Consider the following 55245-nt stretch of genomic DNA (forward strand, 5'->3'; position numbering starts at 1 on the left):
CCTCGCCTGCTTGTGGGTTCTCTTCGCCCCCGTGTGTCGTCCCCCCCCCCCCCCCCCCCCCACCACTCGTGGGCGAGATGGCACCACTCGTGAAGCGCCCCCGACAGGATTCGAACCTGTGACCGTCGGATTAGAAGGCCGATGCTCTATCCAGCTGAGCTACGGAGGCCGGGCGTCAACAGCGTATCGCCGCGGTACGCATCGCGGTCGCCGACCCGTTGCGCCACCGAGAGGCGTTACCAGGCGCCGCCGATGATGAACCGTCCCCTGCCGGCGATCGGCGCGAGATTGGCCTGGACGCCGATCTCCAGGTCGCCGAACTGCGCGGACGGCGAGGAGAACACGATCCGCTCGGTCTGCTCAGGCGGTGCTTGCTCCACCTCTGCCGTGAAATCGGCGACGAGATCGGGCGAGGATCCGAGCTGATCGACGATGCTCCGCAACTGCCCGTCCAGCACCTCGGGCTCCACCGTCGCGCCACGTATGCCGACGGTGAAGTTGTCGCCGTCGGCACCTCGGAACCGCGAGAAGGAGATGAGCGGCGCCTCGACCCGGAGCTGCTCGTCATCGGAGAATCTCAGGACGATCGGCCGCGGCTCGTCGGTGCGGTAGATCCCCGCCGAGCTCTCCGCGGCGATGCCGAAGGCGGCGTCACTCGGCGGGCCACTCAGATCCCAGGTCTCCACATCTCCGTCGATCTGGCGAGCGAGCGGCTCGGGTCGTTCCGACTCGTCACCCCCGCGTTGCGTCACCGTCACACATCCGAGCAGGCACGTGAGCGAGACGAGGACCAGCAGTGCCGCGGCCCGCTTGACCATCGTCTTCACCCCCTGCCATCGTCCGTCTGGTGGCACTGATCGGCACGCTCGAGCCACCGGTGTCTCCCTCACACCCTAGGGTGGAGCGCGTGAGTGTCTACCCTCCCGTGACGGCGCCGCGTTCGCGCTATCGACCTCAGCGTGGACGGCTCGTCCTGGTGGTGCTCACCTGGATCACCGCCGTGCTCGGCGCGGTGGCGGCGGTGTTCTTCGCCGCGCAGGCTGGCGACGTCCCCGGAGCCACGCTTGCCGTCGTCTTCGCGCTCTTCCCGCTTCCCCTCGTTCTGTGGGCGTACTGGTGGCTCGACCGGGTCGAGCCCGAGCCCTTCCGCTACAAGGGCGCCGCCTTCGTCTGGGGTGCCGTCGTCGCGGTCGCCATCTCGCTGGCATTGGAGTCCGCCGCCTCGATCTGGCTGGACGTCTCCGACGAGGTGCTCACCGCGGTCGTCGCCCCGATCGTCGAGGAGAGCGCCAAGGGCGCGTTCCTCGTGCTGACCCTGCTGCGCGCGCGCCGGATCATCGATGGCGTGCTCGACGGTCTCATCGTGTCCGGCCTCGTCGCGATCGGCTTCGCCGCCGTCGAGAACCTCGGGTACTACGCCGTGAGCTATCTGGGGATCGGCGACGGCCCGCAGCAGCTCGCCGGGCCGGGTGGAGCCACGGCCACCTTCGTCGTGCGGGGGCTCTTCAGCCCCTTCGCGCATCCGCTGTTCACCTCGGCGATCGGGATCGCGATGGGCCTCGCCGTCGGTCGCCGCAGCCGGACCGTCCGCATCCTGCTGATGATCGGCGGCCTGCTGACCAGCATTCTGCTCCATGCGCTGTGGAACGGATCGCTCGTCATCGGCGGCGGAGTCGGTTTCCTGCTGGTCTACCTCGTGCTCGCGGCCCTGCTGGTGGGCCTCGGCGTGCTCGCGATCGTGTTGCGGCAGGGCCAGCTGACCACGCTGTGGAAGTCGCTCTCCTACGCCGCGTCCTATCGCGGTTGGCTGCATCCGGCCGAAGTGCCCTTCCTGGTCAGCTTCAGCAGGCGCCGCGCGGCGCGCACCTACGCCAAGATCCACCGTGGCAAGCCCGGCGCGAAGACGGTCCAGGAGTATCAGCGGCTCGCCACGCGTCTCGGCTTCCTGCACGATCAGGTGATGCGGGGCAAGGCCCCGGCCGACGGCGTTGACCGGGTCTACGCGGTCCTCGACGCGATGGACGCGATCCGCCCGCAGGTGCTGCTTCCCCCGGCTCTGCCCCCAGGCATGCGCTGATTGTTCTTCTGTGGGGCCCTCTCGTTACGATGGCCATCATGGATTACCGCGTTGCAGACCTGTCACTGGCCGACTACGGCCGCGCTGAGATCACCCTCGCCGAGAACGAGATGCCGGGCCTCATGGCCATGCGCGAGCGGTACGGTGCGAGCAAGCCGCTGGCCGGTGCGCGGATCGCCGGATCGCTGCACATGACGATCCAGACCGCGGTGCTCATCGAGACCCTCGTCGAGCTCGGCGCCGAGGTGCGCTGGGCGAGCTGCAATATCTTCTCCACGCAGGATCACGCCGCCGCCGCGGTCGTCGTCGGCAAGGACGGCACCCCCGAGGATCCCCAGGGCGTCCCGGTCTTCGCCTGGAAGGGCGAGACCCTCGCCGAGTACTGGGACCTCGCCGAGCAGATCCTCGTGTGGCCCGGCGACGAGCTGCCCAACATGATCCTCGACGACGGCGGCGACGCCACGCTGCTGCTGCACAAGGGCGTCGAGTTCGAGAAGGCCGGCAGCGTCCCCTCGCCGGACACCACCGACAACGCGGAGTTCAAGGAGGTCCTGCGGGTCCTCGGTCGCTCCCTCGAGGCCGACCCGGGCCGCTGGACCAAGATCGCCGCGAGCATCCAGGGCGTCACCGAGGAGACCACCACCGGCGTGCTGCGCCTGTACGAGCGTTTCAAGGAAGGCACTCTGCTCTTCCCGGCCATCAACGTCAACGACTCGGTCACCAAGAGCAAGTTCGACAACAAGTACGGCTGCCGCCACTCGCTCATCGACGGCATCAACCGCGCCACCGATGTCCTCATCGGCGGCAAGGTTGCCGTCGTCTGCGGCTACGGTGATGTCGGCAAGGGCTGCGCCGAGTCGCTGCGCGGCCAGGGCGCCCGGGTCATCGTCACCGAGATCGACCCGATCTGCGCGCTGCAGGCCGCCATGGACGGCTACCAGGTCGCCACGCTCGAGTCGGTCGTCGACATCGCGGACATCTTCGTCACCACGACGGGCAACTTCGACGTCATCCGCGTCGAGCACTTCGAGAAGATGAAGCACCAGGCGATCGTCGGCAACATCGGCCACTTCGACAACGAGATCGACATGGCCGGCCTGGAGAAGGTCGACGGCATCGTCAAGAGCGAGGTCAAGCCCCAGGTGCACACCTGGACGTTCCCCGACGGCCGCGTGATCATCGTGCTGTCCGAGGGGCGCCTGCTCAACCTCGGCAACGCCACGGGTCACCCGTCCTTCGTGATGAGCAACTCCTTCACCAACCAGGTGCTGGCGCAGATCGAGCTGTTCACCAAGGCCGATCAGTACGAGCTGGGCGTCCACGTGCTGCCCAAGCACCTCGACGAGGAGGTCGCCCGCCTGCACCTCGCCGCCCTCGGCGTCGAGCTCACCGAGCTGAGCAAGGAGCAGGCCGATTACCTCGGGGTCGACGTGGCCGGTCCGTACAAGTCGGACCACTACCGCTACTGACGATGACCACCTCGAGCGGGAGCTTCCGCCGGTCCAAGCGCGACCGGGTCCTCATCGTCGACGACGACCCCGCCCTGGCTGAGATGCTGGGCATCGTCCTCGACGGTGAGGGCCTCCGCTCGGAGGTCGTCTCGAGCGGCACCGAGGTCCTGACGGCCTTCGAGCGATTCCGTCCGGACCTCGTGCTGCTCGATCTCATGCTCCCGGGCATGGACGGCATGCGTGTGTGCCAGCAGATCCGGCAGACCTCCGAGGTGCCGATCATCATGCTGACGGCCAAGGCCGACACGCCCGATGTCGTCGCCGGACTCGAGGCGGGGGCCGACGACTACATCACCAAGCCCTTCCGCAATGTCGAGCTGGTCGCGCGCATCCGTGCCCGGCTCCGGCGCATCGGTCCGGCCACTCAGCCCATCGAGTTCGGCGATATCCGCGTCGACCCCGTGTCCCACCAGGCCACGCGAGCCGGAAAGCTCCTGCCGCTCACCCCCTTGGAATTCGACCTGCTGGCCTGCCTGCTGAGCGATCCGTCGCAGGTGTTCACGCGCGAGGTGCTGCTCGAACGAGTGTGGGGCTACCACCACCCCGGCGACACCAAGCTCGTCAATGTCCACATGACCCGGTTGCGTTCCAAGATCGAGGACGATGCGGACAACCCCCGCATCATCCGGACAGTCCGCGGCGTCGGCTACCAGGCGATCGACCCGACCGAGGGATAGGGCGTGGCTCCCCGCCCGCGGATCCTGGGGCTCTGGCGGCGATCGATCCGCTTCCGTGTCGTCGTCAGCACCTTGGTCCTCACCTCGGCGATCGTGATCCTCACCGGCTGGGCGCTGCTCGGCGCGATCGCCGAGGGCCTCGCCGAGAGCCGTAAGGACATCGCGGTCGCGGAGGCGCGGGCCGGCTTCGATCTCGCGCAGTCCGAGCTCGACGCCTCCGTCGACGCCGATGTCACGGCACAATCGCAGACCCTCACCCAACTGGTCGACGGGCTGGCCGCGACCCGGGGCGAGAGCCGTACCTACGAGCTGGTGCTCGAAGGACCCCTCACGGCGGACGAACAGGATGCCCCGGTCAGGACATCGGGGGCCATCGCGCTGAGCGATCTCCCCGCCTCGCTCGTCGAGCGTGTCCGTTCCGCCCCCGGGATGGCCTGGCAGTACGAGGAGCTGCCGCTGCTGGGCCAGGGCCCGACGCCCACCGTCGTGGTGGGCAGCCAGCTCGCCGTCCCTGGATCCGGCGACAGCTATGCGCTGTTCTACGTCTTCTCGATGCGCGAGCAGCAGCAGACCCTCGGCCTGGTCGGCCGGGCATTGCTCGCGGGCGGCAGCGTTATGGTGCTCATGGTCGGCTTCGTGGCCTGGCTCGTCGCCCGCCAGGTGGTCGACCCGTTGCGGCTCGCGCGACGCACGGCCGAGCGATTCGCCGCCGGACATCTCGAACAGCGCATGCACGTGCACGGCAAGGACGACATCGCCCGCCTGACCAAGTCCTTCAACCAGATGGCCGAGAGCCTGCAGAGCCAGATCCGTCGCCTGGAGAACCTCTCACGGGTCCAGCAGCGGTTCGTCTCCGATGTCTCGCACGAGCTGCGGACACCGCTCACCACCGTGCAGATGGCCGGCGACATCCTTTACAGCGGACGCTGGCGCTTCGACGCCCAGAGTCGGCGATCCGCTGAGCTCTTGCACGCGGAGCTGGAACGATTCGAGTCCCTGCTCTCGGACCTGCTCGATCTCAGCCGCTTCGACGCCGGAGCCGCGCAACTGGAGCTGAGTCGGGTGGACCTCAGCGACTTCGCCTGGACGGCGTCGCAGGACGAGAGCTTCGCTCGGGCCGGGATAGCGGTGGCGCCACGAGGCCACGAGGTGCCCGCCATCGTCCCGGCCGACCCGCGACGCGTGGACCGCATCGTGCGCAACCTCATGGCGAACGCGGCCAAGTACAGCGGTGCCGACCGGGTCGACATCATCGTGGCGCAGAACGACGATGTCGTCTCCCTCTCGGTCCGCGACAATGGCGTCGGCCTGGACCCTGAGGGGGTGCGCCGGGTCTTCGACCGCTTCTGGCGTGCCGACCCGGCCCGCACCCAGGGCGGGACCGGTCTGGGGCTGGCGATCGCCCGCGAGGACGCCGCACTGCACGGAGGGGTCCTCGACGTGTGGTCGCAGCCCGGTGAAGGAGCGGAGTTCATCCTCACGCTGCCCAAGGAGGGCTGTGTCGTCCGGGAGGCGGCGCTGACGTCGGTGTTCGACCGATGAGCCGGCGTCGCCTCGTGGTCGTGCTGCTGGGGATGGTCCTCACCGCCGGTTGCGCGGGTATCCCCAGGACCGGACCGGTGCACGAGGTGGAGGGCGATCAGGGGCTCCGCGAGAGCACCGCCCGCTACATCCCGGCCGGTCCGGCGCCCGGAGGGACGCCCGAGCAGATCGTCAGCGGTTACCTGGAGGCGATGCTCGCCTACCCGGTCAGCTACGCGACCGCGAGCGAGTTCCTGACCAGCGAGGCGGCCGATGGGTGGCGGCCGTCCGAGCGGACCGTCGTCTACAGCGAGCCGCGCCTCTCGGAGTCCCGCGCGGGAACGGAGGGCACCGCCGTGGTGGCGTCGAGCTGGAAGAGCGTCGCCGACCTCGACCGGCGGGGGCACTTCGCGGCAGGGGAGGGCCGCGCCGATTTCGAGTGGCATCTCATCCTCGAGGACGGTGAATGGCGTATCACCGACCCGCCCTCGGGGACGCTGGTGACGCAACGCTACTTCGAGGACTACTTCCGGCCCTTCGACATCTACTTCCTGGACGGGTCCGGCACCCGCGTCGTGCCTGACCCGGTTTTCCGCGTGGTGGGCGATCAGCTGGCGACCGGCCTGCTGACCAGCTTGGCGCAGGGCCCTGACGACACGATCGCCGCCGAGGTCCAGTCGAGGGTCCCCGGCGTGGAACGTACACGCCGGTCCGTGCCGATCGACTCCGACAGGGTCGCCGAGGTCGAGTTCACGATCGGACTGCGCGACCTGTCGACGGAGGAGCGCGCACAGTTGGGTGCCCAACTGGCGTGGACGTTGAGCGGGGCTCCGCGGGTCGGCGCGGTGCGCATCGTCGGCTCTGACGGTGCCTTGGCGATCGGCGGAGAGGTGCGTCAGTCAACGGGCGGCTTCAGCGATTACGCCCCGGCAGCGGGCGACCCGCGGGTGGCGGTGGTCACGGACGGGCGGCTGCGACGTGTGGACGCCGACTCCCAGCGCGCGATCGCGGGCGTCAGCGATATCGGTGACGCGGTCGCGGTCGCCGCCACGAGCGAGCTCGGTGCGGTCGTCGATCCGGGGCGGACGACCATGCGGATCCTCGGCGCGGGCGAACCCCGGACGATCGCCAGCGAGGAAGGCTTCCTGTCGCCGGTGATCGACCGTGACGGTCGCGTCTGGGCCGCGGATGCCGCCGGCGTCCGGCTCGTGACCGACGACGAGGTCGAGGACGTCGCGGCCCCCGACTGGCCGCCGGACACGACCTCCTTCGCGGTATCTCCCGACGGGGCCCGCTATGCGGTGACGGTCGGTACCGGCGGCGGTGCCCGGGTGCTGGTCGGTGCCGTCGTCGAGGAGGAGGGCACGAGGCTGGGAGCGCCGGAGCCCGTGGCGATGGCCGGGGTCTCGCAGATGCGGTCGATCCAGTGGGTCGCCGGCACGCGCCTGGCGATGCTCGCCGACGGCGCCGCGGGCGAACAGGTGTACTCGGTGCGCATCGACGGCTCGGGGCTCACGCCCTCGCTGCCCGGGTTGCCGACGCTGCTGCCGCGGATCGAGCCGGTGGCACTCGCGACGTCCACCGACAGCGATCCGCGGGTGTATGTCCTCGACGAGGGGGGCGATGTGCGGGTACTGACGCCTCGCGGCTGGACGAAGGTGCCCGTCGAGGAGGTCGTCGCCATCGGCTGACCGTCCCGACCCGTCTCCCGATCCCCTGGGCGGTGAGTAGGCGTCCGTTCGCGGTCACTGGCGGTGGGCGAGCGTCCGTTCGCTGGTAGGGAATGGACGCTGACGCACCGCCTCGGCCGGTCCGCGCGTGAGCTTTCGTGGGTTGTCCACAGGGACGGGTCGACAGCGCGCCGAGGTGCTCGGATGATGACCAGATGCGCGTGGGGTGGGGTGCGGCGCTCGCCGATCTGGTGATCGGCGCCGACTGCCCCGGCTGCGGGCGGGTGACGCTCGGCCTGTGCCCGTCCTGTCGCCGTCTGCTCCGCCCGCAACCCGCCGTGGTCCCTCTCGAGCCCGACACCCTGACCGTGGTCGCCTCCGCTGCCTACAGCGGCACCGCCGAGCGCGTCGTGCGGCGCTGGAAGGACATCGGTCACACGCAGACCGCGAGCTGGGCCGCGCACGCCCTCGCCGCGTCGGTCGCCTTCCACGGCTCGCCGGAGCCCTTGCTCGTGCCGGTCCCGGCCACGCGGCGCTCGCGACGGCGACGTGGAGGCTGGCTCGTCGCCGAGCTGGCGGCCGAGGCAACCGCCGTGCTCGCCGGTGCCGGGGTCCGAGCGGAGGTCGCGCCGCTGGCCCGGCTGGTTCGCCAGCCGGCCGACCAGCGCCGGCTCGGGGTCGTCGAGCGTGCCCGCAACACGCGGGGAGCGTTCGCGGCGCGCCCTGCCCCTCGCGGGCGGGAGGTGCTCGTGGTCGACGATGTCGTCACGACGGGGTCGACCCTTCGCGCGGTCGCCGCCGCGCTCGAGCGCGCGGGAGCCGACGTGGCGGGTGCGGCCGTCGTGGTGGCGACCCCGCCGCCGCATCCGCATCGTGTCCCACTGGTGGACGAGCCCTCGGGCGGCTAACGTCGAGACAGGGCGAAGATGCTCGTCCGGTCCGAACGAGGAGGCTCCCATGGAAATCGTCGTCAAGGGTCGTAACAGCGAGATCTCGGATCGTTTCCGAGACCACGTGGCCGAGAAGCTCCACAGGATCGAGAAGTTCGACCCTCGGCAACGCATCACCCGTACCGAGGTCGTGGTGACGCACGAGAAGAACCCCCGCGACCCGGCGACGGCGGCCAAGGTCGAGATCTCCGTTCACTCGCGCGGACCCATCGTCCGCGCGGAGGCCGTCTCCGGCGACCAGCACTCCGCACTCGACATGGCGATGGACCGCCTCGCACGCCAGGTGCGCAAGGCGGTGGACCGCCAGCGAGTCCACCGCGGCCAGCAGCGGCCGACCTCGCTGTCCGAGGCCACGGCCGACATCCCCGACTCGCTGCTCGACGAGCTCAGCGGCGCCGACGCCGCGGGCGACGGCGACCCCGGCCCCATCGAGGTCCAGGGCGATGGACCGCTCGTGGTCCGCGAGAAGACCCACGACACCGCGCCCATGACGCTCGACCAGGCGCTCTACGAGATGGAGCTCGTCGGTCACGACTTCTACCTGTTCATGGAGAAGGACTCGATGCAGCCCTCGGTGGTCTACCGACGCCGCGGCTACGACTATGGCGTCATCCACCTCGACGTCAACGAAAGCTGATGTGGGCGGGGGTCGAACGCGCGTCGGCCCCCGCACCGCCCTGATGAAATGGCATGATGCGACTGTGAGCCAACCCACTGATGAGACGCCCTCGCGTTCGGATGCCATCCGGGTGCTGCTCGTCGACGACCAAGAACTGTTCCGTCGCGGAGTGACGATGGTTCTCAGCTCCGATGTGGATCTGGAGATCGAGGACGTCGACGACGGCGACGCCGCGCTCGAGCGAATCGCCGAGGAGCCCTTCGACGTCGTGCTGCTCGATGTCCGCATGCCGGGCCGCAGCGGCGTGGAGATCTGCGGGGCCATCAAGCAGATCGCGCCGTCGACCGGCATCATCATGCTCACCGCGAGCGACGAGGAGGCCGACCTCTACGAGTCGGTCAAGGCGGGTGCCTCGGGATACCTGCTGAAGGACGGGTCGACCTATGAGCAGGTCGGAGAGGCCGTCCGGGTGGTGGCCAACGGCCAGTCGCTCATCAGCCCGAGCATGGCCACCAAGCTGCTCGAGGAGTTCGTGCACATGTCGCGCGGTGCCGCCCCGGCCACCACGCTCACGCCGCGTGAGCTGGAGGTGCTGCGCCTCGTCGCCCACGGCAAGAGCAATCGCGACATCGCCCAAGAACTGTTCATCAGCGAGAACACCGTCAAGAACCACATCCGCAATATCCTGGAGAAGCTCCAGATGAAGTCGCGGATGGAGGCCGCGATGTTCGCGGTGCGCAGCAAACTCATCGACGACGTCCTCTGACGCGTGGCTCCCCGTCCGCTGCCGACGGCGCAGGCGCGGAGGATCGCGCTGGCCGCCCAGGGCTTCACCGCCCCGCGTCCGTCCGGGCCGGTGACGATGCGGCACCTCTCCGAGACGGTCCGCCGACTCGGTTTCTTCCAGATCGACTCCGTCAACGTTCTGCAGCGCGCGCACTTCATGCCCCTGTACTCCCGTAGGGGTCCCTACGACGTGGAACTGCTCGCTCGGGCCGCCGAACGGCGTCCCCGCCGGGTCTTCGAGTACTGGGCCCACGTCGCGACCTATGTCGATATCGGGCTCTTTCCCGCGATGCGCCACCGTATGGTCGAGCGGCGCGGAATGTGGGGATCGATGTCGAGGGTGGCCGAGGAGCGCCCCGAACTGGTCGATCAGGTCCTGCGCGTCGTCGGCGAGAACGGTCCGATCACCGCACGTGAGACCGAGGCACTGCTGCACGGCGCCGTCGAGCGGGACCGATCGCACTGGGGCTGGAACTGGTCGGAGACCAAGAAGGCGCTGGAGTATCTGTTCTTCATCGGCGAGATCAGCGCCGCTCGCCGCAACTCGGCCTTCGAACGGGTCTACGACCTGACCGAGCGGATCATCCCGGCCGATGTCTACGCCCGTCCCGCCCTCGATCACGCGGACGCGCATCGTGAACTGGTCGAGCACGCTGCCCGCGCGCTCGGGGTCGCGACGGAACCCTGTCTGCGGGACTACTTCCGGACCGCTCCGGCGCCGACGCAGCGAGCCGTGGCGGAGCTGGTCGAGGACGGCACCCTCTCGCCGATCGCGGTGCAGGGGTGGGACCGCCCCGCCTATCTGCACGCCGAGGCCCGTCGGCCACGGCGCGTCGAGGCACGTGCCCTCCTCAGCCCCTTCGATCCGCTGGTCTTCGAACGCACCCGGGCCGAGCAGATCTTCGACTTCCGCTATCGCATCGAGATCTACGTGCCCGAGGCCAAACGGCGGTACGGCTACTACGTCCTGCCGTTCCTGCTGGGCGATCGCATCGCCGGACGCGTCGACCTGAAGGCCGACCGCGCGGCCGGCGTGCTCGACGTGATCGGTGCGTGGGCCGAGCCGGACGCGCCCGCCGATGTCGCCGTCCAGCTGGCCGAGGAACTGCGCACACTGTCCGCCTGGCTCGGTCTGGACGACATCCGCGCGCCCCGGCGCGGCGACCTCGCCGGAGCCCTCACATCGGAGCTTCGTGGCGAAAGCGTTGGGCTCACCACCGTCAACCTCTAGGATGGCCAGGTGCCGAAGATCATCGACAAGATCCTCCGCGCGGGCGAAGGCAAGATCGTCCGCCGCCTGGAGGCCATCGCCCAGCAGGTCAACGCGATCGAGGACGACTTCTCCGCGATGACCGACGACGAGCTCCGCGCGATGACCGCGGAGTTCCGCGAGCGGCTCGATGACGGTGAGACGCTCGACGACTTGCTGCCCGAGGCCTTCGCCACGGTGCGCGAGGCCTCCTCGCGGGTGCTGGGGCAACGTCACTTCGATGTCCAGGTCATGGGCGGTGCCGCGCTTCATCTCGGCAACATCGCCGAGATGAAGACCGGTGAGGGCAAGACCCTCGTCGCGACCCTTCCGTCCTATCTCAACGCGCTGTCCGGCGACGGCGTCCACGTCGTCACGGTCAACGACTATCTGGCGCGGTTCCAAGCGGAGTGGATGGGCCGCATCTACCAGTTCCTCGGGCTCACGGTCGGCGTGATCGTCGCCGGACAGACGCCCAAGGAGCGCAAGGAGCAGTACGCCGCCGACATCACCTACGGCACCAACAACGAGTTCGGCTTCGACTACCTGCGCGACAACATGGCCGACTCGCTGGAGAACTGCGTCCAGCGGGGCCACAACTTCGCGATCGTGGACGAGGTCGACTCGATCCTCATCGACGAGGCGCGCACGCCGCTCATCATCTCCGGTCCCACCGAGGACGAGGTCAAGTGGTACGCCGAGTTCGCCCGTCTGGTCGACGGCATGCGCATCGACGAGCACTACGAGGTCGACGAGAAGAAGCGCACCGTCTCGGTGGGGGAGAAGGCCATCGACGTCGTCGAGGACAAGCTCGGCATCGACAACCTCTACGACGCCGTCAACACCCCGCTCATCAGCTTCCTGAACAACGCCATCAAGGCCAAGGAGCTGTTCCGCCGGGACAAGGACTATGTGGTCATCGAGGGCGAGGTGCTCATCGTCGACGAGCACACCGGCCGCCTGCTCGCCGGGCGCCGCTACAACGAGGGTCTGCACCAGGCCATCGAGGCCAAGGAGAACGTGCGGATCCGCGAGGAGTACCAGACCCTCGCCTCCATCACGCTGCAGAACTACTTCCGGCTCTACGACAAGCTGTCGGGCATGACCGGTACCGCCATGACGGAGGCGGCCGAGTTCGACAAGACCTATGAGCTCGGGGTCGTGCCGATCCGCACCAACAAGCCGGTGCGGCGTGACGACCTCGCCGACCTGGTGTATCGCACCGAGGAGGCCAAGTTCAACGCGGTGGCCGAGGACATCGCCGAGCGCCACGCCGCCGGGCAGCCCGTGCTCATCGGCACCACCAGCGTGGCCAAGAGCGAGCGGGTCGGCGCATTGCTCACCAAGCTCAACATCCCGCACAAGGTGCTCAACGCCAAGCACCACGAGAGTGAGGCCGCGGTCGTGGCCCAGGCGGGCCATCGCGGCGCGGTGACCGTGGCCACGAACATGGCCGGCCGTGGTACCGACATCATGCTGGGCGGCAACCCCGAGTTCCTCGCCGACCAGGCGCTGCGCAAGAAGGGCCTCGATCCGCTGGAGGACTCCGAGGCGTACGAGGCCGAGTGGCCGGCGATGGTCGAGCACTTCGAGGCCGAGGTCGCCAAGGAGAAGGATGCGGTGCGCGAGGCGGGTGGACTGGCCGTCATCGGCACCGAGCGTCACGAGTCCCGCCGCATCGACAACCAGCTGCGTGGCCGTTCCGGGCGTCAGGGCGACCCCGGCTCGACGCGCTTCTACCTCTCGCTCGAGGACGACCTGATGCGGCTGTTCAAGGCCGACTGGGTCAACTGGATCCTGCAGACCATGAAGATCCCCGACGACGTGCCGATCGAGAACAAGCGCGTCACCGGAGCGATCGCCTCGGCCCAGGCACAGGTCGAGTCGCAGAACTTCGAGACCCGCAAGAACATCCTCAAGTACGACGATGTCATGAGCCGCCAGCGCGAGGTCGTCTACGCCGAGCGCCGCCGGGTGCTCGATGGCGAGGACCTGCAGGCGTGGATCAGCCAGATGGTCAGCGATGTGACGGCCGCTTACGTCGACGGCGCCACCGAGGGGCCGGTCGACGACTGGGATCTCGATCAGCTCACGACGGCTCTCAAGACCCTGTACCCGGTGTCCATCGATCCGCACCGGCTGGCCGAGGAGAGCGGCGGGGCCGAGAAGCTGGACCGGGAGGCTCTCAAGGCGCGGGTGGCCGAGGATGCTCAGCGGGCCTACGCCGAGCGTGAGGCCGAGCTCGGCGAGAAGGTCATGCGCGAGCTCGAGCGGCGTGTCGTGCTCAGCGTGCTCGATCGCAAGTGGCGCGAGCATCTCTACGAGATGGACTACCTGCGCGAGGGTATCGGCTTGCGTGCCTATTCTCAGCGCGATCCGCTCATCGAGTACCAGCGCGAGGGTTTCGACCTGTTCAACGCCATGATGGACGGCATCGCCGAGGAGTCGGTGGGCTATCTGTTCAATGTCGATGTGCAGGTCGAGGCGCCGACCTCCGATTCCGAGCAGATGGCCCTGCAGGCCAAGGGCCTCGGCGTCCAGTCGGCGGCTCCCGCACAGTTGCAGTACTCGGCACCGGCCGAGGACGGCAGCGAGGTCGCGACCCGCGGTGGTACGCCGGCCGAGGCCGAGGCAGCCGCTGACGACGAGGACGCTGAGGAGAAGTCCCGCCAGGCCAAGCAGAAGGCCAAGGCCCGGCAGAAGTCCAAGCAGCAGCGGCAGTCACGCAAGCGCAACCGCTGATCCCCGGCGGGCGGTGACTTACGCACCCTTCGTTTTGCTGGGCGGTGACTTACGCACGTCTCGTGGGCCCGGTCGGTGGGTTACGCACGTCTCGCGCGTCGGGAGGGGTGCGTAACTCACCGCTTCAGGGGTGGACGCAGCCTAGGCCCAGGTGAGGGCCGTGCAGCGCCAGATCGGCCCGTGCGGGGCGTCGCGATCGAGGTCCAGGCGGAGCGCCAGCGCGGTGGAGCGCCCGCCGTGCACCAGTCTGACCGCGATCTCCGCCGCCCGCCGATGGATCATCTCGACGTGGACCGAAGCGACCCGCACGCGGTGCCGGCTGGGTGCCGCCCGCCGTCCGCGGAGGTGCAGTAGCAGCTGGTCGTAGACATCGGCGGCGAGCCACGGTCCCAGCTGGCGCGCGGGTCGATGTCCGTGCAGCACCTCGGCGACCGCCTGAGCGAATCGGGCGGCGCGCTGCCGCAGTTCTCCGCTGTCTCCCCGTTCCACGACGACCGGCAGGACCGGGGGCGCCGGAGGGATGGGGAGAGCGATCTGATCCTGTTCGAGCGGCTGGGGCCGCAGGTGCAGGGCGGTGGCCGTCAGCATCATCGGACCTCCGGGGCTCGCAGGACCTGTCCCGGCAGGATGACCCCCGGGTCATCGCCGATCGTCTGCCGGTTCTCCTCGTGCCAGCGATCGACCGATTCGCCGATGACCGCGATGTCCGCATCGGCGGGCAGATGGGCCGCGGCGATCGCCCAGAGGGTGTCGCCGGGCGCCACCACGTGCTCCACTGCGGGCACGGAGGTCGGTGCATTCGTGACGGGTGGTGCCTCCGTGACCACGGCCCGGTTCGGCAGCGGCGCGCCGTCGAGCGGATGACCGCTCGCGACTGCCGTCGTGGCGACGCCTGTGCCGATGGCGAGGGTGAGCAGCCATGTGGGTGCCAGCCGCCGCGCGGTCGGCAGATGGACCACCGCGACGACGCCGACCAGTCCGATCCACGCGAGCAGCGCGCTGCCGAGAAGCGCTGCCGCCCAGGTCACGACGCCGGTCAGGTCGCCGTCGTGGATGGCCGTTGTCAGCCTGGACCACCACACGGGCCAGTGCGGGAGCCCCGCTGCGGTGGTGAGAAGTGCGCCGAGCGTGAGCCATGGACGCCTCATGTGGATCCCCCGATCACTGATGCTGTCGTTTGATGACATTTGATGACGCAAGGGTGCGTTCTGTCAAGGGCGTTACTCTGAGCCCATGCGATGGGACCGTCTGTTCGGCGATGTGGAGGAGTCGGCCGCCGATGTCATGGCCGACGAGCGGGACACGCTCGCCGAGGAGCTCGGTGCCGAGGCGTGGGCCGAGATGTCGTGGACCGATCTGCTGGCGGGAGACGTCGTGCTCACCGTCCAGGGCGGGGGAGAGGTCCGGGGCGCCGTGCTGTGGTCCGCGCCCGATCTCGTGGTGCTGTCAGCCGATGGCCGCGAGGTGGCGATCGCGCGCGACGCGGTCATGACCGCCGTCGTCTCGCAACGCGGCGCCGCCACGGTGCGAAGGGTCGGCTGGCCGGCGGTCTTCCGGGCCGCGCAGGAGGATGCCGAGGATGTTCAGGTGGTGCGACGCGACGGCGGCCTGGTGTCCGGGCCGGTCGTGGCCGTCGTCGCCGACGCCGTGGTGCTCGCCGAGGGCGGTCGCCGCAAGATCATTCCCTGGACGGCGCTCGCGTCGGTGCGTCGTCACTGACCTGCTCGGCGGTGCGCTGATACTGGCGGGCGATGTAGCGCTCGAGCTCCGCGTCCTCGATGCGCCAGACCCCGCGACCGCCGATCTGGATGCCGCGCAGTTCCCCACTGGAGAGCAGCGACCGGACCTGGCGGACGCTGACATTGAGGACCTCGGCCACGTCGGGGATCGACAGGAAGCGCTGCTGCGAGGGCATGGCCGCATTGTCGCACGCGAACGCCCTTCCCACGTCCAGGGTGTGGATAGTCGATCTGGACTAATCCGTCCTTCTCGGTTAGGAAGGTGTCATGAGCAGTCGGGGGACGCCGCAGCCGGCGCGGCGCGTGATGATCCGGAGATGGCGGTCGCCTCGCCTGGTGGCCGGCGTGGCGCTCGTCGCGGTGGCGACGGCGATCGGCGGATGGACGGCGATCGCCGCGGACGACGGTGAGCGCTACTGGGTGGTGCGCGAAGAAGTTCGCGCCGGAGACCCGGTGGACCCCGGGCAGCTGACCACCACCAGTGCGCGACTCGACGGCGCCGCGGCGGCGACGATCGTGCGCGCGGACGCCGCGGTGGACGAGTCGGCGGTCTGGGCGCACGACCTCCCCGAGGGCGCGCTCGTGTCCACCGGCTCCTGGGCTCCCTCGGCCGAGGCCGGGCACGAACTCCCGTTCCCCGTCGCCGACGGCGCTTTTCCGGCGGACCTCGGCCGTGGTGATCGGGTGGACGTCTGGGCCGGACCCGGACCGCAGCAAGGGCAGGCGGCGGGGGAGGCACAGCGGGTCATAGCGTCCGTTCCCGTGCGCGCCGTCACGCCATCGGCGACGGGCGGCAGCGCCACCGTGGTCGTCGACCTCGGGGATCAGACGCCCTCGGCTCAGGTCGTCGCGGCATTGAGCTCGCACCATGTGACGGTGGTGCGGCGATCGTGATCGCGACCGCCGTCGCCGCGGGAGGGGCGTCCTGGGAGGGCGAGGTGCTCGACGAGGTCGAACGATCCAGTGCGCTCACCCTCGTCCGCCGCTGCGTGGACGCCGCCGATCTCCTCGCGATAGCGAGCACGGGCCGGGTCCAGGTGGCCCTCGTTGACCCCGCCCTCGGGGGCCTGGATCTCGATGTCGTGAGCCGCGTCCGCTCCGGTGGCGTGCGGATCGTGGCCGTGGGCACCCCGGCCCCCGAGCTGGGCCTCGCCGGCGCCGTTCAGGTCGGGGACGTCGAGGCCGCCGCGCAGGAGGACGACCTGCCGCGGCCGGAAGCGCCGCGGTCGGGGCGGATCATCGCCGTCTGGGGGCCGACGGGTGCGCCGGGTCGCACCAGCGTCGCACTCGCGATGGCGGCCAGCCTCGCCCGCGAGGCGCCGACCGTGCTGGTGGACGCGGACACGCACGGCGGCGCGGTCGGGCAGGCGCTGGGCTTGCTCGACGATGTCTCGGGCATCGTTGCGGCGTGCCGTGCCGCCAACGGCGGGAAGGAGATGCCCGACTCGGCGATCTTGCGGGTGGGCGACGGCCTGGACGTCATGACGGGCGTTCCCCGGCCGGAGGACATGTGGCATCTGGTGCGGCCGGCCGCGCTCACCGCCGTGCTCGACTCGCTCGCCGCGGACCACCGGTGGGTGGTCGTCGACGCCGGGTTCGGGCATGAGCCGCCGTTGGGGACCGGCCCGGCCCGCGATCAAGCCGCGATGACGGTCCTGGAGGCGGCCGACGAGGTGGTCGTGGTGGGCCGCCCCGAGCCGCTCGGCCTCGCCCGCCTCGTCCGCATCCTCGGCGCGGGCGCGCCCTGGCGGGTCGAACCGCATGTGGTCGTCAATCTGTGCCGGGCCTCGCTCGGCTGGAGCGAGACCGAGATCGCGGCGACGGTCCAGGAGATCTCCGGGCACCGGGTGGAGGCGTTCCTCCCCCATGACGCATCGGCGCACGATCTCGCCGCGATCAGCGGGCGCCTGATCCGGGAGGTCGCCCCGACCTCCTCCTGGGTCTCGCGGCTCGATCATTTCACCGGACGTTTTCTCCGTGAGCCGGCGGCGACGCTCCGATCGTGACATCGTCGGTGGTATCTTCACTGCCACCCGACCAGGAAGTGATATGCAACGACTCAGCCCGCTCGATGCATTGTTCTTGCATCGCGACTCGCCGGACGCACCGCGGCAGATCGCCTCGCTCGTCCTGCTGGAGCCGGGCCAGCGTCCGCTCGACTACGACTCCCTCGTGCGGGTCATCACCGACCGTCTCGACCTGGTGCCGCGGTACCGGCAGCTGCCCCGCCACGTCCCCGGCGGCGTCGGCCTTCCGGTCTGGGTGGACGACGAGCATTTCGACATCACCCTCCACGTCCGCCGGTCGGCCCTGCCCCGGCCGGGGACCATGGACGCCCTGCACGAGCTCGTCGGACGGCTCATCGCCCGCCGCCTCGACCACGACCGGCCGCTGTGGGAGCTGTATCTCATCGAGGGTCTCGAGGACGGCAAGTCGGCGCTGCTGTTCAAGGCCCATCAAGCGCTCGTCGACGGGTCCCACACGGTCGACCTCGCCCAGGTGCTCCTGGAGGAGACCGATGAGATCCGCGATCTTCCGCATGACGAGTGGGCTCCGCGTCCATCGCCGGCGGGTACCAAGCTGACGCTGTCCTCGCTGCTCGGTCAGGTCGAGCATCCGCGGGAGCTGATCGCCAACGCGACCTATCGCACCGAGCAGGTGTTGTCGGCGCTCCCTGTGCCGGCCGGCGACGCCGGGATGACCGGCCCACTCGCGGCGCCGCTCAGCCGGCATCGGCGCTTCGCGACGGCCTCGGCGTCCCTGGACGATCTGCGTCGTGTCCGCGACGAGCACGGCGGGACGGTCAACGACGTCATCCTCGCGGTCGTCGCGGGCGGCCTCCGTGGTTGGCTGCTGACCCGGGCCGAGCCGGTGTCGGCCGCCACGAGCTTCCGCGCGCTCGTCCCGATGTCGGTCAAGCTCAAGGGAGCCGAGGACGATTCGCTGCCCACCTCCCTCGGCTCGCGGGTGCGCGGCAATCTGCTGTCCCTGCCGGTCGGGGAGACGAACGCTGTGGTGCGCCTGCACCAGGTGTCCTACGCGCTGAAGGGGCACCGTGAGACCGGTGATGCGGTCTCGGCGCAGACGCTGGCCGATCTCCCCGGTTTCGCGACATCGACCTTCCACGCGGTGGGCGCGCGCGTCGCCGAGCACGAGGCATCGCGGCAGTACCAGCTAGTCGTCACCAATGTGCCCGGACCGCAGGAGTCGGTCTACATGGCCGGCCAGCGACTGGCCCAGGTGTTCCCGGCGATCCCGCTGACCGGGCGGCGGACGGTCGCGATCGGCATCACCACCTACCGTGGGCGCGCCTATGTCGGGATCGTCGCGGATCGTGAGGCGGTGCCCGATGTCGACGTGCTCGCCCAGTGCATCGAGGAGGCGGTCGACGAGCTCGTCGAGACCGTCTCGTCACGGCGTCGCGCTCCGCGTGGACGTCAACGACCGGAACGGAAGGCTGGCGGATGAGGATCTACATCGGTACCGATGCCGCGGGGCTCGAGGGCCTGCGCACCGGGTCTCTGGAGGGAGCTCCGGTGCTGGCTGAGTCCGACGATGAAGAGCACGAGTACGAGGCGATGCTTGCGGCCGCCGAGGACGGCCCCGTCGTGGTGGTCGCCGAGATCGACCATGACGAGCAGTCGGTCACCGCGCGGGAAGTGGTCTCCTTCCACACTGATATCGACGGCTCCGGCAATCTCGCCTGGTTCGCCCCCGAGGAGATCAACACGGTGCTGGAGCACCTGTCCCGCTGACCGCCCCGGCGGGGGGACGGATATCGATGCATTCGGGTCGCTGTGGCAACCCGAATGCATCGTCGTCACCCTAGAACATCTGTTCGATGGGGCGTACGCTGGCGGCATGTGGTTCCAGGGATCGCTGCTCGACGGGGCTCCTGAGACGTCCGCCGGTGAGCTCGGGTCTTCGGTGGAGCGAGTCGAGCTCGCTCACGGGGCTTGGGTCGATCTGCGTTACGGCTGGCTCGCCGGGGCCGATGAACTCTTCGAGACCCTCCAGCGGGTCGTGCCGTGGCGGGCCGAGCGGCGCGAGATGTACGAGCGTGTCGTGGACGTGCCGCGGCTGCTGTGCCACTACCGCGAGGGCGACGAACTGCCCGATCCTGCGCTGGTCACGTGCCGAGACGCGCTGAGTGACCACTATGCGACTGAGCTCGGGGAGCCCTTCGCGACCGCCGGCCTGTGTTACTACCGGGACGGCCGGGACTCGGTCGCCTGGCACGGAGATCGCATCGGTCGCGGCGCCCATGAGGACACGATGGTCGCCATCCTCTCGCTGGGCGAGCATCGCCGGCTCAGTCTCCGGCCGGCCGGGGGAGGGCCGCAGATCGGATACACGCTCGGCCACGGCGACCTCATCGTCATGGGCGGCTCGTGCCAGCGCACTTGGGAGCATGCGGTGCTCAAGACCGCGAGCGCCGGCCCACGCATCAGCGTCCAGTACCGTCCCCGCGGCGTGCTCTGACGCGTATCGGGAGTGCATGGCTCGGGTGGCGGTAGGCCATCAACCTCACTGAGTGCTGATGACGTTGACGAGCTACCGCCGATGCAGGGGAAAGGTTGATGAGATACCGCCACGGGCGCAACCGCTCGCGACGGCCCGAGGGCGTGTGCCTCAGTCCTGGATGCGGGTGAAGGGCTCGGCGGCCTCGAGCTCGTAGGCGAGTTCGAGCAGGGTGCGCTCGTCGGCGTGATCGGCCGAGAAGTGGATGCCGATGGGCAGCCCTTCCGAGCTCTGGGCGAGCGGCAGGCTGATCGCGGGGCCGCCGGAGGCGTTGTTCAGCGGCGTGAACGCCACATAGTGCACCAGCCGGTCGAAGATCTGCTCGAAGTCCCCGGCGGGGTCCAGATAGCCGATACGCGGCGTGGTGTGCGCGAGGGTGGGCGAGCAGATCACGTCGACCTGGGTGAAGGCCCGGTGATAGCGCTTCGCGCTGCGCGAGAGGGCGGCGATCGCCCCCGGTGTGCGCCAGGCATTGCGCAGGAAACCCCGGGCCAGGCCGCTGGTGAACGGATCGAGCTCGGCCGGCTCGAAGGCGGTGCCGAACATCTTCTTGCCGTTCCTGGAGATCGCGAAGGCGAGCATGCTCCAGTAGTGCGTGAAATGCCCGATGAAGGACCGGTCCACCGGCAATGGCACGGGGATCACGTCGTGACCGAGATCGGTCAGCAGCTCGACGGTCTCGTCGAGTGCCCGAGCGGTGTCGACATCGAGGCGGTTGCCGGTGATCGGGGTGTCGATGAGACCGACGCGCAGGCGGCGCTCGGACGGCCCCTCGACGAGACCGAGGAAGGGCATGCGCGTCGTCGGGCGGTGCCGTTCCGCGGCGGCCAGGAAATGCGCGGTGTCGCGTACCGTGCGGGTCACCACGCCATTGGAGATCAGATCGACGGGCATGCCCTGTGCCTGGGCCGCCTTGACGAGGCGGTCGCGCGTCGGCTTCAGGCCCACGAGACCGCAGGCGGCGGCCGGGATGCGGATCGAGCCCCCACCGTCGTTCGCATGAGCGATCGGCACGGCACCGCTCGCGACGAGCACCGCCGATCCGCCGGAGGAGGCGCCGCACGAGTACTCCGGATTCCAGGGATTGCGGGTCGGCGGTCCGTCGTCGAACTCGGTGGTAGCGGTCAGGCCGAAGGCGGGCAGTGTCGACGCGCCCAGCACATTGACCCCGGTGGAGAGGAACTGCTCGGTGAACGGCTCGTTCGCCAGCTCCGCGCGCCGGGGAGTGGCGGCCGATCCATGCCGCGTGGGGATGCCGGCGAAGGCGGTGTTGTTCTTGATGTACGTCGGCACGCCCGCGAAGGGGGCATCCGTGCGCCATGGGGCGTCGACGGCACGCTTGACACCGCGATCGCGGTCGTCGAAGGCGACCGGGTGAAGCTCGGTGAGCGCATCGAACCGCGCACTGGCGGCCTCGGCCGCCTCGCGCGGGCTCAGGTCTCCTGCCCGGAGGGCGGCGGCGAGACCGACGGCGTCGAGATCGCCGAGGACATCGTCGGTGAAGGCGTGGATACGGTCAGGCATGTGCCCGACGATAGATCAGAAACGGCGATCGCGAGGTGCGATCGCCGTTTCTCGTCTCACCGGGAGACCGGAGGGGTCAGCGGGTGACCTTGCCAGCCTTGATGCAGCCGGTGCAGGCGTTCAGACGCGTGGGCGTTCCGTCGACGACGGCGCGCACGCGCTGGATGTTCGGGTCGAAACGACGCTTCGTGCGCCGGTGCGAGTGCGAGACGTTGTGGCCGAACCCGGGGCCCTTACCGCACACATCACAGACCGCTGCCACAGCGACCACTCCTGAATCTCGTTGATGACTGTCGAAAAATCGGCGCCTGCGCGACACGACGTCGGCAGACAACCTCTCTAGGATAGCCGACGGTGCACACCGGACGCGAATCGCCCGCTAACCTCGGTGCATGCCGCTCTCGCTCGACCCGCCGCGCCTGCGCCACTGGGCCGACGTGTGCGCCCAGTCGGTCGCGTCGGTGCGCTCGGAGATCGATGCCCTCAACGTCTTCCCGGTGCCCGACAGCGACACCGGGACCAATGTCTATCTGACGCTCCAGGCGGGCTGCGATGCGCTCGACGCGTCGGCCGACGACGTCTCCGCCGAGGAGGCGGCGCGAGCCTATGCGCGGGCGGTGCTGGTGGGCGCCCGCGGCAACAGCGGTGTGATCGTCGCGGAACTGCTGCGCGCCTGTCTGGAGTCCCTGACCCAGCACGAGACGGTGACGCCGCGCGGGCTCACGGCGGCCTTCGATGCGGCCACCGCGGCGGCGTACGCGGCGGTCGGCGATCCGCAGGAGGGTACGATCCTCACCGTCGCGCGGGCGGCGGCCGACGGCGCCGAGCACGCGGCCGAGTCCGGTTGCAGCCCTCGCCAGGTCATCGAGGTCGCGGCCGATGCCGCGCGCGAGGCGCTTGCGGCCACCCCGGGACAGATGGAGCTTCTCGCGCGCGCAGGAGTCGTCGACGCCGGTGGTCGCGCGCTCGTCGTGATCCTGGACGCGACCGCCCAGGTCGTCTCCGGCCGGAGGCCCGTTCCCGCTCCGACCTTCGCGCCAGCGCCCACCGTCCAGCCCGCCGCGCTCGACCATGCGGACGGCGAGGGCCCGAGCTATGAGGTCATGTATCTCCTGGACGCCTCTTCCGAGGCCGTCGACGTGCTGCGCGAGACACTCGCCCCGCTCGGAGACTCCCTGGTGATCGTCGGGGACGAGGGGCTGTGGAATGTCCATGTCCACGTCGACGATGTCGGAGCGGCGATCGAGGCCGGCATCATGGCCGGGCGTCCCCACCGCATCCAGGCGACCCATTTCGGCGAGCAGTCGCGCCGGGTCGACGACTCGGCTCACCGGCGCGTCATCGTCAGCGCCGTCACCGGCGCGGGGCTCGCGGAGTTGACCCGCGCAGCTGGTGCCGTCGCCGTCGAGTTCAGCGCCGGGCGTCCGCTCACCACCGCACAGATGTCACAGGCCCTGCATATCCTCGACGCCGAGGAGGTCATCGTCTTGCCGAACCGCAGCGGTCACGTCCGGCCCTTCGAGGCCGCCGCCAAGGAGCTCCGCGACACCGGCGCGCGAGTCGCCGTCCTGCCCACCCACGCCCAGGTCCAGGCCCTCGCCGCGCTGGCGGTGCACGATCCCGGCCGTGACTTCGATGAGGACGTCGTCGCCATGTCCGCGGCCGCGGCGCATGCCAAGCACGGGGCGGTGACCATCGCCAACGAGTCCGGCATCACGATGGCCGGCCCGTGTCAGGTCGGTGACGTCCTGGGGGTCGTGGGAGGCGACTTCGCGGTGATCGGTCAGGATCAGCTGGCGGTGGCCCGCGAGGTGCTCACCCGCTTGGACTCGTCCGGCGCCGACATGGTCACCCTCGTCGTGGGCGAGGGCTGTCCCGATGAGCTCGTCTCCGGGCTCGAGGAGCACCTCGCGGCCGAGCAGCCGCACGTCGACGTCATCGTCCACGACGGCGGCCAGGAAAAGTACACCCTCTTCATCGCGGTGGAGTGATGGTCGATCTCGATACCCGGCTGGGGCCCGTCGTCGGCAAGGCCTCGGCGGACAAGCTGTCCAAGACCTTCGGCATGGAGACCGTGGGCGATCTGCTCACGCACTATCCCCGCCGTTATGTCGACCTCGAGCAGATCGACTCCTTCGCCGACCTCGAGGTCGGGCAGTACGTCACCTTCGTCGCCGAGGTCGTGGACGTCAAGAACATCCCCTTCGGGCCAGGCGGCCGCAAGACCCGCACGCAGGTCCGCATCACCGACGGACGCCAGCACCTGAACGCGACCTTCTTCAACCAGCGCTGGATCGCCAAGCGCACCGAGGCCGGCTCGCGCCAACTCTTCGCCGGGGTCGTGGGGGAGTACCGAGGACAGCCGCAGCTGACTCACCCGGTCATGCGGGAGATCAGCGGTGACATCGCGAGCTTCCAGCGCGGCATCATCCCGCTGTATCCGGCCACCTCCTCGATCGCCTCGTGGGAGCTGGAACGCACCATCGACACGGTGCTCGCGGTGCTCGACCCGCCCCCCGATCCGCTGCCTTCGGATCTGGTCGCCGCCAAGGGCTGGCCCGACTACGCCACGGCACTGCAGTGGATCCACCAGCCGCAGAGCGCATCGCAATGGCGGCAGGCGCAGCAGCGGCTGCGCTTCGACGAGGCCTTCGTGCTGCAGACGATCTTCGCGCGTCGGCGCCGTGCCTTCGATATCGAGACCGCGATCGCGCGGCCCTGGCAGGCCGGCGGGCTGGCGGAGCGCTTCATCGAGAGGCTGCCCTTCGAGCTGACGGCGGGGCAACGCGAGGTGCAGGCCGAGATCCGCGACGACCTCGCCCGCCCGCATCCGATGCACCGGCTGCTGCAGGGCGAGGTCGGGTCCGGCAAGACCGTGCTATCGCTCATCGCGATGCTCCAGGTGGTCGATGCCGGGGCCCAGGCCGCGCTGCTGGCGCCCACCGAGGTGCTCGCCACGCAGCACTTCCACAGCATCACCGAGCAACTCGGCGATCTCGCCAAGGGCGGCATGCTCGGCGGCGCTGAGGGGGCCACGCGGGTCCGCCTGCTGACCGGCTCGATGGGCGCCAAGGCGCGCAAGGAGACGATGCTGGACATCGTGTCCGGCGAGGCCGGCATCGTCATCGGCACCCATGCCCTGTTGCAGGAGGGGGTCGACTTCGCCGAGCTGGGGCTGCTCGTGGTCGATGAGCAGCATCGTTTCGGGGTCGAGCAGCGGGCCGCGCTGGTGGACCGTTCGGCGGTGACGCCCCACGTGCTCGTCATGACCGCCACGCCGATCCCGCGCACCGTGGCCATGACCGTCTTCGGCGACCTCGAGACCTCCACGCTGCGTGAGCTGCCGCGCGGTCGTCAGCCCATTCAGACCACCGTCATCGCCCTCGCCGAGCACCCGACCTGGCTCGACCGGGCGTGGACCCGCATCCGCGAGGAGGTCGAGAAGGGGCGGCAGGCCTATGTCGTCACCACGCGGATCGGCGACGGCGAGGGCGATACCGAGCCCGATCCGTCGGCAGACGAGCCGCGGACCGCATCGCTGGTCGAGGTCTTCGAGGCCTTGACCGAAGGGCCGCTGTCCGGGCTGCGGCTCGCGATGCTGCACGGCCGCATGCCCACCGACGAGAAGGACACTCAGATGACCGCCTTCGCCGCGGGCGAGGTCGATGTCCTGGTCGCCACCACCGTCATCGAGGTCGGCGTCAACGTCCCCAATGCCACCGTGATGGTGGTGCTCGACGCCGATCGCTTCGGGCTCTCCCAACTGCACCAGCTGCGAGGGCGCATCGGTCGAGGCGAGCACGCCGGGCTGTGCCTGCTCGTCACCGGGGCTCAGGGCGACACGCTCGCGCGCGAGCGGCTCGACGCGGTGGCCTCCACCACCGACGGCTTCCAGATCGCGCAGCACGATATCGATCTGCGGCGCGAGGGCGATGTGCTCGGCGCCCGCCAGTCCGGGGGACGTTCGAGCCTCAAACTCCTCTCGGTGGTCAAGCACGAGAAGGACATCGCGGAGGCGCGCGATCACGCCGACCGCGTGGTCGCGCAGGATCCGGAGCTCGCCGAGCTGCCGGCCTTGCGCCGCGCGGTGGAGGAGCTCGAGACGACCCAGCAGGCCGACTATCTGGAGCGCACGTGACCCGCATCATCGCCGGTCGGTGGGGCGGGCGGCGGCTCGCCACCCCCGAGGGCCAGAACACCCGCCCGACCACAGACCGCGTCCGCGAGGCGATGTTCTCCTCGATCGCCTCGGAGCTGGGCGGATGGGAGGGCGTTCGAGTGCTGGACCTGTTCGCCGGATCGGGGGCGCTGGCCCTCGAAGCGCTCTCCCGCGGGGCGGCATCGGCCGATCTGGTCGAGTCGCATGCCAAGACGGCCGGCATCGTCAGCCGCAATGCGCGCGAGCTCGGGGCGCGGACGGCGCGGGTGCACCGGATGACCGCTGAACGCTTCGTCGCCACGGCACCCGCCGAGCCCTACGACCTGGTCTTCCTCGATCCGCCCTATGCCCTGGCTGCCGAGGCGCTGCGCGAGATCGTCGCCTCCCTCGCGATCGGCACCTGGCGCACCGAGGACTCCCTCGTGGTCGTCGAGCGCTCATCGCGTGATGTCCCCTGGGAGTGGCCCGAGGGGTGGGTTGCCCTGCGGGACAAGACCTATGGCGAGACCCGGCTTTGGTACGGTCGCTGACATGAGCGAGCGCCAGCGAGCGACCAATGGCATCACCTCATGCCGCCGTCGTCCTATCATGTTCCTCCCCGAGGCGGTGGCGGCATGAGCGAGCGCCAGCGAGCGACCAATGGCATCACCTCATGCCGCCGTCGTCCTATCATGTTCCTCCCCGAGGCGGTGGCGGCATGAGCGAGCGCCAGCGAGCGAGCATCCAGGATGTCATGCGGGCATCTGCGTATCGTGGGTCTTTTGTGCAGGTGCCGGCATGACGAAGGTGGTCTGTCCCGGCTCCTTCGACCCCGTGACCAATGGTCACCTCGACATCTTCCGTCGCGCCTCCGCGCTCTTCGACGAGGTGGTCATCGCGGTCCTGGTCAACGAGTCCAAGAAGGGCCTCTTCGATCTGGACCGGCGTGTCGAGCTGCTGCGGGAAGCCGTCGCCGACCTGGACAATGTCGTCGTCGACACCTTCGGGGGGCTGCTGGTGGACTACTGCACCGACCACGGCATCACCGCGATCATCAAGGGTCTGCGAGCGTCGACCGATTTCGACTACGAGCTGCCGATGGCGCACATGAACCACCACCTGACCGAGGTGGAGACGGTCTTCCTGGCGACCGCCGCCGAGAACTCCTTCGTGTCCTCGAGCCTGGTCAAGGAGGTCGCCAAGCACGGCGGCGATGTCGCCGACCTGGTCCCGCCTCATGTGCTGGTGGCGCTCACAGAGGCTCAGAACTTCCACCGGTAAGGGAGGCTGCCGCGCGCCAATCCCACCGGCGGAACCTCTTACTCCCGCACGTGAACCGCGCGGCGGAGCGCGGCTGACCCGAAGCGCTCGTGCACGGCGTCCACGGCGGCGTCCAGTCGGCCGGGATCTCGGTCCTCGAAGGGGAGCGTCAGCTGCTCTCCGTGATCGTCGAGGCCGCTGAGCGCGATGCCGACCAGCGTGAGTCCTTCACGCGCGATGTCCGCCGCTCGCGTCAGCAGCAGACGCCGCGCCGCGGTGAGCAGCTCGCTCGTTTCGTGGGTGGGCACGGACAGCGTCGTGGCGCTGGTCGATCGGCGGAAGTCCCCGAAGCGGAGGCGCAGCGTGACAGTCCGAGCGGTGCGGCGCGCCCGCCGCAGCCGGCGTGCGACGCGGTCGACGAGCTCGAGGAGGGCGGCATCGACATCGGGCAGGGATCGCGTCGCGCGCCCGAGGGCCTGCTGCGCGCCGATCGACCGCCGGCTGACATGAGGATCGACCCGTCGCGTGTCGCGGCCATGCGCGAGGTCCAGCAGATGGCGGGCGGCCGCGGGGCCGACGACGGCCTCCACGGCGGACGGGTCCGCGTGGGCGAGGTCGGCGACCGTCGACCAGCCGGCACGGTGCAGCGCTCCGCTCGTCACTCGGCCCACACCCCACAGCCGCTCGACGGGCAAGGCGTGCAGGAAGCGCCGCTCCTCCGCGGCCGGCACCACGAGGAGGCCGTGCGGCTTGGAGAGCGCGCTGGCGACCTTGGCCAGGTACTTGGTGCGGGCGATCCCGACCGAGATCGGCAGACCCACCTCGTCCTGGACGCGGGAGCGGAGCGTGCCGGCGATCGTGAGCGGGCGACCGGTCAGGCGGCGCAGCCCGCTGACATCGAGGAAGGCCTCGTCGATCGACAGCGCCTCGACCACGGGGGTGATGTCGTGGAAGATCGCGAAGACCGCCGCGCTCGCCTCGCTGTACGCCGCGAAGCGGGGAGGACGCACGATGAGGTCCGGGCACAGGCGTCGCGCCTGGCGTCCCGGCATGGTGGTGCGGATGCCGAGGGCCTTGGCCTCGTAGCTCGCCGCGAGCACCACGCCGCCTCCGACGACGACGGGCCGTCCCCGCAGTGCGGGCTCGTCCCGTTGCTCCACCGAGGCGTAGAAGGCATCGAGATCGGCGTGGAGGATGCCGATATCGTCGTCGGGGAGTGCCGGGGGCATGGGTCCATGGTGGAGCGAGCCACCGACAGTTCGGCCGTTGCGAGCCGACCCCAGGGCGGTGAGTTAGGCACCCCTCGCGCCCGTGAGCGGTGAGATACGCACGTCTCCTTCTCGTGGGCGGTGGGATACGCACCTCTCCTGACGTCCGAGAGGTGCGTATCCCACCGCCGTGTCCGGCGAGTGGTGCGTGACTCACTGCTCGGGGCGGAGGGTTCTGCGCGCCGCACGAGCCGATTGGTGGTCGTGAGGGCCCGCGCGGTACGATGGTCGTCGGCCTGTTCGCAGGCCGTGTTCCGTTGTGCTCTCGATGAAGGAATGTCCGTGTCTTCGGGTCCCTTGGTGTTCGACACCCAGGCGCTGGGGCGTCGCCCCGGCACCGAGAAGACGTACACCCGCACCATCGAGGCGCCGACGGGTCTCGGCCTGGACGTGTTCGGTGTCCCCGAGGGGTCGCCCATCGAGCTCGAGCTTCGTCTCGAGGCAGTGATGGACGGTGTCTTGGCCACCGGCACGGCATCCGCTCACGCGGTCGGCGAGTGCGTGCGGTGCCTGGACGATGTCGAGGAGGACCTCGATGTCGACTTCCAGGAGCTGTACCTCTACGACGATCCGGGGGAGGACGAGCTGGCCCTCGAGGGAGACCTGCTCGACCTTGAGCCCGTGCTGACCGACGCGGTGGTGCTCGCACTGCCGCACAATCCGTTGTGTGATCCGGAGTGTCCGGGATTGTGCCCCGAATGTGGGGCGCGCCTCGCGGACGATCCCGATCACACACACGGCGAGGCGATCGACCCCCGGTGGGCGACGCTGACCCGACTGACCGAGCAAACTGAGGAGTAATCGTGGCTGTCCCGAAGCGGAAGATGTCGCGCAGCAACACCCGTCACCGCCGTTCGGCCTGGAAGGCCAGCATCGTGCGGACGGTCGAGTGCGCCAACCCGGCGTGCAACGCCCGGGTGGTCCCGCACCGCGCCTGCGCCGAGTGCGGCCAGTACGGCGCGCGTGGCGAGCGTCGTCAGGTGCTCTGAACTGGTCCACGTGACCGACTCGCTGGGTGAGGTCCTCGGAGTCCCCGACCTGGACCCCGAGCTCCTGCAGCATGCCCTGACACATCGCTCGTACGCGTACGAGAACGGCAACGTCCCCAACAACGAGCGCCTGGAGTTCCTGGGCGACTCGGTGTTGGGGTTCGTCGTCACCGAGATGATCTTCCGGCGCCATCCCGACCTGCCAGAGGGTCAGCTGGCCAAGCTGCGCGCCGCGGTGGTGAGCGCCAAGGCACTTGCCGAGGTGGCGCGCACGCTCGGTCTCGGTGAGCACCTGCTGCTCGGTAGGGGCGAGGAGACCACGGGCGGGCGCGACAAGCCGTCCATCCTCTCCGACACGATGGAAGCCGTCATCGGGGCGATCTTCCTGGCCTTCGGTATCGAACGGGTCGCCGAGGTCGTCCGCACGATCTTCGAGCCCGTCATCGCCGATGCCGCGGCGCTCGGTGCCGGCCTGGACTGGAAGACCTCGTTGCAGGAGGTCGCCGCCGACCACGGGCTCGGCGTGCCGGTCTATGAGCTCGAGGGCACCGGCCCGGACCACGACAAGAAGTTCACCGCCAGTGTCGTGATGACCGATCGCGTCTATCACGGCGGCGAGGGGCGATCGAAGAAGGAAGCCGAGCAGATGGTCGCCGAGATCGCCTGGCGCGCGATCAGCGCCGAGATGAGCGATGCCGGAGCTTCCTGAAGTCGAGGTCGTGCGCCGTGGGCTCGACGATCACGTCGTCGGTCGCACGATCACCGGCGTGGAGGTGCTGGACACCCGCTCGGTCCGCCGGCACGGTCCCGGTCCTCATGACTTCATCGCCCGCCTGTGCGAGCAGCGGGTGACCGCCGCCCGGCGCCGCGGCAAGTACCTGTGGCTGCCCCTGGACGATGACGACGCCCTGCTGGCCCATCTGGGCATGAGCGGCCAGATGCTGATCTCCCCGCCGGACGCCCCGGCACCCCGTCACCTGCGCGTGCGTGTCTCACTCGACGACGGCAATGAGCTGCGCTTCGTGGATCAGCGGATCTTCGGGGGGCTGCTGGTGAGCCCCGGGGGAGCCGAGCTGCCCGACGAGATCGAGCACATCGCCCGCGATCCGCTCGATCCGCTCTTCGACGCCGCGGAGTTCGGTCGCCGGCTGCGGCGGCGCGAGACCGGGGTCAAGCGGGCGCTGCTCGATCAGGCGCTCGTATCGGGGGTCGGCAATATCTACGCAGACGAGGCGCTGTGGCGCACTCCCTTGCACTATGCCCGCAACACCCGTCACCTGCGCACGCGCGAGATCGACGGCCTGCTGGGTCACCTGCGCGATGTCATGGGCGACGCGCTGGACCAGGGCGGTACATCTTTCGATGCCCTCTATGTGAATATCAACGGTCAATCAGGCTATTTCGACCGATCGCTCCATGCCTACGGCCGCGAGGGCGAGCCCTGCGACCGGTGCGGCACGCCGATGCGCCGTGACTCGTTCATGAACCGGTCGAGCTATTGGTGCCCGCGTTGCCAGCCTCGCCCCCGTAATGGCCGCTGGTGACCTCGGCGAGGGACTGACGGCTGCGGTGGGTCTTATTCGGGCTCGGTGTGGGCGAGATAGGCGCGATGCCCGTCGATCAACAGCTGACGGGCCCGCGTGTGGTCGGGGGCTCCGGCCAGGGATATGGGCGAGGTGCGCGACAGCCACAGTGCCTCGATCTCGACATACCGGCCGTCGTGCCGCTGGGCGATCGCGGCCACGCGCGGTCGGCTGTTCGGCGGCGGGATCAGGATCTGCCGGACGTCGTGCCAGGCGAGGGAGTTCGCCTTGCCGACGGCACCGCACCAGATGAAGCGGTCGGGCAGGATCTCCAGGCGCGTCCGGTAGCCCATCTGGAGATTGACGCCGGCCCCGATGAACAGCAGCACCGGGGCGAACAGGAAGATCAGCATCCACGGCGCCACCACGAATGCCAGGACGACGAACACCACGATCGCCACGATCCCCATCGCGGCCAGCGCCCAGCCGACGACGATGCTCACTCGTCCCGTTCCACGTATCACGCGAGCCGACGTTACCGTGCCCGCTGCATCGACGCGCGGGGCACCGAGTGGTGCAATCCTGACTGCGAGTGGTGCATATTCGCCCTCGAAAGACCCGGATGAGGGCGAGTTTGCACCACTCGCGGAGCCGCGCCGGCGAGAACGTGAGCTCACGGCATCGCCTCGGGGGAACCTCGCGATAGGCTCGGCGCGATGAGCGAGCGGTACGGTCCCGAGGCGCGGGCGCGGTTTGTGGCCGAGGCCCCGAAGCGCCCCGGCCGCACGCCCTTCGAGCGCGACCGGGCGCGTATCCTCCACTCGTCCGCCCTGCGCCGGCTGTCGGCCAAGACACAGGTGCTGGGTGCCGGCGTCGACGACTTCGTGCGCAATCGGCTGACCCACTCGCTCGAGGTGGCGCAGGTGGCACGTGAGCTCGGCAAGGCGCTCGGCTGCGATCCGGACATCGTCGACTCCGCGGCGCTCTCGCACGACCTCGGTCATCCGCCCTTCGGCCACAACGGCGAGAAGGCGCTCGACACGGCGGCGCGGGGGATCGGCGGCTTCGAGGGCAATGCCCAGACGCTGCGGTTGCTGACGCGGCTGGAGGCCAAGACCTTCGCCGCGGACGGACGCAGCGTGGGCCTGAACCTGACCCGAGCGACCCTCGGCGCCTGCGTGAAGTATCCGTGGCGCCGTGGCGAGGCGCCCGGCGGCGGACCGAAGTTCGGGCTCTACGACGACGATATCGAGGTCTTCACCTGGATCCGGTCGGATGCCGAGCCCTTCCGACGCCCCATCGAGGCGCAGGTCATGGACCTGTCCGATGACATCGCCTATTCGGTGCACGATGTCGAGGACGGCGTGGTGGGGGGATGGTTCGATCTCGTCGAAGGCCTGGATCTTCCGCGCGTCTTCGCGGTCGCGCGCGACTGGTACGACCCAGAAGCCGATGACGACCGGCTGGGAGCCGCGCTCGAACGGCTGCAAGGGATGCCGGAGTGGCCGTCGGCCCGTTTCGACGGCGGGCGGGCGTCGCGAGCGGTCATCAAGAGCCTGACGAGCGCGCTCATCGGCCGCTTCGCGGTCGCCGCGCAACGAGCCACCACGGCCCGGTGGGGACATGGTCCGCTGGTGCGCTTCGAGGCCGATCTGGAACTGCCGCAGGAGACGGTCGACGAAATCCTCGTGCTGAAGGCGATCGCCGCCCACCACGTGATGTTGAGCGCCGATCGCACCACGCTGCTGGCGGAGCAACGTGAGCTGCTGGGGGCCCTTGTCGCCGAGCTCGCGTGCACCGGGGACAAGCACCTCGACGCCGATCTCATCGACGACTTCAGGGCCGCGGATGACGATGCCGGCCGGTTGCGCGTGGTGATCGACCAGGTCGCGAGCCTGACCGACCTGTCGGCTGTGGGTTGGGCCGATCGGCTGCTTTCGTGACGGCTTAGTATCGGGGCATGGCGCTCATCAAGGACGAGGACATTCAGCTCGTCCGCGAGCGGGTGCGCATCGATGAGGTCATCGAGCAGTACGTCACCCTGCGCAATGCCGGCGGAGGAGCCCGCAAGGGTCTCTGCCCGTTCCACGACGAGAAGACCCCGTCGTTCAATGTGCGTCCCGCTCAGGGGTTCTACTACTGCTTCGGCTGCGGCGCGGGCGGTGACGCGATCAAGTTCCTGCGCGAGATCGAGGGGCTCTCCTTCGCCGAGGCCGTCGAACGGCTCGCGGGCCGGTACGGCGTCCAGCTGCGATATGACGAGGGCACGCCGGTCGGGCCGCGTCGCGACCCTGGCCAGCGTCAGCGTCTGCTGGAGGCGCACCGGCTGGCGGGGGAGTTCTACCACGAGGCGCTCATGCAGTCCTCCGAGGCGCAACCGGGCCGGCAGTTCGTGACCGATCGGGGCTTCGACCGCGCTGCGGCGGAGATGTTCGCGATGGGGTGGGCCCCGCGCGGGGGAGAGGCCCTCGTGGGCCACCTCAAGGGCAAGGGGTTCAGCGACGAGGACCTCATCGTCGGCGGCCTCGCGGCCCGCGGTCAGCGAGGCCTCTACGACAAGTTCCGCGGTCGGCTGCTGTGGCCCATCAGGGAGATCAGCGGCGAGGTGATCGGCTTCGGGGCCCGGCGGATGCTCGACGACGACCGCATCGAGGCCAAGTACCTCAACACGTCCGAGACACCGATCTACAAGAAGAGCCAGGTGCTCTACGGCATCGACCTCGCCCGGCGGCAGATCTCCTCGCGCAGCCAGGCGGTCATCGTCGAGGGGTATACCGATGTCATGGCCTGCCACCAGGCTGGCGTCACCACCGCCGTGGCGACCTGTGGAACCGCCTTCGGCGAGGACCACGCCCGTGTGCTGCGACGCCTACTGCTCGACCACGATGCCTTCCACGGCGAGATCGTCTTCACCTTCGATGGCGACGAGGCCGGGCAGCGTGCCGCGATGAAGGCCTTCTCCGGCGATGAGCAGTTCGCGGGGCAGACCTATGTCGCGGTGGAGCCGCGCGGCATGGACCCGTGCGATCTGCGTCTCGCCGACGGCGACGCCGCGGTCCGCGAGCTGGTCGCCTCGCGGGTGCCGCTCTACCGCTTCGTGCTCGACAACATCCTCACCCGTTACGACCTCGACCGCGGCGATCAGCGGATCGACGCCATCCGCGAGTCGGTCCAGCTGGCGTCGGCGATCCGCGACAAGTCGAAGGTCGATGAGTTCCTGCGCGAGATCGCCAGCCGGGTGGGTGCCGATGTCGACCAGGTGCGTCAGGAGTTCCGGTCTGCCAAACCCGCCCCGGCCGCCGGCCGCAAGGCCCCGCCGTCGGCAGCGCCCGAGCCGCAGGCGGCCCCCGCCCAACCGGTGGGGCCGAGCTTCGGGGCGCCGCAGTTCGCCGACGAGCGCGAGGCGCTGAAGGCGATCGTGCAGTTCCCGCACATCGCCAAGGAGCTCACCGATGATATCGGCGAGAACGACTTCACCCATCCGGTGGCGCAACAGCTGTGGCATCAGATCGAGGCTCGCGGCCTGCCCGACGGCCCGGATGCCGGGTGGTTGCCGGGTCTGGCCGACAGCCTCGACGACAGCCTGGGCCGGGTCCTGGGCGTTGCTGCCGCCGAACCGCTGCATTCCTCGGAGCGTTCCACACAGGCGGTGGTCGCCGCTGTGCTGGCGCGTCTGCAGGAGCTGACGGTCGCGCGGCGGATCGTGGAGGTCAAGTCCAAGCTGCAGCGCACCAACCCGCTCGATGAGTCCGAGCAGTACAACCGGATGTTCGGAGAACTGGTGGCGCTCGAGCAGCAGCGCCGGGACTTCCGCGAGCGCATCATCGGCGCGATGGAGCAGGCCTGACCGAGCGCCCCGGCCCACGAAGGATGTGTTTTCGTGGTTGCTGTGATGACCACAGAAGCACATCGTTCGTCCCCGGCCCTCGGAGGATGTGCTTTCGCGGTTGCCGGGGCAACCACAGAAGCACATCGTTCGTCAGCGCGGCGGGAGGGGGGCCGTCGCCGCCAGCCGGGAGAGTGTCTCGACCGGGACGAAACAGCGAAAGGCAGTCCGTCGCCTGCGACTGAGACTGCCTTCGTGGTGGCTCCCCCGGTTGGACTCGAACCAACAACCCTCCGGTTAACAGCCGAATGCTCTGCCAATTGAGCTACAGGGGACGGGCTCCCTGAGGAGCGACCGGTGACGACTCTAGCAGTCCGGCCCAGGGGACCCAACCACCGGGGCGGCCCACTCGCGACGGAGCTGCTGGAGGGCCCGGGTCTCCCGTCGCCGGACCTCGGCGATGCTGAGCCCGAGACGTGCCGCGACCTCGGGCCGGGTGCTCGGGACGGTGCCGTCGTCGAGGCCGAAGCGATCCCTCAGGAGACGCGCGTCGAGCTCGCTCAGTGTGTCGAGCGCGTCATGGAGTGCGTCGGGATCGGTGGTCGCCGGCTCGGGGACATCGCCGAGCGGAAGCAGCAGAGGCCGTGGCGGCTGGCGCATCGCCCCGTCGATCCAGGACCAGGCGAAGCTGACCAGCCGAGTGCCGCGGGCGGGATCGAAGCGGTCCACCGCCCGGATGAGGGCGGCCGTGCCGTCCTGGACGGCATCGTCGAAGTGCTCGGGCTCCACACGACGGCGCAGGGCGTGGAGTACCACCCAGCGGAGTCCGGCCTCGATCAGCGCCTCGCGTGCGCGCGGATCGCCGCCCCGGCAGCGGAGGAGGAGCTCCCGCTCCTGCTCGGCGGACAGCGTAGGCGCTTCGAGAGCGCGGCGAGCATAGGGCGACATGTGCACACCGTGCCCGCCATCGAACGATCTGTCATCCGTCCCTGGCCGCCCCTGTGGACGGCGGGTGTCACTCTCCGAAGCTGAGGCCGAACACCTCGAAGACGGCGGCATGGCGCACGCCGAGGCGTCGGCCCGCGTCGCGGGACATGCCCTCGAGGAACTCGGCCGGATCGAACTGCTCCCAACCGAGCCCTTCGATATAGGCCCGATGGGCCGCCAGCGACGCGACCCCGGCATCGAAGGTGTCCGTGGTGTCCACTCCGTGCTCGGACCGTGGGGAGCCCGCGGCCCAGACCTCGCGAACCCCACCCCACGGCTCGAGACCCTCGTCGGTCAGCTGCTCCGTGTGGATCCAGCGATTCCCGGCGTCCTGGCAGGCGTGCAGCGCGGCCTGTCCCACCGCCGTGTGGTCGACCTGGTTCGGTGCCGAGCCTCCCCAGGAGTCGCGGAAGTTGTTGGTGATGACGATGTCGGGGCGATGACGCCGGATCTCCCGGGCGATCGCGGCACGCAGCGGGATGCCGAACTCGACGACACCGTCGCGCCAATGCAGGAAGTCGACCGCCTCGACTCCGACGATCGCCGCGGAGTCCCGCTGCTCGGCCTCCCGGACGGGCCCGCACTCCTCGGGAGGCAGCGAGTCGATGCCGGCCTCGCCGCTGGTCACCATGCAGTAGACGACGGACTTGCCCTGTCCCGTCCAGCGTGCGACCGCCGCCGCGGCACCGAACTCGACATCGTCGGGGTGGGCGACGACCACGAGCGCGGACGTCCAGTCTTCGGTCAAAGGGGTCAACGCGTCATCGCTCATGGGATCCACGCTACGGGGGAGGGAAGGCTCCCGCGAGGCCACCGATCACGTCGCGACCGACGGAGTAGGGAGTGCGGGGCTCGAACCCGCGACCCAAGGATTATGAGTCCTCTGCTCTAACCGGCTGAGCTAACTCCCCGTGACGAGAACTATCGGGCCGTCTCGCCGCGGCCTGGGGTTCAGTATGGCCCACGGGACGGCGCGCGCGGGATCGGGGCGCACCGTTTAGGCTTCGCTCGTGGGCTGGGGATGGCGCGCCAAGGGCGACCTGCGGACGAAGATCGAGGCGAGTCTGCCCGACGCCATCGAGGCCCTGCGCGATATCGCGCTGAACTCCCCGGACGAACGCGCCCAGGAGCGGGCCCGCGAGTCTCTTGCGAAGTTCGGCATCCCCGTGCAGTCCGAGAGAAAGGCCGACTAGCCGATGCCAGGATCGCGCCCCGCGGTGCTCTTCGATCTCGACGGCACCCTCTGCGACACGCGCTCGATCGAGCATCTCGTCGCCGGTGACGAGCCCGACTACCGGGCTTTCCACGCCGCCTCGGCCGGCTGCCCCGCCGATGCCATCGTGGCGGAGGCCGCCCGCCGGGCGCATCGAGAAGGGCGTGCCGTCGTCATCGTGTCCTCACGGGAGTTCATCTGGCGCGATCTCACGATGGACTGGCTCGTATCCCAGCAGATCCCCTATGACGGCCTCTACCTGCGGTACTCGAGCGACTTCCGGCCGGCGGCGGTCGTGAAGGCCGAGCTGCTGGGCCACGTCCGCGAGGACGGGTTCGAACCGGTCGAGGCCTGGGAGAACCACGATGCGATCCTCGAGCTCTGGCGCGAGAGCGGCATCCCCGAGGTGCACGATGCCCGCGTCGAGTCCTCTCAGAGCCCGTAGCGGCGCCGCTTGTCGGCCGGCACGAGCGCCACGAGCTCGGGGTCTCCGACCATCACCTGCGGGATGAACGGACAGGACGGGATCACCGAACCGCCCGCGGTGGCGATCTGCTCCAGCGTCTCGAGCACGAGCGTATGGCCCAGCCCGCGTCCACCGAAGCGGTCGAAGATGCGCGTATGAGGCAGCTCCCACACATCGCCTCGCCGGTCGTAGTCGACGTAGCCGGCCAGCTCGTCGTCCTCCCAGAGCTCGAAGCGCGAGGCCTCCGGGACGTGTCGTACAACGCTCATCGAGGGGTCCTGTCTTGTCGCATCGCGGGGCATGGGTCACAATGAAGGTGGTACGAACCCGTAGGACGCTGGGGAAGGCGACCCTAGGGAGGTACCGCATGAAGTCGATATCGTCAGACGCCCCGATCACCCGGGGTGTCCTTTTCGTGCATTCTGCGCCATCGGCGATGTGCCCGCACGTCGAGTGGGCCGCGGCGAATGTGCTGGGCGATCGAGTCGACCTCGCGTGGTCCGCTCAACCCGCCGATCCCGGCACCTATCGCGCCGAGCTGTCCTGGCAGGCCGCTGTCGGCACCGGGGCGGCCCTCGCCTCGGCGCTGCGCGGTTGGGACCTGCTGCGCTACGAGGTCACCGAGGAGCCCACGGCGGGCAGCGAGGGGGCGCGCTACTCCTTCACGCCCGAGCTGGGCATCTTCCATGCCGTCGTCGGCGTCCACGGCGATCTCATGATCCCCGAGGACCGTATCCGGGCCATGCGGGCGAAGGCCGCGGCCGGGGAGGTCTCCATGGACGAGGCGCTCGACGGACTGCTCGGAGCGGCGTGGGACGCCGCGCTGGAGCCCTTCCGCCACGCGGGTGACGGTGCGCCGGTGCGCTGGCTCCACCAGGTGATCTGATCAGCCAGCAGCCCAACGGCGGTTGATCACGCACCGCCCATGAGGAGTCGGAGCGGGCAGGGCTGAGGATCAGCCGATCCGGACGGTGACCTCGGGGGTCGTCTCCTCGCCGCCGGCCACGATCATCCGGAAGTGCCGTTCGCCGGTGCGGGACGTGTAGACGACGGTCTCGAAGCGACCGTCGGCTTCGACGGTCGTGGTCACCGGGAAGTCCTCCCAGGGGCCGTCGCCGTCCTGCACCTGGACCTGCAACGTGGTGCCCTCGTCGACCCCGGGCATGAGGCCGTTCAGACCGAAACGCTGGCCCGGGGGAACCTGGTCGCGCTCGGCGAAGAGCTGCGGTTCGGGAGCGGCAGGCTCCTCGTCGTCGGAGTCGTCCGGCTCCTCGGCCGGGGTCTCCTCCTCCGTGGGGGTCGGACTGGGCTCGGCCGTCAACGGCGGGAGGTCGGCACCGGTGATGCCGGTCGCGGTGAACACGGTGGCCCCGAGCAGGCCGAAGGCGATGCCGATGGCCGCTCCGACGACCGCCATCCAGGTGATGGCGCGCACGGCGGGCTGCTTGACCTCGTGGAGGTCGATCTGGTCATCGTCCACGGGCATGATTCTACGGTGCGGAGCCCGACCGGCACGCCCTCGCCCGCGCGTTCCGTGCGTCGCGTCGCGCGGCTCGGCATTACGATGGCCAGATGGTTGCGCGCACGGTCCAGGAGGATCCGGACGTCCACTGCGAGGTGATCCACGGGTATCGCCGCGTCTATCGGCGTCGCGGGACCGGTCCGGTACTGCTCCTCCTGCACGGTCTCGGCTGCGATTCCAGCACGTGGGCGTCGGTCATCGATCGCCTGGCCGAATACTTCACCGTCATCGCCCCGGACCTGCTCGGGCACGGCGATTCCGACAAGCCCGATGCCGACTACTCGCTCGGTGGCTATGCCAACGGGATGCGCGACCTGTTGACCGTCCTCGGCATCGACAAGGTGACCGTCGTCGGGCACAGCTTCGGGGGAGGGGTGGCCATGCAGTTCGCCTATCAGTTCCCCGAGCGCACCGAGCGGGTCGTCCTGGTGGCCCCCGGTGGCCTGGGACGCGATGTCACGCCGCTTATCCGGATGCTGACCCTCCCGGGCTCCGGCGCGGCGCTCTCGGTGGCGACGGCGCGTCCGTGGCGGCGTCCGGTGGCCGACGCCATGCGGACCTTGTCGCGCCTACCGGGGCCGCTGTTCCGCGACCTGGGTGAGGTGGCCGACATCTACGTCAAGCTCGCCGATCCGGGGCAGCGCAAGGCCGTCCTGCGGCTGAGCAGCACCGTGATGGACTGGCGCGGGCAGTACGTGACGATGACCGATCGCGCCTATCTCGCCCGGCTCATGCCGGTGCTGGTCGTCTGGGGCGCGCAGGATCACGTGATCCCGGCCGAGCATGCCGAGAACGCTCCCGCCCTCGTCAACTCCGAGGTGCGGGTCTTCGAGGACTCAGGGCACTTCCCGCATCGCGACGAACCCGACCGGTTCAGCGACCTCGTCATCGAGTTCTGCGCCTCCAAGCCCCCAGCGCAGTATCACCGGGGGCGTTGGCGTGCGCTGCTGCGTCGAGGCGATCAGTTCGCCTTGGACACGGTGCCCCGCGAATCGTCCGGGTCCGCCGTCAGCTGAATCTTGTGGTGGCGTTGTCGCCAGAACCCGTTGCCGGTGACCCAGCCGCCGATCGCGACCGACAACCAGCCGATGAGGATGCCGCCGACATCGTCGGCGAGGTAGTGCCAGCCGAAGTAGATCGTGGCGAGCACCGTGAGCGCGAAGTAGACCCAGCCGATCGCCTGCACGAAGCGGCTCTGGTCGGTGCGCTGGAAGAACAGCGCCGCGGTGAAGGTGACCGACACGTGCAGCGAGGCGAAGCCCGCGATGCCGTAGATGAACGGCCCCGTCGGATCCTCCTTGAAGGCCGAGGCGTTGCGGAACAATCCCTGTTGGAGCGCGGTGACCCCCGATTCCTCTAGATCGGTGAAGAACTGCGGCTGGAAGAAGGCTGGCCCGAGCGACGGCCAGATGTAGTAGCTGACCGTGCCGAGGATCCAGTTGAGCGCGAGCGCCGTCGCGTACCAGGCGCCGAGGGAGACATCGCGGTTCAGCACCAGGAACGCGCCCAAGGTGATCGGGATCAGCATCAGGTACGTCAGGTAGATGAACGAGAGGACCTGCGCGTTGAAGCCGGTGCCGAGCAATTGGTGCAGCAACTCGCCCGGCTGGTGGCCGAAGGTCACCCAGTAGTCCCATTCGGCGAACATGCGGTCGTAGAGCACGCCCTCGCGCAGCACCGGCAGATAGCTCTTGAGATTGCGGTAGCTGACGTAGCAGACGTAGAAGACGAGGAGCCCGGAGGCGATGTGGATGACCCGGCTCCACGTCCACTCGTACCGGACCACATCGGCGATACCGGGGAAGATCTTCTTGATGCCGCGGCGCTTGATGGCCATCGGGATGACGCCGACGGCGAAGAAGCCGAGCGCCATGAGGGGAAGGCGCACATAGGCCGGTCCGAGGAAGCCCTCGGGGTCGCGCAGCGGGACGCCCAGGCGGCTGGACATGATGAGTGTGAAGATGCCGACGACGAGGGCCAGCGCGGCACCGAAGGTATAGGGCCAGCGACGCAAGAAGTCCCAGGTTCGTCCGAGCATGGGGAACAGTCTAGGGGGACTGTTCCAGAGCAGCTCCGGCGCGATACACACGACGACGGGCCGCGGCGATGTGCCGCGGCCCGTCGTCGGGATGATGCCGGTCAGGCGTCGGCGCCCTCCTGGGGGACACCGGCCATGGCGCTCGGGTCGTCGAGCTGGAAGCGCTCGTACGCCTCCCGCGCGATCTTGGCGTCGAGATCGCCCGTGGCGGCGAGCTCGGCGAGCACGGCCACCACGATCGACTCGGCGTCGATCTGGAAGAACCGGCGGGCCGCGGCACGCGTGTCGGCGAAGCCGAAGCCGTCGGCACCGAGCGACTGCCAGGGTCCGGGGACCCAGCGGGCGATCTGGTCCTGGACCGAGCGCATGTAGTCGCTGACACCGACCGAGACGATCTCGGGCTCCTCGGACAGGGCCCGGGTGATGTACGGGACTTCGCGCTCCTCGCCGAGATGGTTGAAGTTGCGCACCTCGGTCTCGTGGCCGTCACGGGCGAGCTGGTTCCAGGACGTGACCGACCAGACATCGGCCGCCACGTCGTACTCCTCGGCGAGGATCTCCTGGGCCTGCAGCGCCCACGGCACCGAGACACCCGAGGCGAGGATGCGGGCGCGGGTCTGCCCAGCCTCGGCCTTGCGGTAACGGTAGGCGCCCTGGAGCAGTCCCTCGACATCGAGGTCCTCCGGCTCGGCCGGCTGCTGCAGCGGCTCGTTGTAGACCGTCAGGTAGTAAATTACGTTTTCGCCGTGACCGTCGGTAGCTTTCTGGTCACCAGTCTTTGGTTGCGACGGACCGTACATCCGGCGCAGGCCGTCCTCGACGATGTGGCTGATCTCGAAGGCGTACGCCGGGTCGTAGTGCACGATCGCCGGGTTGGTGCTCGCCAGCAGCGGAGAGTGACCGTCCGCGTGCTGCAGGCCCTCGCCGGTCAGCGTGGTGCGACCCGCGGTAGCGCCCACGAGGAAGCCCCGCGACATCTGATCGGCCATCGCCCAGATCGAGTCACCGGTGCGCTGGAAGCCGAACATCGAGTAGAACATGTAGACCGGGATCATCGGCTCGCCGTGTGTCGCGTAGGCGCTGCCGGCGGCGATCGCCGAACCCATCGCTCCGGCCTCGCTGATGCCCTCGTGCAGCAGCTGACCGGTCTCGGACTCCTTGTAGGCGAGCAGCAGCTTGCGGTCGACCGACTGATAGGTCTGCCCCTGCGGGCTGTAGATCTTGTTCGAGGGGAACATCGAGTCCATACCGAAGGTGCGGTACTCGTCCGGCGCGATCGGCACGATGCGCGGCCCGACGTTCTTGTCCTTCATCAAGTCGCGGAGCAACCGCACGAAGGCCATCGTGGTGGCGATCTGCTGCTTGCCCGAGCCCTTCTTGAGCTCGCCGTAGAACTCCTTGTCCGGCAGCTTCAGCTCGCTGCCGCGGACCACGCGCTTGGGCAGCGAGCCCCCGAGCTGCTTGCGGCGCTCGAGCATGTACTGGATGTCGTCGCTGTCCTTGCCCGGGTGGTAGAAGGGCGCGATATCGCTGGAGTCGATCTGCTCGTCCGTGACCGGGATGTGCAGCCGATCGCGGAAGTTCTTCAGATCGTCCTTGGTCAGCTTCTTCATCTGGTGGGTCGCATTACGCGCCTGGAAGGACTCCAGCAGCCAGCCCTTGACGGTGTGCGCCAGGATCACGGTCGGCTGACCGGTGTGCTTGCGGGCCGCGTCGAAGGCCGCGTAGACCTTGCGGTAGTCGTGTCCGCCGCGGGGCAGCTTCTCGATATCCTCGTCGGTGAGGTGCTCGACCATCTTCAGCAGCTGCGGGTCGGCGCCGAAGAAGTGCTCGCGGTTGTAGGCACCCGACTCGACCGACAGCGTCTGGAACTCGCCATCGGGGGTGCGGTTCATCTGGTTGACGAGCACACCGTCGGTGTCCTTGGCCAGGAGATCGTCCCACTGGCGTCCCCAGACGACCTTGATGACATTCCAGCCGGCGCCGAGGAACATCGACTCCAGCTCCTGGATGACCTTGCCGTTGCCGCGAACCGGGCCGTCGAGCTGCTGCAGATTGCAGTTGACGACGAAGGTGAGATTGTCGAGCTGCTCGCGCGCGGCGACGCCGATGGCGCCGAGGGACTCGACCTCGCCCATCTCGCCGTCGCCGAGGAAGGTCCAGACGTGCTGCTCGCTGGTGTCCTTGATGCCCCGGTTCTGCAGGTAGCGGTTGAACCGCGCCTGGTAGATCGAGTTGATCGCGGCGAGGCCCATCGAGACGGTGGGGAACTCCCAGTAGTTCGGCATGAGCCGCGGGTGCGGATACGACGAGAGGCCGTTGCCGAAGCCGTGAGAGTGCTCCTGCCGGAACCGGTCGAGCTGATCCTCGTCCAGGCGCCCCTCGAGGAAGGACCGGGCGTAGATGCCGGGTGCGGCGTGGCCCTGGTAGAAGATCTGGTCGCCGCCGCCGGGGTGGTCCTTGCCGCGGAAGAAGTGGTTGAAGCCGACCTCGTACAGGCTGGCCGCGGACTGATAGGTGGCGATGTGACCGCCGACGCCGAGGCCCGGACGGTTGGCGCGCGACACCATCACGGCGGCGTTCCATCGGATATAGGAACGGATACGTCGTTCGATGTCCTCGTCGCCGGGGAAGTCGGGCTCGCGCTCGGGCGGGATCGTGTTGATGTAGTCGGTGCTGCGGAGGGCGGGCACGCCCACGTTCTTCTCGCGTGCGCGCTCCAGCAGACGCAACATCACGTAGCGAGCGCGCTCACGTCCACGGTCGTCGACCATCGCATCGAGCGAGTCGACCCATTCACGGGTCTCCTCCGAATCGATGTCGGGCAGCTGGGTCGGCATACCCTCGTGGATGATGGGCGGACGTTCAGAGCCGGATTGCGGCATGGAAAGCTCCCTTGGGTGTCGGGTGGACTTCTCCATCATTCCACTTCGTCTCCGCTAGTGTGAGACCGGCAGCACTCTCGGAGTACCTACTTTTCGGTAGGTTTTCCGCCATCAACCACGAGGAGGAACGGGTGGACGCCGGCAAGATGGGATTCGCCCCCGACACGGTGATTCAAGAGCTCGGGTGGGATGAGGACGTCGACGACGACCTCCGCGGCGCGATCGCGAAGCACACGGGCAACGAGCTGGTCGACGGTGATGTCGGCGAGGTCGTCGACGGGGTGATCCTGTGGTGGCGCGACGGCGACGGAGATCTCGCCGAGGGCCTCATGGACGCCCTGCAGGACGTCGCCGAGGGCGGCTTCGTCTGGCTGCTGACCCCCAAGGTGGGGCGGGAGGGTCATGTGAGCGGCGCCGACGTCGGCGAGGCCGCTCCGATCGCGGGGCTGTCGGTCACGACGACCTCCCCGGCGGGAGAGGACTGGGCCGTCACCAAGCTCTCCACACACCGGCGCTGAAGCGAGGGGCCGCTACGCTCGTCGTCATGACGATCGAGATCGGCCAGCGGGCCCCGGACTTCACTCTCAAGAACCAGCACGGCGAGGACGTGTCCCTCGCCGACCTGCGCGGCACGCCGGTCGCGCTCGTCTTCTATCCCTTCGCCTTCAGCGGCATCTGCACGGGGGAGCTGTGCGAGCTGCGGGACAATCTCGCGGTCTTCTCCGACGCGGGCGTCGAACTGCTCGCCGTGTCGTGCGATCACATGTTCTCCCTGCGTGCCTACGCCGAACAGGACGGCTACCAGTTCTCATTGCTGAGCGACTTCTGGCCGCACGGCGAGGTCGCGAGGTCCTATGGGATCTTCAACGAGGATCTCGGGTGCGCCGTGCGCGGCACCTATCTCATCGATGCCGAGGGTGTCGTGCGCTGGAAGGTCGAGAACCAGATCGGCGAGGCCCGCGAGCTGTCGGGCTACCGTGAGGCCGTCTCCGAGCTCGTCGGCTGAGAATCGCCTCAATCTTGTGAATTCCGCCACCAGAGCGAGCGAACATCTGCTTTGATGGACTGACCGTGCCGCCAGGGACCCGAGACCTTGGCGGCACGGCCTTTTTCCGGGGCCCCTGCGGTGGCGGTAGCTGATCAACCTCACCTCGCGAGCGGCGGTAGACGGTCAACCCCATGACCGTCTGGTGAGGTTGACCGTCTACCGCCGGTCGCCCCGGCTCGCGGACGACCGCAGGGTGAGGGTGCGCTATCGTTGCGACCCGACCGTCAGGTCGCTCGGGCGAATAGCTCAGTTGGTTAGAGCATCCGGTTTACACCCGGAAGGCCGGGGGTTCGAGTCCCTCTTCGCCCACCGAGCGCCAGCGGGGCCCCGATCGGCTGGCGAGCCCGAGGAGGAACCCTGCGGGCGCGAAGGTACATCCGCCCTGGTCGGCGTTCGCGCTCGGCGTTCAGTCCGCTCGACGGCTCGTCCCGGCCCAGCCCGAGAGGTCGACGATGTGCTCGGCGACAGCGAGCGGGGTCATCGCATCGGTATCGAGACGGTGAACATCGTCACCCGCAGACCGATCGAGACGGGCTGCCATCGTCGTACTGCGCTGTACGTGCCGTTCGAGGCTGTCGCCGTGCTCGCGTCGCCCGAGTCGTTCGGCAACTGTCGAATGGCCTGCTCGAAGCAGCACCGATGTGACCTCACGTGCGTCGCCCATGGCTTCTGTCAGCGCCGGTACCTGGAGGATCGAGACGGTGTTCGTGTAGATGAGCCGCCGGTATCCCAGATCACGATAGTTCTCCCACATCGCAGCGAGGTTCCGCTCGGCGAGGTGATACTCCCACGGGGCCGGATGCGCCAGGTCGAGACAGTCTCCCTCGATGACGGCATGCTGCACGTCTCGCTGGGAGAGGAGATCGTGCAGAGCGAATGCGACGGTCGACTTGCCTGCGCCGGAACGCCCGCCGATGAAGATCACAGAGGAACCAGACATACTCGATCGTCTCAGAGGTCTCGCGTCGGCCGGCCGCGTCCATCAACATCACGGCCGGGGCGGTCGCCGACTGAACGACCTGGGTCAGCGAGCGTCCGGTGCGCCCGCGACCGTGAAGTGGCGCTCCCCGTTCGGATGCTCGATCTCATCCACGAGGGCAGTCGCGAGGTCGGGGACCGCGATGCGGGAGTCGCCGTCCGCGTCGACGAGTAACGTGGTGCGGCCGCGGCGGTAGCGACCGGTGCGTGCGCGGGGCTCGAGGACCGCGGGCGGACTGAGATAGGTCCACTGGGCCTCAGCGTGACGCTCGCAGACGTGGAACTGATCGAGACTCGCCTCGGCGATCGTCTTCCACGCCTCCGGCACGTACGCCGGATCGTCGACGACGAGCCGGTCCGGAGACGTCGGCGAGCGCAATGGGGCGGAGCCGCCCACGACGAACACGCGGACGCCGTGGCGTGCGGCGGCATCGAGGACGCGCCGGGTCACGGGCGCGATCTCGGACTCTTCGCCCGGTGGGAGACGGACGGTGAGCACGGCGACGTCGACGTCGATGAGCAGCGGCCCGATATCGAGGGGTCCGGTGATATCGACGGCGAAGGCCGTCAGCCGCTCCTGACCGAGTGTCTCCATCGGGCGCCGTGAGAGCGCGGTGACCTCGTGGCCGCGGGACAGGGCTTCGGTGACGATGGCGCTGCCAGCCATGCCGGTGGCGCCGAAGACGGTGATTCTCATAGGTCCTTCCTGGTGACAGATGGGGAGAGCTGGCCGGCGACCATCGCGGTGAGGGCGAGGACGAATCCGGCGAGTTGCACGAGAGTGAGCGCCTCGCCGGCGATGACCGCGCCGAGGAGGGCGGCCATGAGCGGCGAGAGCAGCCCGAGCAGGGCGGTGGCGGTGACGGGCAGGCGCCGGATGCCGCTGAACCAGAGGGTGTAGGTGAGCAGCCCACCGACGAGACCGAGCCATAGATAGCCATAGACGGCCGGCCCGTCGATGTCGGTCGGAACGCCGTCGACGACCATGGCGGGGATGAGCAGGACCAGTCCGGCCGCGGTGAGTTGCCAGCCGGCGAGGCCGATGGCCGATACGCCCTCAGGACGACCCCAGCGTTTCGTGAGGACGACGCCGGTCCCCATCGAGGCGGCGCCTGCGAGGCCGGCGAGGACGCCGATCGGGTCGAGACCGGCTCCCGGCCCGAGGACGACGAGGGCGACACCGATCATGCCGACCATGCCCCAGGTGACCCGCCAGGACGAGAGCCGTTCCTGGAGGATCGTGACGGCGAGGAAGGCCACCACGATCGGCTGCGCCGCGCCCAGGGTGGCTGCGACCCCTCCCGGCAGGTGCTGCGCGGAGAGGAACAGCAGTGGGAAGAAGGCCGCCATGTTCAACACACCCAGCACCAGGCTCTTCCACCACCACGAGCCGCGCGGCAAACAGCGAGCGATCAGCAGGGCGATCAGTCCGGCCGGCAGCGATCGCATGAGGGCCGCGAACAGCGGATGTCCCTCCGGCAGCAGATGGGTGGTCACGATATACGTCGTGCCCCACACGGCCGGGGCGATCGCGGTCATGACCGTCCAGCCGACACGCGTGGCCGTGGTCGTAGGGGAGGCGGAGGCGGTGATGCTCACCCGTCCATCGTCGGACCCGATCATCGATGAGTCCAACGCATGTTTCTCATCTGAGCAATGAAGAGTCATCATAGGTCGATGGAGCTTCAGCAGCTGCGGTACGTCGTGGCGGTCGCGGAGGAGCACAGTTTCACCCGGGCGGCCGAACGCCACTTCGTGGTGCAATCGGCGCTCAGCCATCAGATCAAGGCATTGGAGCGGGAGCTCGGGGTGAGGCTGTTCGCCCGCACCAGCCGCAAGGTCGAGCTGACCGCCGCGGGCGAGGCCTTCGTCCCCGGCGCCCGCGCGAGCCTGGAGGCCGCGGAACGTGCCGCCGCCGACGCGGCCGCCGCCACCGGGCAGATCCGTGGCGACCTGACCATCGGCATGATCCCGACCGTGACGGCCGTCGACGTGCCTGCCGCGCTCCGCGAGTTCCGCCGAACGCACCCGGCCGTCCGGATACGGCTCCGCGGTGGCGGGAGCGACGAGTTCATCGCCGCGATCGCGGCGGGCGCGATGGACATCGCGATCCTCGGGCTGGCCGATTCGGCGGTGCCGCGCGGGGTCGCCACCCGGGTCCTCGCCCGTGAGCGCCTCGTCGCCGTCGTCGGCACCGGTCATCGGTTCGCGGACTGGCGTCGTCTGCGCCTGACGGATCTCGTCGACGAGACCTTCGTCGACTTCCCCGAGGGAAGTCCGGGCAGGCTGCCGTCGGACCATGCCTTCGCCGCTGCCGGTCTGCGGCGGGAGGTCGCCTTCGAGGCCATGAGCACGGACCTGATCCTCGATCTCGTCCGGCAGGGCCTCGCCATCACGCTGTTGTCGGAGGCGGTGGTCCCGGCGGGCCGGGGGCTGAGGACCGTGGCCGTCACCGGTGGGCCGACCCGTATCGAGTACCTCGCCTGGAGTGACTTCAATCCGGGGCCGGCCGCGCTGGCGTTCCTCGGGTTCGTGGGCGCCGGCGACGGGTAGTCCGTCATCGTCGCCGGTGCGACGATGAGGGCATGGAGGTACTGAGCAGTCGGATCTTGCTGCGACCGGTCGACCCCGAGCGCAGTCGCGAGTTCTACCGCGACACCCTCGGGTTGGCGGTGCACCGGGAGTTCGGCCCGCCGGACTCACCGGGCACGGTGTTCTTCTGCGGCAACGGCCTCCTGGAGGTCTCCGGACGTTCGGACGCCTCGGGAGCGTCGACGGCGGAGCTGTGGTTGCAGGTCCGCGATGTCGCGGCGGAGTACGACCGACTCGTGGCGGCGGGGGTGACCGCTCTGCGAGAACCGCGTACCGAGCCGTGGGGACTCATCGAGGCGTGGATCGCCGACCCCGACGGCATCCGGATCGTCCTGGTCGAGGTGCCCGAGGATCACCCCCTGCGCCGCGACCAGCGGTGATCGCCCGTCACGCCGGCCGGCGCGCCTCGATGAGGTGGCGGGTCGAATGGGCGATGAAAGGCCCATCGGTCTGGATGAGGTCGTGCAGTTCGCGCAATCGCTCGCGGTATCTCTCGACGGTGAAGTCGGGCACCCACCAGATCACCTTGCGCAGCAGATAGACCACGGCGGCGACATCGTGGATCTCGATGCGCAGCCTCGCCGTCCTGAGGTCGACGATCTCGAGCCCGGCGTCCATCGCGGCGGCGGTCTCGTCATCGGGGTGCCGGCCGCGGCGTGCCTCCGGCTGGGGGCCGAGGAAGAACTCGATGAGTTCGAACACGCTGGCCGGGCCCACATGCTGGGCGACGTACATGCCGCCCGGGCGGAGCACACGCGCGATCTCTCCCCACCAGATCGTGGCCGGATGCCGGCTCGTCACGAGGTCGAAGGCCGCGTCGCCGAAGGGCAGTGGCGGCTCATCGGGGTCCGCGACCACGACGACGCCGCGCGGGTGGAGTAGTTGCGTCGCATGAGCGATATTCGGAGGCCAGGACTCGGTGGCCACGGCCGTCGGAGGGAAGCGGGTGGCCTCGGCGAGGACCTCGCCGCCGCCGGTCTGGATGTCCAGCGACGCCGATGCGCTGCCGAGCCGCTCGGAGAGCCGGCGGGCGTAGCGCCACTCCGGTCGCTCCTCAGTGGCATGCCCGTCCAGCCAGTCGAAGTCCCAACCGGACACATCGGCGCTCGCGCCCGCACGGATCAGGTCCTCGAATCGGTCGGTCATGGTCCTATCTTCGCGGATGGACGTCGTCCGCGAGCAGGCCGTAGACGAGGGTGTCGGTCCACTCGCCCTTGCTCCACCAGTCCTGCCGCAGATGTGCCTCGTGCCGCATTCCCGCGCGTTCGGCCAGTCGGGCCGATGCCCCGTGGCGCGCATCCATCTGGGCCGTCACGCGGTGGACTCCACAGTGGTCGATCGAGAGGTCCAGTACCCGGCGGACCGCCTCGAGCGCGTAGCCCCGGCCGCCGTGATCGGGATCGAGTACCCAGCCGATCTCGGCGATCCCGTGAGCGGCGTCGGTCAGCCAGAGGGCGATATCGCCGATCGGCGAGGACTCGTGCTCGACGACGAGGGCGAGAGCGCCGGCGTCGGACTCCAGGCCCGTCCTCGCGAGGCGTTCGCTCAGGCGACGCTCGGCCAGCTGCGGCGTCCACGGCGGGTCGAGCAGGTAGTGCACGACCTCGGGCCGTTCGTAGATGCGGCGGAGCCAGTCCTCGTCGCCGGCACGGTGAAGGCGCAGGGCGAGTCGTTCCGTCGTCAGGGGGAGGGCGGGGGTCGGCCGTGGCAGCCACCTCTCGTAGTGCACCGCCTCGATGCGCTGCCCGGAAGGGGCGGTACTCGCCTGGCGGCCGGTCTCGACGAAGCCGGCGCCCTCCAGTACCCGTTGCGAGGCGGTGTTGTCGGTGACGGTCCTCGCGGTCAGTCCGCTCAGTCCGCTGCGCCGCACGAGATCGATCGCGAGATCGAGTGCGGCGGCAGAACGTCCGGCTCCCCGCGCGTCCGGTCGCAGCCAGAAGCCGGCCTCGGCGCTGTCCTCGGTCACGTCGAAGATCACCAGGCTGCCGAGGAAGCTGTCGTCTGCGGGGTCGGCGATGGCGAGCACCGCGAGGTCGCCGCGCTCCAGGCCGTCGCGAGCGGCGCCCTCGATCATCGCCCGTGCGGTGGCGGGGGTGTAGTGCGGCTCGGGGAGGTGGGCGTAGCGGCGCACGGTCGGGTCCTCGGCACCCTCGGCGTAAGCCGTGGCATCCTCCGCCCGTAGCGGGCGGAGGCGGACTCGATCGTTCGCGAGGGGGAGGAGCGAGGCATGCAGCATGGGATTAAACTAACATTGTTCGTATAAGGAGGTGTCGATGAGCTACTGGGACCACGTGAGGCCCGTGCGTCGTACCCGAGCGGTCGCCATCGGCGAGCTGGCCCGCGAGGCCGGCAGGTTGCTGGACGAGGGGGGCGTCGACGCGCTCACCGTCCGTGCGCTGGCCGGCCGGATGGGGGTGGCCCCGGCCAGCTTGTACTCACGCGTCGAGTCGGCCGACGATCTGCTCGACCTCGCCCTCGATCACGCGCTCGCCGATGACGTCGATCTTCAGCGCGCGATGGCCGAGGACGGGCATCGGGGTCTCTATCTCGCGTACTACCGCCATCTGCGGCGTCACCCGTGGGCGCCGCGGGTCATCGGCCTGCGTGCTCCGCGTGGGCCGGCCTATCTGCGTCTCTCCGAGAGATTCTGCGAGCTGCTCGAGGGCGAAGGGGTCGACGATCCACTCACGATGACCTACGCGATGTCGAACTTCGTCATCGGCAGCGCCGCGACCGATCCCATCGTGGAGAGCGAGCGGGACAGCCCGATCGACGTCGACCTCGCTCCCGTATACGCGCGCTTGCACATGCGCCACGAGGTGGATGCCGAGGCGATCGTCGCGGCCGGACTCCGCGCGCTGCGCGATCTCTCGGCGTGACGAAGGATGTGCGTTCAGGGTCGCGGTGGCGACCGCCGAAACACATCCTTCGTGCCGAGGCGCCAGAACAACCCCAGAAGCCCGTCCTTCGTCATCGGCGGGTGTGAGGGCCGAATGCGGAACGCCGCCGGGACGAGGTCGTCCCGGCGGCGTTCTACGTGGGTGGCTCAGGCCAGATCGAAGCGATCCAGCTCGGTGACCTTGTGCCAGGCGGCGACGAAGTCGTGCACGAACTTCTCGTGCGCGTCATCGCTCGCGTAGACCTCGGCGAGGGCCCGCAGCTCGGAGTTCGAGCCGAACACGAGATCGGCGCGGGTGCCCGTGCCGATGAGCTCGCCGGCGGCGTCACGACCCTCGAAGGCGTGCGAGCCGGAGTCCAGCGGCCTCCACGTCGAGCCGAGATCGAGCAGGTTGACGAAGAAGTCATTCGTCAGCACGCCCGGCCGCTGGGTGAACACGCCGAGCGACGAGCCGTCGTACGTCGCTCCCAGCGCGCGCAGGCCACCGACCAGCACGGTGGTCTCCGGCGCCGTGAGGGTCAGCAGGTTCGCGCGGTCCAGCAGCAGGTACTCCGCCGGCAGGTTCGCCTTGCCGCCGTCGTAGTTGCGGAAACCGTCGGCGGACGGCTCGAGGTAGGAGAACAGGTCCACATCGGTCTGCTCCTGCGTCGCGTCGACACGCCCGGGGCGGAAGGGCACCGTGGCGTCGACGCCGGCGTCCTTCGCCGCCTTCTCGACCGCCGCATTGCCGGCGAGGACGATGAGGTCGGCGAGGGAGACCCGCTTGCCACCGGACTGCTCGGCGTTGAACGTCTCCTGGATGTCCTCCAGGGTGCTCAGCACGGTCGCGAGCTGGGCCGGGTTGTTGACATCCCAGTCCTTCTGCGGCGCCAGGCGGATACGCGCGCCGTTGACACCGCCGCGCTTGTCGCTGCCGCGGAAGGTCGACGCCGCCGCCCAGGTGGTCGACACCAGCTGCTGGACGGTCAGATCCGAGGCCAGCACCCGATCCTTCAACGCGCGGGCATCGGCCTCGTCGATCAGCTCGTGGTCGACCGCCGGCAGCGGGTCCTGCCAGATGAGGTCCTCGGCCGGCACCTCGGGTCCCAGGTAGCGGGATTTCGGGCCCATGTCGCGGTGCGTCAGCTTGAACCACGCGCGGGCGAAGGCCTCGGCGAAGGCCTGCGGATCCTCGTGGAAGCGTCGCGAGATGGCCTCGTAGGCCGGGTCGAAGCGCAACGAGAGGTCGGTGGTGAGCATGCGCGGCTCGCGCTTGCCGTCGGAGTGGGCCATCGGCACCAGGCCGTCGCCCGCACCGTTCTTGGGACGCCACTGGTGCGCACCCGCGGGGCTCTGGAACAGCTCCCACTCGTAGGCGAACAGGATGTGGAAGAACTCGTTGTCCCAGCGCGTCGGGTGGTAGGTCCAGGTCACCTCCAGGCCACTGGTGATCTGATCGTCGCCCTTGCCGGTGCCATGGGTGTTCTTCCATCCCAGACCCTGCTGCTCGATCGGAGCGGCCTCGGGATCGGGGCCGATGTTGTCATCGGGCGCGGCGCCGTGGGTCTTGCCGAAGGTGTGACCGCCGGCGATGAGGGCGACGGTCTCCTCGTCGTTCATGCCCATGCGGGCGAAGGTCTCGCGGATGTCGTGGGCCGCGGCGACCGGGTCCGGCACGCCCTCGGGCCCCTCGGGGTTGACGTAGATGAGGCCCATGTGGGTTGCCGCGAGCGGCTTGTCGAGCTCGCGGTCTCCGCTGAAGCGCTGGTCGCTGCCGAGCCAGGTGGTCTCCGCGCCCCAGTAGACGTCGTCATCGGGCTCCCAGACGTCGGGGCGTCCACCCGCGTAGCCGAAGGTCTCGAAGCCCATCGACTCCAAGGCGACATTGCCGGCCAGGATCATCAGGTCGCCCCACGACAGCTGCTGGCCGTACTTCTTCTTGATCGGCCACAGCACCCGGCGGGCCTTGTCCAGGCCGACATTGTCCGGCCAGCTGTTCAGCGGAGCGAAGCGCTGCTGGCCGTGGCCGCCGCCCCCGCGACCGTCGCCGAGTCGGTAGGTGCCGGCGCTGTGCCACGCCATGCGGATGATGAGCGGGCCATAGTGGCCGAAGTCGGCCGGCCACCAGTCCTGCGAGGTGGTCAGCGTCTCGTGGATGTCGCGCTTGACCTCGGCGAGGTCGAGCCGGCCGAAGGCCTCGGCGTAGTCGAAGTCGCGGCCGTAGGGATCACGCTCGACCGAGTTCTTGGCGAGGATCTTGATATTCAGCCGGTTGGGCCACCAGTCGTGGTTCGCCTCGCCCTGGGTCGGGTGGGGGAGGGCGTCGTGCATGACGGGGCACGCTCCGGCCGCCTCGGTCTCCTCACCGGTGACCGTGGTGGACTCGGTCTCCTCATCGGTGAGCGGTGGATCGACGTGATCGTTCATCTGGCCTTCCTTATCTGTGACGACGGGATGGATGACAGGGCAAAATCAAGGCTCGCGTGAGCAGTCGGGGCACAGGCCCCAGAAGGTGACCTCGGCGGCGTGTAGCGCGAAGCCGTGGTCATCGGAAGGGGTCAGGCAGGGGGCCTCGCCGACGGCGCAGGCGACATCGTGCACCGAACCGCAGGCGGTGCAGACGAGGTGATGGTGGTTGTCGCCGGACTGAAGTTCGAACAGGCCCGGATGGCCGGCCGGTTCGATACGGCGTACGAGGCCCGCCCGGACGAAGTCGCCGAGGGCGTTGTAGACCGATTGCAGGCTGGTGTTCGGGATCGACTCCAGGACGGAGCGGTAGATCTCCTCGGCCCGGGCGTGGGGGCGCTCGCCGAGCGCGTCGATGACCGCTCGCCGCGACTGCGTCACGCGCAGGCCGGCGCCGCGGATGGCCTCGGTCGTGGTGGGGGTGCGGTGTGCGGTGGACACGGAGTCACCTTAGCAAGACTTGAATCATTCAAATCAAGCTGCCTCGGGTGTCAGGGCCCGGGTGCTAGTTTCGTCGCGGCAACGTCGACGACAAGGGAGAGCGTGTGTCGAATCGAACCAGGCTGGTGGCGGTGCTGCTGGCCGCCCTGCTCGTGCTGGGTGTCCTGCTCGCGGCGGTGTTGCCGCGCGGTGGGGAGGACGGCGACGAGTCCGGAGACGAGACCTCGGCCCAGTCGGCCGACCTCGACGGCATCCCTGACGTGGTGGCCACCGTCAACGGCGAGGACATCACTCGCGACGAGTTCGTGGCGATCTACGAGCCGCAGTTCGAGCAGACGGCCGGCCAAGCGGAGATGTCCGGTGAGCCCATCGATCAGGACCAGCTCAAGCAGGAGACCCTCGACCTGCTCATCGACAACCGTCTGTTGGTGCAGGAGGCCGAGAGTCGTGGCCTGTCCGCCACGGACGAGGAGATCGACGAGCTCCTGACGACCTACGCCACCAACAGCGGCGTCGAGTCTCCCGAGGAGTACCTGGCTCAGCTGGAGGAGCAACAGGACCTCTCCGCCGACGAGGTGCGCGAGCAGATCGCCGACGGTGTCACCGTCCAGTCGCTCGTCGACGACGAGATCGGCGACGCACCGGCGTCGGAAGAGGAGCTCCGCGAGCTCTACGACCAGGCGGTCGCCTCCCAGGCCGAGGGTGCCGAGCTCCCGCCCTTCGAGGAGGTCCGCGAACAGCTCGAGGAGCAGGTCCGCAGCCAGAAGCAGCAGGAGACCTATCAGACCCTGGTCGATGCCGCGCGCGAGGACGCCGATATCGAGACCCATCTCTGATTCACTCGCGTGAGCACCCCGGATCCCCGCTTGCGGGGGTCCGGGGTGCTCTGCGTTGAGCCCATGACCTCCCGGGGAGCAGGAGCGACCGCACGTCCTGCAGGTGCTGACCTTCGCCCTCGATGTCGCGATGCAGATGTTCCGCCAAGGCGCGGAGACCGACGGGATCGTCACCACGGTGCGACGGCTCGCCGCCGCCTACGAGGTCGACGATCTCCGTCTGTCGGTCGCGGCCCGGACCATCCATGTCCAGCATCGACCCCCTGGGGGAGACGAGTCGATCGTCCTCCTCGGCGTGATCGACG

The 55245-nt window shown here is 69.2% G+C and carries 58 protein-coding genes and 4 tRNA genes (1 of these 62 cut by a window edge); 38 read left to right on the forward strand and 24 right to left on the reverse strand.

The window, feature by feature from the left end:
* Positions 1 to 95: 95 nt before the first annotated feature.
* Positions 96 to 169 (reverse strand) — tRNA-Arg (locus FNM00_RS10210).
* 67 nt (positions 170 to 236) lie between these two features.
* A complete protein-coding gene (locus tag FNM00_RS10215) occupies positions 237 to 827 on the reverse strand; it encodes a hypothetical protein (RefSeq protein WP_185973090.1) in 591 nt (196 codons plus the stop codon).
* Between the two features lie 80 nt (positions 828 to 907).
* Between FNM00_RS10215 and FNM00_RS10220 the strand changes: the two genes are divergently transcribed.
* From FNM00_RS10220 to secA, 10 genes are all read left to right on the forward strand, one after another.
* The gene (locus tag FNM00_RS10220; protein ID WP_185973091.1) at positions 908 to 2077 is read left to right on the forward strand and encodes a PrsW family intramembrane metalloprotease; all 1170 of its coding nucleotides are present in this window, start codon (positions 908 to 910) and stop codon (positions 2075 to 2077) included.
* A 38-nt stretch (positions 2078 to 2115) separates the two neighbouring features.
* Entirely contained in the window at positions 2116 to 3546 is a 1431-nt protein-coding gene (ahcY, locus tag FNM00_RS10225; protein ID WP_143913344.1) for an adenosylhomocysteinase, read from the forward strand.
* Positions 3547 to 3548: 2 nt separating this feature from the next.
* On the forward strand, positions 3549 to 4265 hold the full coding sequence (gene mtrA, locus FNM00_RS10230) for an MtrAB system response regulator MtrA (protein WP_143913345.1): 717 nt from the start codon (positions 3549 to 3551) through the stop codon (positions 4263 to 4265).
* Between the two features lie 3 nt (positions 4266 to 4268).
* The gene (mtrB, locus tag FNM00_RS10235) at positions 4269 to 5807 is read left to right on the forward strand and encodes an MtrAB system histidine kinase MtrB (RefSeq protein ID WP_143913346.1); all 1539 of its coding nucleotides are present in this window, start codon (positions 4269 to 4271) and stop codon (positions 5805 to 5807) included.
* Positions 5804 to 7477, forward strand: a complete 1674-nt coding sequence (locus FNM00_RS10240) for an LpqB family beta-propeller domain-containing protein (RefSeq protein ID WP_143913347.1) — start codon at positions 5804 to 5806, stop codon at positions 7475 to 7477. The genes mtrB and FNM00_RS10240 overlap by 4 nt, the downstream gene beginning before the upstream one ends.
* A 194-nt stretch (positions 7478 to 7671) precedes the next feature.
* On the forward strand, positions 7672 to 8364 hold the full coding sequence (locus tag FNM00_RS10245) for a phosphoribosyltransferase family protein (RefSeq protein WP_143913348.1): 693 nt from the start codon (positions 7672 to 7674) through the stop codon (positions 8362 to 8364).
* A gap of 49 nt (positions 8365 to 8413) precedes the next feature.
* Entirely contained in the window at positions 8414 to 9043 is a 630-nt protein-coding gene (hpf, locus tag FNM00_RS10250; protein ID WP_143913349.1) for a ribosome hibernation-promoting factor, HPF/YfiA family, read from the forward strand.
* 64 nt (positions 9044 to 9107) lie between these two features.
* Entirely contained in the window at positions 9108 to 9791 is a 684-nt protein-coding gene (locus tag FNM00_RS10255) for a response regulator (protein ID WP_246065147.1), read from the forward strand.
* 3 nt (positions 9792 to 9794) lie between these two features.
* Positions 9795 to 11042, forward strand: coding sequence for a winged helix-turn-helix domain-containing protein (locus FNM00_RS10260; RefSeq protein ID WP_246065148.1), 1248 nt, complete (start codon positions 9795 to 9797; stop codon positions 11040 to 11042).
* 9 nt (positions 11043 to 11051) lie between these two features.
* Complete coding sequence (gene secA / locus FNM00_RS10265) at positions 11052 to 13802, forward strand: preprotein translocase subunit SecA (protein ID WP_143913351.1); 2751 nt, start codon at positions 11052 to 11054, stop codon at positions 13800 to 13802.
* 141 nt (positions 13803 to 13943) lie between these two features.
* On the opposite strand, the gene FNM00_RS10270 is transcribed toward secA, so the two are convergent.
* Positions 13944 to 14390, reverse strand: coding sequence for an Rv3235 family protein (locus FNM00_RS10270; RefSeq protein ID WP_221933677.1), 447 nt, complete (start codon positions 14388 to 14390; stop codon positions 13944 to 13946).
* Complete coding sequence (locus FNM00_RS10275) at positions 14390 to 14950, reverse strand: LysM peptidoglycan-binding domain-containing protein (protein ID WP_185973092.1); 561 nt, start codon at positions 14948 to 14950, stop codon at positions 14390 to 14392. The genes FNM00_RS10270 and FNM00_RS10275 overlap by 1 nt, the downstream gene beginning before the upstream one ends.
* An 85-nt stretch (positions 14951 to 15035) precedes the next feature.
* On the opposite strand from FNM00_RS10275, the gene FNM00_RS10280 reads away from it, so the two are divergent.
* The gene (locus FNM00_RS10280) at positions 15036 to 15521 is read left to right on the forward strand and encodes a hypothetical protein (protein WP_143913354.1); all 486 of its coding nucleotides are present in this window, start codon (positions 15036 to 15038) and stop codon (positions 15519 to 15521) included.
* On the opposite strand, the gene FNM00_RS10285 is transcribed toward FNM00_RS10280, so the two are convergent.
* On the reverse strand, positions 15481 to 15717 hold the full coding sequence (locus tag FNM00_RS10285; protein WP_143913355.1) for a helix-turn-helix domain-containing protein: 237 nt from the start codon (positions 15715 to 15717) through the stop codon (positions 15481 to 15483). The two genes, FNM00_RS10280 and FNM00_RS10285, sit on opposite strands and share 41 nt — an antisense overlap.
* A 91-nt stretch (positions 15718 to 15808) precedes the next feature.
* On the opposite strand from FNM00_RS10285, the gene FNM00_RS10290 reads away from it, so the two are divergent.
* The 5 genes from FNM00_RS10290 (at position 15809) to FNM00_RS10310 (ending at position 20023) form a co-directional block, all read left to right on the forward strand.
* Positions 15809 to 16435 carry a hypothetical protein gene (locus tag FNM00_RS10290; protein WP_143913356.1) on the forward strand — a complete coding sequence of 209 codons (627 nt, stop codon included), beginning with the start codon at positions 15809 to 15811 and terminating at the stop codon, positions 16433 to 16435.
* Positions 16432 to 17547, forward strand: coding sequence for a CpaE/TadZ family protein (locus FNM00_RS10295; protein ID WP_143913357.1), 1116 nt, complete (start codon positions 16432 to 16434; stop codon positions 17545 to 17547). Before FNM00_RS10290 ends, FNM00_RS10295 begins: the two co-directional genes overlap by 4 nt.
* A 43-nt stretch (positions 17548 to 17590) precedes the next feature.
* Positions 17591 to 19009: a wax ester/triacylglycerol synthase family O-acyltransferase gene (locus FNM00_RS10300; RefSeq protein WP_143913358.1), complete on the forward strand. Its 1419-nt coding sequence runs from the start codon at positions 17591 to 17593 to the stop codon at positions 19007 to 19009.
* Positions 19006 to 19296 carry a hypothetical protein gene (locus FNM00_RS10305; RefSeq protein WP_143913359.1) on the forward strand — a complete coding sequence of 97 codons (291 nt, stop codon included), beginning with the start codon at positions 19006 to 19008 and terminating at the stop codon, positions 19294 to 19296. The genes FNM00_RS10300 and FNM00_RS10305 overlap by 4 nt, the downstream gene beginning before the upstream one ends.
* Positions 19297 to 19402: 106 nt before the next feature.
* Complete coding sequence (locus FNM00_RS10310) at positions 19403 to 20023, forward strand: alpha-ketoglutarate-dependent dioxygenase AlkB (protein WP_143913360.1); 621 nt, start codon at positions 19403 to 19405, stop codon at positions 20021 to 20023.
* A 150-nt stretch (positions 20024 to 20173) separates the two neighbouring features.
* Here the strand turns inward: FNM00_RS10310 and FNM00_RS10315 are convergent, their stop codons facing one another.
* Together FNM00_RS10315 and rpmB are read right to left on the reverse strand one after the other, a co-directional pair.
* On the reverse strand, positions 20174 to 21586 hold the full coding sequence (locus tag FNM00_RS10315) for an amidase (RefSeq protein WP_143913361.1): 1413 nt from the start codon (positions 21584 to 21586) through the stop codon (positions 20174 to 20176).
* A 76-nt stretch (positions 21587 to 21662) separates the two neighbouring features.
* Positions 21663 to 21848, reverse strand: coding sequence for a 50S ribosomal protein L28 (rpmB, locus tag FNM00_RS10320; protein ID WP_087624033.1), 186 nt, complete (start codon positions 21846 to 21848; stop codon positions 21663 to 21665).
* A 130-nt stretch (positions 21849 to 21978) separates the two neighbouring features.
* On the opposite strand from rpmB, the gene FNM00_RS10325 reads away from it, so the two are divergent.
* The 4 genes from FNM00_RS10325 to coaD all read left to right on the forward strand — a co-directional run bounded on the left by FNM00_RS10325 (position 21979) and on the right by coaD (position 27005).
* Complete coding sequence (locus tag FNM00_RS10325; RefSeq protein ID WP_143913362.1) at positions 21979 to 23577, forward strand: DAK2 domain-containing protein; 1599 nt, start codon at positions 21979 to 21981, stop codon at positions 23575 to 23577.
* A complete protein-coding gene (gene recG, locus FNM00_RS10330) occupies positions 23577 to 25724 on the forward strand; it encodes an ATP-dependent DNA helicase RecG (RefSeq protein ID WP_143913363.1) in 2148 nt (715 codons plus the stop codon). The genes FNM00_RS10325 and recG overlap by 1 nt, the downstream gene beginning before the upstream one ends.
* The gene (gene rsmD / locus FNM00_RS10335; protein WP_143913364.1) at positions 25721 to 26275 is read left to right on the forward strand and encodes a 16S rRNA (guanine(966)-N(2))-methyltransferase RsmD; all 555 of its coding nucleotides are present in this window, start codon (positions 25721 to 25723) and stop codon (positions 26273 to 26275) included. The genes recG and rsmD overlap by 4 nt, the downstream gene beginning before the upstream one ends.
* Positions 26276 to 26522: 247 nt before the next feature.
* Entirely contained in the window at positions 26523 to 27005 is a 483-nt protein-coding gene (coaD, locus tag FNM00_RS10340) for a pantetheine-phosphate adenylyltransferase (protein WP_143913365.1), read from the forward strand.
* A 38-nt stretch (positions 27006 to 27043) separates the two neighbouring features.
* Here the strand turns inward: coaD and dinB are convergent, their stop codons facing one another.
* Positions 27044 to 28213, reverse strand: coding sequence for a DNA polymerase IV (dinB, locus tag FNM00_RS10345; RefSeq protein WP_143913366.1), 1170 nt, complete (start codon positions 28211 to 28213; stop codon positions 27044 to 27046).
* Between the two features lie 315 nt (positions 28214 to 28528).
* Here dinB and FNM00_RS10350 point away from each other — a divergent pair, with 315 nt between their 5' ends.
* Genes FNM00_RS10350 through mutM form a run of 4 tightly spaced genes read left to right on the forward strand, consistent with a single transcriptional unit; the run spans position 28529 to position 30785 of the window.
* Positions 28529 to 29053, forward strand: a complete 525-nt coding sequence (locus FNM00_RS10350; protein ID WP_143913367.1) for a YceD family protein — start codon at positions 28529 to 28531, stop codon at positions 29051 to 29053.
* A 2-nt stretch (positions 29054 to 29055) separates the two neighbouring features.
* Entirely contained in the window at positions 29056 to 29241 is a 186-nt protein-coding gene (gene rpmF, locus FNM00_RS10355; protein ID WP_087623905.1) for a 50S ribosomal protein L32, read from the forward strand.
* A gap of 10 nt (positions 29242 to 29251) precedes the next feature.
* A complete protein-coding gene (gene rnc, locus FNM00_RS10360) occupies positions 29252 to 29950 on the forward strand; it encodes a ribonuclease III (protein ID WP_246065149.1) in 699 nt (232 codons plus the stop codon).
* Complete coding sequence (gene mutM / locus FNM00_RS10365; protein WP_143913368.1) at positions 29934 to 30785, forward strand: bifunctional DNA-formamidopyrimidine glycosylase/DNA-(apurinic or apyrimidinic site) lyase; 852 nt, start codon at positions 29934 to 29936, stop codon at positions 30783 to 30785. Before rnc ends, mutM begins: the two co-directional genes overlap by 17 nt.
* Before the next feature lie 32 nt (positions 30786 to 30817).
* Here the strand turns inward: mutM and FNM00_RS10370 are convergent, their stop codons facing one another.
* Positions 30818 to 31267 carry a hypothetical protein gene (locus tag FNM00_RS10370; protein WP_143913369.1) on the reverse strand — a complete coding sequence of 150 codons (450 nt, stop codon included), beginning with the start codon at positions 31265 to 31267 and terminating at the stop codon, positions 30818 to 30820.
* Positions 31268 to 31480: 213 nt separating this feature from the next.
* On the opposite strand from FNM00_RS10370, the gene FNM00_RS10375 reads away from it, so the two are divergent.
* Together FNM00_RS10375 and dnaG are read left to right on the forward strand one after the other, a co-directional pair.
* Complete coding sequence (locus FNM00_RS10375; RefSeq protein WP_143913370.1) at positions 31481 to 32707, forward strand: deoxyguanosinetriphosphate triphosphohydrolase; 1227 nt, start codon at positions 31481 to 31483, stop codon at positions 32705 to 32707.
* Between the two features lie 17 nt (positions 32708 to 32724).
* The gene (gene dnaG / locus FNM00_RS10380) at positions 32725 to 34611 is read left to right on the forward strand and encodes a DNA primase (protein WP_143913371.1); all 1887 of its coding nucleotides are present in this window, start codon (positions 32725 to 32727) and stop codon (positions 34609 to 34611) included.
* Between the two features lie 238 nt (positions 34612 to 34849).
* Here dnaG and FNM00_RS10385 read toward each other — a convergent pair.
* The 4 genes from FNM00_RS10385 to FNM00_RS10400 all read right to left on the reverse strand — a co-directional run bounded on the left by FNM00_RS10385 (position 34850) and on the right by FNM00_RS10400 (position 36488).
* A tRNA-Asn gene (locus FNM00_RS10385) sits at positions 34850 to 34925 on the reverse strand.
* 31 nt (positions 34926 to 34956) lie between these two features.
* Positions 34957 to 35538, reverse strand: a complete 582-nt coding sequence (locus tag FNM00_RS10390; RefSeq protein ID WP_185973093.1) for a sigma factor — start codon at positions 35536 to 35538, stop codon at positions 34957 to 34959.
* Between the two features lie 67 nt (positions 35539 to 35605).
* Complete coding sequence (locus FNM00_RS10395) at positions 35606 to 36349, reverse strand: PIG-L deacetylase family protein (RefSeq protein WP_143913373.1); 744 nt, start codon at positions 36347 to 36349, stop codon at positions 35606 to 35608.
* 65 nt (positions 36350 to 36414) lie between these two features.
* A tRNA-Met gene (locus FNM00_RS10400) sits at positions 36415 to 36488 on the reverse strand.
* Between the two features lie 99 nt (positions 36489 to 36587).
* On the opposite strand from FNM00_RS10400, the gene FNM00_RS10405 reads away from it, so the two are divergent.
* Entirely contained in the window at positions 36588 to 36770 is a 183-nt protein-coding gene (locus FNM00_RS10405) for a hypothetical protein (protein WP_143913374.1), read from the forward strand.
* Between the two features lie 3 nt (positions 36771 to 36773).
* Entirely contained in the window at positions 36774 to 37235 is a 462-nt protein-coding gene (locus tag FNM00_RS10410) for a phosphatase domain-containing protein (protein WP_143913375.1), read from the forward strand.
* Here the strand turns inward: FNM00_RS10410 and FNM00_RS10415 are convergent.
* The gene (locus FNM00_RS10415) at positions 37223 to 37525 is read right to left on the reverse strand and encodes a GNAT family N-acetyltransferase (RefSeq protein ID WP_185973094.1); all 303 of its coding nucleotides are present in this window, start codon (positions 37523 to 37525) and stop codon (positions 37223 to 37225) included. The two genes, FNM00_RS10410 and FNM00_RS10415, sit on opposite strands and share 13 nt — an antisense overlap.
* 98 nt (positions 37526 to 37623) lie before the next feature.
* Between FNM00_RS10415 and FNM00_RS10420 the strand changes: the two genes are divergently transcribed.
* The gene (locus FNM00_RS10420) at positions 37624 to 38142 is read left to right on the forward strand and encodes a DUF3145 domain-containing protein (protein WP_143913377.1); all 519 of its coding nucleotides are present in this window, start codon (positions 37624 to 37626) and stop codon (positions 38140 to 38142) included.
* A 69-nt stretch (positions 38143 to 38211) separates the two neighbouring features.
* Here the strand turns inward: FNM00_RS10420 and FNM00_RS10425 are convergent, their stop codons facing one another.
* Positions 38212 to 38736, reverse strand: coding sequence for a hypothetical protein (locus tag FNM00_RS10425; protein ID WP_143913378.1), 525 nt, complete (start codon positions 38734 to 38736; stop codon positions 38212 to 38214).
* Between the two features lie 92 nt (positions 38737 to 38828).
* Here FNM00_RS10425 and FNM00_RS10430 point away from each other — a divergent pair, with 92 nt between their 5' ends.
* The gene (locus FNM00_RS10430; RefSeq protein WP_143913379.1) at positions 38829 to 39794 is read left to right on the forward strand and encodes an alpha/beta fold hydrolase; all 966 of its coding nucleotides are present in this window, start codon (positions 38829 to 38831) and stop codon (positions 39792 to 39794) included.
* Here the strand turns inward: FNM00_RS10430 and FNM00_RS10435 are convergent.
* A complete protein-coding gene (locus FNM00_RS10435) occupies positions 39740 to 40816 on the reverse strand; it encodes a phosphatase PAP2 family protein (RefSeq protein ID WP_240191087.1) in 1077 nt (358 codons plus the stop codon). The genes FNM00_RS10430 and FNM00_RS10435 overlap by 55 nt on opposite strands.
* Positions 40817 to 40917: 101 nt before the next feature.
* A complete protein-coding gene (gene aceE / locus FNM00_RS10440; RefSeq protein WP_143913380.1) occupies positions 40918 to 43701 on the reverse strand; it encodes a pyruvate dehydrogenase (acetyl-transferring), homodimeric type in 2784 nt (927 codons plus the stop codon).
* A 131-nt stretch (positions 43702 to 43832) separates the two neighbouring features.
* On the opposite strand from aceE, the gene FNM00_RS10445 reads away from it, so the two are divergent.
* The 3 genes from FNM00_RS10445 (at position 43833) to FNM00_RS10455 (ending at position 45058) form a co-directional block, all read left to right on the forward strand.
* The gene (locus FNM00_RS10445; RefSeq protein WP_087623923.1) at positions 43833 to 44219 is read left to right on the forward strand and encodes a DUF3052 domain-containing protein; all 387 of its coding nucleotides are present in this window, start codon (positions 43833 to 43835) and stop codon (positions 44217 to 44219) included.
* Positions 44220 to 44245: 26 nt separating this feature from the next.
* Positions 44246 to 44707, forward strand: a complete 462-nt coding sequence (locus FNM00_RS10450; RefSeq protein ID WP_143913381.1) for a peroxiredoxin — start codon at positions 44246 to 44248, stop codon at positions 44705 to 44707.
* A 277-nt stretch (positions 44708 to 44984) separates the two neighbouring features.
* A tRNA-Val gene (locus tag FNM00_RS10455) sits at positions 44985 to 45058 on the forward strand.
* A gap of 97 nt (positions 45059 to 45155) precedes the next feature.
* Here the strand turns inward: FNM00_RS10455 and FNM00_RS10460 are convergent.
* The 3 genes from FNM00_RS10460 to FNM00_RS10470 form a co-directional block, all read right to left on the reverse strand.
* Positions 45156 to 45689 carry an adenylyl-sulfate kinase gene (locus tag FNM00_RS10460; protein WP_143913382.1) on the reverse strand — a complete coding sequence of 178 codons (534 nt, stop codon included), beginning with the start codon at positions 45687 to 45689 and terminating at the stop codon, positions 45156 to 45158.
* Between the two features lie 84 nt (positions 45690 to 45773).
* The gene (locus FNM00_RS10465; RefSeq protein ID WP_143913383.1) at positions 45774 to 46424 is read right to left on the reverse strand and encodes an NAD(P)-dependent oxidoreductase; all 651 of its coding nucleotides are present in this window, start codon (positions 46422 to 46424) and stop codon (positions 45774 to 45776) included.
* On the reverse strand, positions 46421 to 47326 hold the full coding sequence (locus FNM00_RS10470) for an EamA family transporter (RefSeq protein ID WP_246065150.1): 906 nt from the start codon (positions 47324 to 47326) through the stop codon (positions 46421 to 46423). The genes FNM00_RS10465 and FNM00_RS10470 overlap by 4 nt, the downstream gene beginning before the upstream one ends.
* Before the next feature lie 78 nt (positions 47327 to 47404).
* Between FNM00_RS10470 and FNM00_RS10475 the strand changes: the two genes are divergently transcribed.
* Positions 47405 to 48280: a LysR family transcriptional regulator gene (locus FNM00_RS10475; RefSeq protein ID WP_143913384.1), complete on the forward strand. Its 876-nt coding sequence runs from the start codon at positions 47405 to 47407 to the stop codon at positions 48278 to 48280.
* Between the two features lie 32 nt (positions 48281 to 48312).
* Positions 48313 to 48699 (forward strand): VOC family protein, encoded by a 387-nt coding sequence (locus FNM00_RS10480; RefSeq protein ID WP_143913385.1) that lies wholly within the window; start codon positions 48313 to 48315, stop codon positions 48697 to 48699.
* 7 nt (positions 48700 to 48706) lie between these two features.
* On the opposite strand, the gene FNM00_RS10485 is transcribed toward FNM00_RS10480, so the two are convergent.
* Both FNM00_RS10485 and FNM00_RS10490 read right to left on the reverse strand, forming a co-directional pair.
* The gene (locus FNM00_RS10485) at positions 48707 to 49465 is read right to left on the reverse strand and encodes a class I SAM-dependent methyltransferase (RefSeq protein ID WP_143913386.1); all 759 of its coding nucleotides are present in this window, start codon (positions 49463 to 49465) and stop codon (positions 48707 to 48709) included.
* Between the two features lie 4 nt (positions 49466 to 49469).
* The gene (locus tag FNM00_RS10490; protein ID WP_143913387.1) at positions 49470 to 50555 is read right to left on the reverse strand and encodes a GNAT family N-acetyltransferase; all 1086 of its coding nucleotides are present in this window, start codon (positions 50553 to 50555) and stop codon (positions 49470 to 49472) included.
* Positions 50556 to 50592: 37 nt separating this feature from the next.
* Here FNM00_RS10490 and FNM00_RS10495 point away from each other — a divergent pair, with 37 nt between their 5' ends.
* Positions 50593 to 51198: a TetR/AcrR family transcriptional regulator gene (locus tag FNM00_RS10495; protein WP_143913388.1), complete on the forward strand. Its 606-nt coding sequence runs from the start codon at positions 50593 to 50595 to the stop codon at positions 51196 to 51198.
* A gap of 167 nt (positions 51199 to 51365) precedes the next feature.
* Here FNM00_RS10495 and katG read toward each other — a convergent pair whose 3' ends face one another.
* Entirely contained in the window at positions 51366 to 53624 is a 2259-nt protein-coding gene (gene katG, locus FNM00_RS10500; protein ID WP_143913389.1) for a catalase/peroxidase HPI, read from the reverse strand.
* Positions 53625 to 53669: 45 nt separating this feature from the next.
* On the reverse strand, positions 53670 to 54104 hold the full coding sequence (locus FNM00_RS10505; RefSeq protein WP_143913390.1) for a Fur family transcriptional regulator: 435 nt from the start codon (positions 54102 to 54104) through the stop codon (positions 53670 to 53672).
* Between the two features lie 104 nt (positions 54105 to 54208).
* Here FNM00_RS10505 and FNM00_RS10510 point away from each other — a divergent pair, with 104 nt between their 5' ends.
* On the forward strand, positions 54209 to 54940 hold the full coding sequence (locus FNM00_RS10510) for a SurA N-terminal domain-containing protein (RefSeq protein WP_143913391.1): 732 nt from the start codon (positions 54209 to 54211) through the stop codon (positions 54938 to 54940).
* A gap of 103 nt (positions 54941 to 55043) precedes the next feature.
* Positions 55044 to 55245 carry the 5' portion of a hypothetical protein gene (locus FNM00_RS10515; protein WP_143913392.1) on the forward strand. It continues 122 nt past the right edge of the window, so the window shows 202 of its 324 coding nt (coding positions 1-202); the start codon lies at positions 55044 to 55046; the stop codon falls past the right edge of the window.

The organism is Aeromicrobium piscarium, assembly GCF_007421815.1.
In the GTDB taxonomy this organism is placed as follows: domain Bacteria; phylum Actinomycetota; class Actinomycetes; order Propionibacteriales; family Nocardioidaceae; genus Aeromicrobium; species Aeromicrobium piscarium.

Coding starts and splice junctions, on each gene's coding strand:
- dinB (WP_143913366.1), bottom strand. CDS start 28,213: ATGCCCCCGGCACTCCCCGACGACGATATCGGCATCCTCCACGCCGAT.
- hpf (WP_143913349.1), top strand. CDS start 8,414: ATGGAAATCGTCGTCAAGGGTCGTAACAGCGAGATCTCGGATCGTTTC.
- FNM00_RS10395 (WP_143913373.1), bottom strand. CDS start 36,349: ATGAGCGATGACGCGTTGACCCCTTTGACCGAAGACTGGACGTCCGCG.
- FNM00_RS10430 (WP_143913379.1), top strand. CDS start 38,829: ATGGTTGCGCGCACGGTCCAGGAGGATCCGGACGTCCACTGCGAGGTG.
- FNM00_RS10410 (WP_143913375.1), top strand. CDS start 36,774: ATGCCAGGATCGCGCCCCGCGGTGCTCTTCGATCTCGACGGCACCCTC.
- FNM00_RS10485 (WP_143913386.1), bottom strand. CDS start 49,465: ATGACCGACCGATTCGAGGACCTGATCCGTGCGGGCGCGAGCGCCGAT.
- FNM00_RS10245 (WP_143913348.1), top strand. CDS start 7,672: ATGCGCGTGGGGTGGGGTGCGGCGCTCGCCGATCTGGTGATCGGCGCC.
- recG (WP_143913363.1), top strand. CDS start 23,577: ATGGTCGATCTCGATACCCGGCTGGGGCCCGTCGTCGGCAAGGCCTCG.
- FNM00_RS10420 (WP_143913377.1), top strand. CDS start 37,624: ATGAAGTCGATATCGTCAGACGCCCCGATCACCCGGGGTGTCCTTTTC.
- ahcY (WP_143913344.1), top strand. CDS start 2,116: ATGGATTACCGCGTTGCAGACCTGTCACTGGCCGACTACGGCCGCGCT.
- coaD (WP_143913365.1), top strand. CDS start 26,523: ATGACGAAGGTGGTCTGTCCCGGCTCCTTCGACCCCGTGACCAATGGT.
- mtrA (WP_143913345.1), top strand. CDS start 3,549: ATGACCACCTCGAGCGGGAGCTTCCGCCGGTCCAAGCGCGACCGGGTC.
- aceE (WP_143913380.1), bottom strand. CDS start 43,701: ATGCCGCAATCCGGCTCTGAACGTCCGCCCATCATCCACGAGGGTATG.
- FNM00_RS10300 (WP_143913358.1), top strand. CDS start 17,591: ATGCAACGACTCAGCCCGCTCGATGCATTGTTCTTGCATCGCGACTCG.
- katG (WP_143913389.1), bottom strand. CDS start 53,624: ATGAACGATCACGTCGATCCACCGCTCACCGATGAGGAGACCGAGTCC.
- FNM00_RS10495 (WP_143913388.1), top strand. CDS start 50,593: ATGAGCTACTGGGACCACGTGAGGCCCGTGCGTCGTACCCGAGCGGTC.
- dnaG (WP_143913371.1), top strand. CDS start 32,725: ATGGCGCTCATCAAGGACGAGGACATTCAGCTCGTCCGCGAGCGGGTG.
- FNM00_RS10305 (WP_143913359.1), top strand. CDS start 19,006: ATGAGGATCTACATCGGTACCGATGCCGCGGGGCTCGAGGGCCTGCGC.
- FNM00_RS10280 (WP_143913354.1), top strand. CDS start 15,036: ATGCGATGGGACCGTCTGTTCGGCGATGTGGAGGAGTCGGCCGCCGAT.
- FNM00_RS10275 (WP_185973092.1), bottom strand. CDS start 14,950: ATGAGGCGTCCATGGCTCACGCTCGGCGCACTTCTCACCACCGCAGCG.
- FNM00_RS10435 (WP_240191087.1), bottom strand. CDS start 40,816: ATGCTCGGACGAACCTGGGACTTCTTGCGTCGCTGGCCCTATACCTTC.
- FNM00_RS10240 (WP_143913347.1), top strand. CDS start 5,804: ATGAGCCGGCGTCGCCTCGTGGTCGTGCTGCTGGGGATGGTCCTCACC.
- FNM00_RS10465 (WP_143913383.1), bottom strand. CDS start 46,424: ATGAGAATCACCGTCTTCGGCGCCACCGGCATGGCTGGCAGCGCCATC.
- FNM00_RS10350 (WP_143913367.1), top strand. CDS start 28,529: ATGTCCGTGTCTTCGGGTCCCTTGGTGTTCGACACCCAGGCGCTGGGG.
- FNM00_RS10285 (WP_143913355.1), bottom strand. CDS start 15,717: ATGCCCTCGCAGCAGCGCTTCCTGTCGATCCCCGACGTGGCCGAGGTC.
- mutM (WP_143913368.1), top strand. CDS start 29,934: ATGCCGGAGCTTCCTGAAGTCGAGGTCGTGCGCCGTGGGCTCGACGAT.
- FNM00_RS10325 (WP_143913362.1), top strand. CDS start 21,979: ATGCCGCTCTCGCTCGACCCGCCGCGCCTGCGCCACTGGGCCGACGTG.
- FNM00_RS10315 (WP_143913361.1), bottom strand. CDS start 21,586: ATGCCTGACCGTATCCACGCCTTCACCGACGATGTCCTCGGCGATCTC.
- FNM00_RS10460 (WP_143913382.1), bottom strand. CDS start 45,689: ATGTCTGGTTCCTCTGTGATCTTCATCGGCGGGCGTTCCGGCGCAGGC.
- FNM00_RS10390 (WP_185973093.1), bottom strand. CDS start 35,538: ATGTCGCCCTATGCTCGCCGCGCTCTCGAAGCGCCTACGCTGTCCGCC.
- FNM00_RS10450 (WP_143913381.1), top strand. CDS start 44,246: ATGACGATCGAGATCGGCCAGCGGGCCCCGGACTTCACTCTCAAGAAC.
- FNM00_RS10375 (WP_143913370.1), top strand. CDS start 31,481: ATGAGCGAGCGGTACGGTCCCGAGGCGCGGGCGCGGTTTGTGGCCGAG.
- FNM00_RS10490 (WP_143913387.1), bottom strand. CDS start 50,555: ATGCTGCATGCCTCGCTCCTCCCCCTCGCGAACGATCGAGTCCGCCTC.
- FNM00_RS10480 (WP_143913385.1), top strand. CDS start 48,313: ATGGAGGTACTGAGCAGTCGGATCTTGCTGCGACCGGTCGACCCCGAG.
- FNM00_RS10270 (WP_221933677.1), bottom strand. CDS start 14,390: ATGCTGACGGCCACCGCCCTGCACCTGCGGCCCCAGCCGCTCGAACAG.
- FNM00_RS10475 (WP_143913384.1), top strand. CDS start 47,405: ATGGAGCTTCAGCAGCTGCGGTACGTCGTGGCGGTCGCGGAGGAGCAC.
- FNM00_RS10310 (WP_143913360.1), top strand. CDS start 19,403: ATGTGGTTCCAGGGATCGCTGCTCGACGGGGCTCCTGAGACGTCCGCC.
- FNM00_RS10415 (WP_185973094.1), bottom strand. CDS start 37,525: ATGAGCGTTGTACGACACGTCCCGGAGGCCTCGCGCTTCGAGCTCTGG.
- FNM00_RS10290 (WP_143913356.1), top strand. CDS start 15,809: ATGAGCAGTCGGGGGACGCCGCAGCCGGCGCGGCGCGTGATGATCCGG.